This window comes from Bradyrhizobium sp. Ken01 (assembly GCF_055807355.1).
Genome location: NZ_JBVVPC010000055.1, coordinates 1 through 49,006, shown reverse-complemented (window position 1 = coordinate 49,006; position 49,006 = coordinate 1). Strand labels below are relative to the sequence as shown.

At 60.1% G+C, this 49,006-nt stretch carries 36 protein-coding genes and 12 pseudogenes; 11 read left to right on the top strand and 37 right to left on the bottom strand.

Annotation, left to right across the window (positions count from 1 at the left end; genetic code table 11):
• Nucleotides 1-913 (bottom strand): annotated as a pseudogene (locus AC0L3S_RS34100) (ISL3 family transposase); the annotation flags it as partial.
• Between the two features lie 1,100 nt (nucleotides 914-2,013).
• Here AC0L3S_RS34100 and AC0L3S_RS34095 point away from each other — a divergent pair.
• Nucleotides 2,014-2,973 (top strand): annotated as a pseudogene (locus AC0L3S_RS34095) (IS481 family transposase).
• Between the two features lie 293 nt (nucleotides 2,974-3,266).
• Here AC0L3S_RS34095 and AC0L3S_RS34090 read toward each other — a convergent pair.
• The 7 genes and pseudogenes from AC0L3S_RS34090 to AC0L3S_RS34060 all read right to left on the bottom strand — a co-directional run bounded on the left by AC0L3S_RS34090 (nucleotide 3,267) and on the right by AC0L3S_RS34060 (nucleotide 11,174).
• Entirely contained in the window at nucleotides 3,267-4,202 is a 936-nt protein-coding gene (locus AC0L3S_RS34090; RefSeq protein WP_085399321.1) for a TauD/TfdA dioxygenase family protein, read from the bottom strand.
• A gap of 290 nt (nucleotides 4,203-4,492) precedes the next feature.
• Entirely contained in the window at nucleotides 4,493-4,708 is a 216-nt protein-coding gene (locus tag AC0L3S_RS34085) for a hypothetical protein (protein ID WP_085399322.1), read from the bottom strand.
• 150 nt (nucleotides 4,709-4,858) lie between these two features.
• Nucleotides 4,859-4,952: pseudogene (locus tag AC0L3S_RS34080) on the bottom strand (transposase); the annotation flags it as partial.
• A gap of 23 nt (nucleotides 4,953-4,975) precedes the next feature.
• The gene (locus AC0L3S_RS34075; protein WP_085399323.1) at nucleotides 4,976-6,460 is read right to left on the bottom strand and encodes an alkaline phosphatase family protein; all 1,485 of its coding nucleotides are present in this window, start codon (nucleotides 6,458-6,460) and stop codon (nucleotides 4,976-4,978) included.
• Nucleotides 6,457-7,605: an aminotransferase-like domain-containing protein gene (locus AC0L3S_RS34070; protein ID WP_259217556.1), complete on the bottom strand. Its 1,149-nt coding sequence runs from the start codon at nucleotides 7,603-7,605 to the stop codon at nucleotides 6,457-6,459. Before AC0L3S_RS34070 ends, AC0L3S_RS34075 begins: the two co-directional genes overlap by 4 nt.
• Before the next feature lie 45 nt (nucleotides 7,606-7,650).
• Nucleotides 7,651-7,908, bottom strand: coding sequence for an alpha/beta hydrolase fold domain-containing protein (locus tag AC0L3S_RS34065; RefSeq protein ID WP_245343986.1), 258 nt, complete (start codon nucleotides 7,906-7,908; stop codon nucleotides 7,651-7,653).
• Nucleotides 7,909-8,144: 236 nt separating this feature from the next.
• Complete coding sequence (locus tag AC0L3S_RS34060; RefSeq protein ID WP_456652765.1) at nucleotides 8,145-11,174, bottom strand: extracellular solute-binding protein; 3,030 nt, start codon at nucleotides 11,172-11,174, stop codon at nucleotides 8,145-8,147.
• A gap of 1,000 nt (nucleotides 11,175-12,174) precedes the next feature.
• On the opposite strand from AC0L3S_RS34060, the pseudogene AC0L3S_RS34055 reads away from it, so the two are divergent.
• From AC0L3S_RS34055 to AC0L3S_RS34045, 3 genes and pseudogenes are all read left to right on the top strand, one after another.
• Nucleotides 12,175-13,125, top strand: a pseudogene (locus tag AC0L3S_RS34055) (IS1380 family transposase).
• A 613-nt stretch (nucleotides 13,126-13,738) separates the two neighbouring features.
• Nucleotides 13,739-14,401 carry a transposase gene (locus AC0L3S_RS34050; protein WP_310473286.1) on the top strand — a complete coding sequence of 221 codons (663 nt, stop codon included), beginning with the start codon at nucleotides 13,739-13,741 and terminating at the stop codon, nucleotides 14,399-14,401.
• Between the two features lie 32 nt (nucleotides 14,402-14,433).
• A complete protein-coding gene (locus AC0L3S_RS34045; RefSeq protein ID WP_259217558.1) occupies nucleotides 14,434-16,014 on the top strand; it encodes a carbohydrate porin in 1,581 nt (526 codons plus the stop codon).
• 406 nt (nucleotides 16,015-16,420) lie between these two features.
• On the opposite strand, the gene AC0L3S_RS34040 is transcribed toward AC0L3S_RS34045, so the two are convergent.
• From AC0L3S_RS34040 to AC0L3S_RS34025, 4 genes are all read right to left on the bottom strand, one after another.
• Nucleotides 16,421-16,582, bottom strand: coding sequence for a hypothetical protein (locus AC0L3S_RS34040; RefSeq protein WP_473284087.1), 162 nt, complete (start codon nucleotides 16,580-16,582; stop codon nucleotides 16,421-16,423).
• 368 nt (nucleotides 16,583-16,950) lie between these two features.
• The gene (locus AC0L3S_RS34035; protein ID WP_259217561.1) at nucleotides 16,951-17,799 is read right to left on the bottom strand and encodes a carbohydrate ABC transporter permease; all 849 of its coding nucleotides are present in this window, start codon (nucleotides 17,797-17,799) and stop codon (nucleotides 16,951-16,953) included.
• Nucleotides 17,796-18,773: a carbohydrate ABC transporter permease gene (locus AC0L3S_RS34030; RefSeq protein ID WP_259217562.1), complete on the bottom strand. Its 978-nt coding sequence runs from the start codon at nucleotides 18,771-18,773 to the stop codon at nucleotides 17,796-17,798. The genes AC0L3S_RS34035 and AC0L3S_RS34030 overlap by 4 nt, the downstream gene beginning before the upstream one ends.
• Nucleotides 18,770-19,948 carry an ABC transporter ATP-binding protein gene (locus AC0L3S_RS34025; RefSeq protein ID WP_259217563.1) on the bottom strand — a complete coding sequence of 393 codons (1,179 nt, stop codon included), beginning with the start codon at nucleotides 19,946-19,948 and terminating at the stop codon, nucleotides 18,770-18,772. The genes AC0L3S_RS34030 and AC0L3S_RS34025 overlap by 4 nt, the downstream gene beginning before the upstream one ends.
• A 742-nt stretch (nucleotides 19,949-20,690) precedes the next feature.
• On the opposite strand from AC0L3S_RS34025, the gene AC0L3S_RS34020 reads away from it, so the two are divergent.
• The 5 genes from AC0L3S_RS34020 (at nucleotide 20,691) to AC0L3S_RS34000 (ending at nucleotide 26,513) form a co-directional block, all read left to right on the top strand.
• On the top strand, nucleotides 20,691-21,890 hold the full coding sequence (locus AC0L3S_RS34020; protein ID WP_456652769.1) for a pyridoxal phosphate-dependent aminotransferase: 1,200 nt from the start codon (nucleotides 20,691-20,693) through the stop codon (nucleotides 21,888-21,890).
• A gap of 11 nt (nucleotides 21,891-21,901) precedes the next feature.
• Complete coding sequence (locus AC0L3S_RS34015) at nucleotides 21,902-22,774, top strand: isocitrate lyase/phosphoenolpyruvate mutase family protein (RefSeq protein ID WP_473284084.1); 873 nt, start codon at nucleotides 21,902-21,904, stop codon at nucleotides 22,772-22,774.
• Between the two features lie 204 nt (nucleotides 22,775-22,978).
• Nucleotides 22,979-23,887: a LysR family transcriptional regulator gene (locus tag AC0L3S_RS34010; protein WP_085399333.1), complete on the top strand. Its 909-nt coding sequence runs from the start codon at nucleotides 22,979-22,981 to the stop codon at nucleotides 23,885-23,887.
• 1,006 nt (nucleotides 23,888-24,893) lie between these two features.
• Complete coding sequence (locus AC0L3S_RS34005; RefSeq protein ID WP_374762367.1) at nucleotides 24,894-25,364, top strand: helix-turn-helix domain-containing protein; 471 nt, start codon at nucleotides 24,894-24,896, stop codon at nucleotides 25,362-25,364.
• A gap of 429 nt (nucleotides 25,365-25,793) precedes the next feature.
• Nucleotides 25,794-26,513: a LysR family transcriptional regulator gene (locus AC0L3S_RS34000; protein WP_259217566.1), complete on the top strand. Its 720-nt coding sequence runs from the start codon at nucleotides 25,794-25,796 to the stop codon at nucleotides 26,511-26,513.
• A gap of 154 nt (nucleotides 26,514-26,667) precedes the next feature.
• Here the strand turns inward: AC0L3S_RS34000 and AC0L3S_RS33995 are convergent, their stop codons facing one another.
• From AC0L3S_RS33995 to trbK-alt, 5 genes and pseudogenes are all read right to left on the bottom strand, one after another.
• A complete protein-coding gene (locus AC0L3S_RS33995; RefSeq protein WP_259217567.1) occupies nucleotides 26,668-26,925 on the bottom strand; it encodes a DUF2274 domain-containing protein in 258 nt (85 codons plus the stop codon).
• Nucleotides 26,922-27,856, bottom strand: a pseudogene (locus AC0L3S_RS33990) (TraB/TrbI/VirB10 family type IV secretion system protein). Before AC0L3S_RS33990 ends, AC0L3S_RS33995 begins: the two are co-directional and overlap by 4 nt.
• A pseudogene (trbF, locus tag AC0L3S_RS33985) lies at nucleotides 27,853-28,536 on the bottom strand (conjugal transfer protein TrbF). The pseudogenes AC0L3S_RS33990 and trbF overlap by 4 nt, the downstream one beginning before the upstream one ends.
• A gap of 3 nt (nucleotides 28,537-28,539) precedes the next feature.
• Nucleotides 28,540-29,841 (bottom strand): annotated as a pseudogene (trbL, locus tag AC0L3S_RS33980) (P-type conjugative transfer protein TrbL).
• 49 nt (nucleotides 29,842-29,890) lie between these two features.
• Nucleotides 29,891-30,007: pseudogene (gene trbK-alt, locus AC0L3S_RS33975) on the bottom strand (putative entry exclusion protein TrbK-alt); the annotation flags it as partial.
• A gap of 82 nt (nucleotides 30,008-30,089) precedes the next feature.
• Here trbK-alt and AC0L3S_RS33970 point away from each other — a divergent pair.
• Nucleotides 30,090-30,279: pseudogene (locus AC0L3S_RS33970) on the top strand (transposase); the annotation flags it as partial.
• A gap of 298 nt (nucleotides 30,280-30,577) precedes the next feature.
• Here the strand turns inward: AC0L3S_RS33970 and AC0L3S_RS33965 are convergent.
• From AC0L3S_RS33965 to AC0L3S_RS33895, 15 genes and pseudogenes are all read right to left on the bottom strand, one after another.
• On the bottom strand, nucleotides 30,578-30,952 hold the full coding sequence (locus tag AC0L3S_RS33965; RefSeq protein ID WP_219682325.1) for a DUF4189 domain-containing protein: 375 nt from the start codon (nucleotides 30,950-30,952) through the stop codon (nucleotides 30,578-30,580).
• A gap of 370 nt (nucleotides 30,953-31,322) precedes the next feature.
• Nucleotides 31,323-32,048 (bottom strand): annotated as a pseudogene (locus AC0L3S_RS33960) (IS5 family transposase); the annotation flags it as partial.
• Between the two features lie 1,310 nt (nucleotides 32,049-33,358).
• Entirely contained in the window at nucleotides 33,359-33,628 is a 270-nt protein-coding gene (locus AC0L3S_RS33955; RefSeq protein ID WP_246648881.1) for a hypothetical protein, read from the bottom strand.
• 11 nt (nucleotides 33,629-33,639) lie between these two features.
• Complete coding sequence (locus tag AC0L3S_RS33950) at nucleotides 33,640-33,999, bottom strand: DUF3024 domain-containing protein (RefSeq protein ID WP_219682324.1); 360 nt, start codon at nucleotides 33,997-33,999, stop codon at nucleotides 33,640-33,642.
• A complete protein-coding gene (locus tag AC0L3S_RS33945) occupies nucleotides 33,996-34,250 on the bottom strand; it encodes a nitrogen fixation protein NifZ (protein ID WP_259217569.1) in 255 nt (84 codons plus the stop codon). Before AC0L3S_RS33945 ends, AC0L3S_RS33950 begins: the two co-directional genes overlap by 4 nt.
• Nucleotides 34,247-34,567, bottom strand: coding sequence for a nitrogen fixation protein NifZ (locus AC0L3S_RS33940; RefSeq protein WP_219682322.1), 321 nt, complete (start codon nucleotides 34,565-34,567; stop codon nucleotides 34,247-34,249). Before AC0L3S_RS33940 ends, AC0L3S_RS33945 begins: the two co-directional genes overlap by 4 nt.
• Nucleotides 34,564-35,106 (bottom strand): 4Fe4S-binding leucine-rich repeat protein, encoded by a 543-nt coding sequence (locus AC0L3S_RS33935; protein WP_374762366.1) that lies wholly within the window; start codon nucleotides 35,104-35,106, stop codon nucleotides 34,564-34,566. Before AC0L3S_RS33935 ends, AC0L3S_RS33940 begins: the two co-directional genes overlap by 4 nt.
• A gap of 561 nt (nucleotides 35,107-35,667) precedes the next feature.
• Nucleotides 35,668-35,892, bottom strand: a complete 225-nt coding sequence (locus AC0L3S_RS33930) for a 4Fe-4S binding protein (RefSeq protein ID WP_219682320.1) — start codon at nucleotides 35,890-35,892, stop codon at nucleotides 35,668-35,670.
• A gap of 15 nt (nucleotides 35,893-35,907) precedes the next feature.
• Nucleotides 35,908-37,464 (bottom strand): nitrogenase cofactor biosynthesis protein NifB, encoded by a 1,557-nt coding sequence (nifB, locus tag AC0L3S_RS33925; RefSeq protein WP_219682319.1) that lies wholly within the window; start codon nucleotides 37,462-37,464, stop codon nucleotides 35,908-35,910.
• A gap of 628 nt (nucleotides 37,465-38,092) precedes the next feature.
• The gene (locus AC0L3S_RS33920) at nucleotides 38,093-40,198 is read right to left on the bottom strand and encodes a prolyl oligopeptidase family serine peptidase (protein WP_259217572.1); all 2,106 of its coding nucleotides are present in this window, start codon (nucleotides 40,196-40,198) and stop codon (nucleotides 38,093-38,095) included.
• Between the two features lie 258 nt (nucleotides 40,199-40,456).
• Nucleotides 40,457-40,642 (bottom strand): hypothetical protein, encoded by a 186-nt coding sequence (locus tag AC0L3S_RS33915; protein ID WP_456652770.1) that lies wholly within the window; start codon nucleotides 40,640-40,642, stop codon nucleotides 40,457-40,459.
• 37 nt (nucleotides 40,643-40,679) lie between these two features.
• The gene (nifT, locus tag AC0L3S_RS33910; protein ID WP_219682318.1) at nucleotides 40,680-40,901 is read right to left on the bottom strand and encodes a putative nitrogen fixation protein NifT; all 222 of its coding nucleotides are present in this window, start codon (nucleotides 40,899-40,901) and stop codon (nucleotides 40,680-40,682) included.
• Nucleotides 40,898-42,091: a cysteine desulfurase NifS gene (gene nifS, locus AC0L3S_RS33905; RefSeq protein ID WP_259217573.1), complete on the bottom strand. Its 1,194-nt coding sequence runs from the start codon at nucleotides 42,089-42,091 to the stop codon at nucleotides 40,898-40,900. The genes nifT and nifS overlap by 4 nt, the downstream gene beginning before the upstream one ends.
• 18 nt (nucleotides 42,092-42,109) lie before the next feature.
• Nucleotides 42,110-42,403 carry a NifU family protein gene (locus tag AC0L3S_RS33900; RefSeq protein WP_259217574.1) on the bottom strand — a complete coding sequence of 98 codons (294 nt, stop codon included), beginning with the start codon at nucleotides 42,401-42,403 and terminating at the stop codon, nucleotides 42,110-42,112.
• Between the two features lie 39 nt (nucleotides 42,404-42,442).
• Complete coding sequence (locus tag AC0L3S_RS33895) at nucleotides 42,443-42,763, bottom strand: iron-sulfur cluster assembly accessory protein (RefSeq protein WP_259217575.1); 321 nt, start codon at nucleotides 42,761-42,763, stop codon at nucleotides 42,443-42,445.
• 327 nt (nucleotides 42,764-43,090) lie between these two features.
• Here AC0L3S_RS33895 and AC0L3S_RS33890 point away from each other — a divergent pair, with 327 nt between their 5' ends.
• Nucleotides 43,091-43,681 (top strand): hypothetical protein, encoded by a 591-nt coding sequence (locus AC0L3S_RS33890; protein ID WP_219682315.1) that lies wholly within the window; start codon nucleotides 43,091-43,093, stop codon nucleotides 43,679-43,681.
• A gap of 47 nt (nucleotides 43,682-43,728) precedes the next feature.
• On the opposite strand, the pseudogene AC0L3S_RS33885 reads toward AC0L3S_RS33890, so the two are convergent.
• The 5 genes and pseudogenes from AC0L3S_RS33885 to AC0L3S_RS33865 form a co-directional block, all read right to left on the bottom strand.
• Nucleotides 43,729-43,886, bottom strand: a pseudogene (locus AC0L3S_RS33885) (TrbI/VirB10 family protein); the annotation flags it as partial.
• Nucleotides 43,862-44,275 (bottom strand): type VI secretion system ImpA family N-terminal domain-containing protein, encoded by a 414-nt coding sequence (locus tag AC0L3S_RS33880; RefSeq protein WP_259217576.1) that lies wholly within the window; start codon nucleotides 44,273-44,275, stop codon nucleotides 43,862-43,864. The gene AC0L3S_RS33880 and the pseudogene AC0L3S_RS33885, both read right to left, overlap by 25 nt.
• Nucleotides 44,276-44,337: 62 nt before the next feature.
• Nucleotides 44,338-45,618 carry a M16 family metallopeptidase gene (locus AC0L3S_RS33875; protein ID WP_259217577.1) on the bottom strand — a complete coding sequence of 427 codons (1,281 nt, stop codon included), beginning with the start codon at nucleotides 45,616-45,618 and terminating at the stop codon, nucleotides 44,338-44,340.
• On the bottom strand, nucleotides 45,615-46,913 hold the full coding sequence (locus AC0L3S_RS33870) for a M16 family metallopeptidase (protein ID WP_374762372.1): 1,299 nt from the start codon (nucleotides 46,911-46,913) through the stop codon (nucleotides 45,615-45,617). The genes AC0L3S_RS33875 and AC0L3S_RS33870 overlap by 4 nt, the downstream gene beginning before the upstream one ends.
• A 1,197-nt stretch (nucleotides 46,914-48,110) precedes the next feature.
• Nucleotides 48,111-49,006: pseudogene (locus AC0L3S_RS33865) on the bottom strand (aspartate-semialdehyde dehydrogenase); the annotation flags it as partial.

Below are 49,006 nucleotides of genomic sequence, written 5' to 3'. Positions count from 1 at the left end.
CGGACGATCTCCTTGAGCGGCACACCGTCGCTGACAAGAGCCGCGATTGCGGCATGGCTGTCCTGGCGCCGCAGATAGCCCTGATAGCGAAGCTTTTCCGCGCAGGTCAGTAGTTTAGGATCGATCGTCGTCGCCCCGATTGCGCTTCGGATTTTGCTCATGGAGCGGCGCACCGCATCAAGGAAGGCCGCGCTCGCGTTTTCCATCGGATGCCAGCGGTCGGCGACCTGGATGGCGTTCGGCAGCGCCTTGGCTGCGGCCTCGCCATATCCACCACCGCGATCTCGCGACACAATGTTGATGCCCGGGTGCTTCGACAGCCACGCCTGAACGGTCGCCGTTTCCCGGTCGGGCAGCAAGGCAACGATCCGCCGAGCTCCAAATCACACACGATGGTCCCGTACCGACGGTTTCTCCGGAACGCCCAGTCATCGATACCCACAACAAGCAATGGATCCGTCGGCATCGCCGTCCGCCGGCGGACCACCCGCAGCAAAGTATCGTTGCTGACAGGCAGCATGAGCCGCTTGGCGAAGCTTGCTGCCGGCCGGCCGCCGAGCGCCAACCCCAGGTGATGGACGATGTGTTCGAGCCGTGCCGTCCGACGCCGTCGAAGCGGAACGACGTCTTCTCCGAACCGTTCCGCGAAGATACGTCGGCGGCAATGCGGCACCTCGCATGTGAAGCGCCGCGTGAGCAATCGGAGGCGAACCTTTCTGCCCGCCGATGGCAAATCGGCAACATGCCGGACGTAGCGGCTATGGATGCGGTTCGACGCTGTCGCGCACAAAGGACACCGAGCCTCCGCAGCTGCCGACCTAACAGCCAGAATAAGCGAGTCCATTGAATCACTTACACCATCAAACACCAAACCACTCGGTACTAACGATGAGATTTGAAAGCCCGTCCGCATGGCGCTGATTCTCCGTTTGAGAACCACAGTCGCCTGGCAAACTTCATCAGAAATGAGTCAGACCCCGACTGGGACCCCCTATCGGCGTCCACCGATTGGATGCCGATCACCCCGAAAACGGGGTCCTTATTTCATGCCGAAACACAGTTTGCTATTGAACGACGCAACATTGATCATGGATTTGGAGGCAAGCCAATTCCGAATGCTGCGGTCGCTGTGGAAGACGATTGCATAGTTGCCGTCGGCTCCGCAGGCGAGTTGGGTGATCAGGCCAAAACGCGAGTTGTGGCCCGATTGGGACGTATCTTTTGCTGGGCTTCGTTAATGCTCATGACCCCCTAACAACGAAAACGGATTCGTGCCTCGCGGACAGATCGCGCGGGTGCCGATGATGCGCTGATTGTCGTCAAAACCTACTGATCAAATTGGAGAGGGCATCACAACTGCTAGCCGCGCGCCAGCAGATTGTCGGCGTCGCTCAAGTCCGCACTTACAAGCTCGGAGATCGTCGCAACTTGTCAGTTTCGACATTTGCTCAGGGTCTTACTGAAACGCACGAGGTCTTTGTGGATGTAGACGGTCGCTCTAAGCCGAAGAAAGCCGAAGAGCGATGATTAAGCGCGGCGACGCAGGCCGCTTTCAGCCTTGCACATCACCATGACCGCAGGTGCATGGCGCACGCGCTTTGCGACGAGGTCCGGCTCCATCGCGCCCACGCAGGTCCGCTTGGGCCAATGGTGTGGATCGTCGCCAATCCAGATGCACCAAGTTAGGTCAAAAGGCGCCTTGTGGCTCAGATCCGAGAGGCAAGAACGTGGCGGAAAGTATTCGCGCTTTGTTGCTGCGGAGTTGCGACAAAAAGATGATCGAGCTTTGAGATATATCGACGGACTGCTCCGAAGTGCTGGGCTGCGTTTGATCCGGGAAGGTTGCTCCCAATGGGGGGCGTCATACGCCGTTCCTACGTTCCTGCTGGCTGCCTTTCCGCGAAGCAGCTCGGTTCCAAGTGCATGCTTAGACACGAGAGACCTCCACGGAGTTCGCTTTCTTCATACTCACTGCGCTGGTCCGGCGGTATCGCACGATTCGAGGGATGCGCTATGGGACAAATTTTACACGGCTGCGCCACAACGACTGAGGTTGTCTGTCGAGCAATACAAAATAGTCAAGAGAGCCTGAGAGCGCTCGCCAAGCGCTACGGGATCAACCAGAAGACTGTCGCGAAGTGGAAGCTGCGTGAGACCGTCGCCGATCTCCCGACAGGTCCCAGGGAAGCCGAACCGACAGTGCTTTCCATCGAGGAGGAGGCGGTCATCGTCGCTTTCCGGCGGCATACGCTACTGCCGCTTGACGATTGCCTCTATGCGCACCAGTCAACTATCCCGTATCTGACGCGATCATCCTTGAATCGCTGCCTCCAGCCACGGCATCAGCCGATTGCCGGAGGAAGGCAGCAAGCCTTGGATGAAAAAATTCAAGGCTTATCCGATCGGCTACTTCCACATCGACATCGCTGAGCTCCAGACCGCTGAAGGCAAGCTCTACCTCTATGTCGCTATCGATCGCACAAGCAAGTGTTCCTTCATGCAACTGGTCAGGAAGACGGGAGGACCTCAGCCTCCGCCTTCCTCGAAGCTCTGATCGCGGCTGTCTCCTACAAGATCCACACCGTTCTCACCGACAATGGGATCTAGTTCACTTTCCCACTGCGTTACGCGGGCGGCCCGACGGCAAGATACGTGACACATATGTTTGATGTGCACTGCCAAGAGAATGGCATCGAACATCGCCTGACTAAGATCAAGCATCCCTGGACCAATGGCCAAGTCGAGCGCATGAACCGCACGATCAAGGAAGCAACCGTCCAACGCAACCATTATGATCGACACGATCAGCTCGAAGCTCACCTTGCCGACTTCATCAACGCATACAACTACGCTCGGCGGCTGAAGACCCCTGAAGGGCCTCTCGCCTTACGAATACATCTGCAATGCTCGACTTCCCAGCCAGAACGATTCAAACTTAAACCGCTCCAGCAAATGCCGGGACTAAACACATAGAACGCTCATCGCAATCGTGCTTAGATCGCCGAATTTTTCCCTTCGTTTGTTTCATTTGTGTTCCTGCTCGCTACCCATGATGCTGCTTGCGCTGGGAGTGATCACCTTTGCCTATCGGCATGTCGAAATCGGGAGCTCGGTGCCTCGCGAATTCGTGCGTTCGATTTGCTCAATTTTTATCGGTCCTGCTGCCTTCGACGCGCGTCGAAGGCACACTGATCATCCTGGCGAATATCGCCAATCTACGCGCCCGCGAAGCGGAGCCTCCCGATTATTCCGAGCGGTAAGGCTCCTCAGGCCGCGTCGCGTCGGATGCGATCGCCAGGAAAGGCGGCAATCGGCCTCTCGCCGGCTACCGCTAGGTGCAAGACGACGCGCTCCTGTGCCGCCGGCCATCCCTCGCGATTGTGCAGAACGGCGCGGTTGTCGAAGAATACGAAATCGCCGGCCTTCAGGGCAACGCCCCAGAAGCCCCCCGAGCGGAAGACTTCCGCCCAGAGGCGCTCCATGAGAAGTCGGCTCTCGAGCGACGAGCGCCCCTGGATGAGAGCATCGCGACGACGAGGCAAGTAGAGGAGTGGTCTGCGGGTTTCCGGATGCAGTCTGACGAGGGGGTGAAGAGCACCTTCCGCGCGCTTCTCAGGGCTAACCGAGGCGCCTTCCATGAAATCCCAGAAGTCCTGCGAGCGGTTATGAACGCTGTGAATCGCATTGAGCTCGGCGATCTCAGTCTTCAGATCTGCAGGCAGCGATTCATAGAGCTGGTAGGCGCTCATGAAGGAGGTTGTCGGCGGATCGGCAGGCGCGCTCACGCAATGGAGAAGAGAATAGGCATTTGGGGTTTCGCGAAAGGAACCGTCGGTGTGCCATATTTGTGGCCCCGAGCCCTTGTCGCCGAGCGGCCTGCCGTCGGGCGCTACGGCGTTTGAGAGCACCTTGAGCTCAGCTCTGCCAAGTTGCACCGAATCCTTTTCTTCCGCGTTCTTGCGGTCGGAGAGGACATCTCCGAATAAGCTTGCGAATTGCACGAGCTGGTCATGAGTCGAGGCCGTGTCGCTCGCTCTCAATACGAGATACTGGTTGAGCGCGTCCCTGAATTCCCTCACCGCGGTCCCGGACGGTCTCGCGAGCAAAGCGGACAGGTTGAAGTCGACGAGATCCGCGCCGAGATGTGCTGAGGCCGGGCGCAATGCGAAGCCCGCCGCCTTGCCAGTGAATGCCATGCTCATGTGTATCCTCCTCGTTCAATGTTCAATGGTTCAATGCATGTTCGACGCGAGCCTACCGACAGCGAAACGTCACGCGAGACGCGTGTCGGCGGCATTTCCTTCGGATGCCGTCGACGTGCGAGAACATAGAAGCCCGAATTGCTACAGTCGGATGACGTTCATCGACTAATTCGATATGAACTTGCAGAATTCGCGATGACACATGGAGCCACGGTTGTCTTCCGGGCCACGGTTGCACAGCGTTTCAGCGCCGGGCTGTAGACCTCATTCGATCCGCTTGCCTTCAACTGTCAGCTGCGATCATTGAAGCCCTCTTCGCGCTGAAGTCCTTCAGCGTCTGAAAAGGACTGTGCCGAGAATGGTATGATCGTCGCCTCGGAGTGCGCAATTGTGCCTTTGATCGGTCGCGTTTCGACTTTGTCGCCGTCAAGCTTTTGGGAGTTTTCCAGCGAGTTCGACGCAATGGTCAGCTTGCCGTAGCGCAAGGGGACCGCGAAGCTGCGCAACGATCTTTCGCGTGATGACTCCGCATTCCATCGATATTCTAGCGCTGTGCGGCCTCCGACAGGGGCGCAACCATACTCTTGTCGTCGAGATCTAAGTGTTATTCATGCGTGCCGCATCGCACGGTGACAGCGCGTTCGAAAAGGCGAGATCAACTGGCCGCAATATTGCCGTGCAAACCCCGACCGAATGCCGGCCCTTCTTGGGAAAGCCCGTCTGATCGATGATCCGCAAAAGACATTTGGCGTTCAGTCTGGGAGTTCAGTACCTCAAGAGAAACTCCAGCCACCAGCAATGTAGCAGGCAGCGCCGACGTGCTCGCGCCGGAGCACCTGTGTATAGCCTCCGAGATGCGCCTCGAAGACCTCCTCACGTATGGAAATATCAGGAGCCTGGGGCCACTTCAGCAGTTCGTTGAGCACCCGTCCACCCATCGTCAACGGTGCGTCAATGCCAAGCAGATTTAGGATCGTCGGCGCCAGGTCGCAAATCCCCGACGACAAAGAAGATGCGGACCCAATGTTCGGAAAAGCCGATCCCGCGACTATCCCCAAGGCTGCGAGTTCCTTTGGATGCAGCCCGCCGTGAAGGCCGAGACCGGGCCGGCGATCATTGTCATAGAAGGTGCCGCCTACGAGGCCGAATGCGTCGACGCTATCGTCGGCACGGAAAGAAAAGGCAACATCCGGCGCGCGGACATGATCCGCGAAGACGAGGCGGTTTGAGAGGCTCCCGGGAGCGATGCCGTTGACCGCGTCCTTTGAACGCGTGAAGACTGGCCCGCACCACGGCTCGGACGTAATAGTGGCCACCAACCGGGCTACGTTCGCCTCATCCGGATTGGCAAGATAGAGAGCGCCGACCTGGCCCGGCACCACTACCAGATCAACATCAGGAGCAGGTGCGACGCCGGGACTAAAGCCGGCCGCACGTAAGCTGTCGGCGACCGAGATGCGCGTATGGCCGGTGATGTGGCCGTGGTCCGAGATCGCGATGATTTGCACTCGGGCCTGCCTTCCCTCCGCTTCCCACCAGTCGAGCACACGGCCGAACTGGTGGTCACAATGGGCGATGATGGAACACGTCGCCTCCGCGCCCGTGCCGTGGAAATGCGAGGTGACGTCCGGCTCGCCATAGGAAAGGATCGTGACATCGGGATGAGATTTCGACCAAACAACGTCCAAGAAGGCAGAAGTAATCCATTCTTGCCCGGTGCGGTCCGGCTCGATCTTGGGCGGAGCTGGTGGCAACAGACCGACATGGGATTCGATTTCGGTGAGCACATCATCTGGCGTGCAGACCTCGCGAAAATGACCGGAGAGGCGCACATGGCCGAAATCCTCAGCGTTATGATGAAAGAGCCGGGTCGTTCCCGGCGTATTGGTGGCGAGGACAGCGAGGCTCCGTCCGCTCGCGGCCAAGATTTCGCCGAGCGAGCGCGCCGAATAAAGCCGGCCACCGCTCTCGACGTCCAGCCGGCGCAGTAAAACTGCGTCGGAAGTATCGATGTAGCGCGGTGGCGTAACGGCGCGGTCGACGTATTTGTTACCGACCATGCCATGCCGATCGGTCGTGGCGCCGGTGACAAGGCTGGGAAAAGCCGAACGGGTCTCGCTCGGATAGACGGTGCGATGGTTCGTAAGCGTCACCCCGGCCGCCTTCAGGCGCCAAAGGTTGGGGGTCAGTTCTGGGCCAATCAGGTCGGGGCGCAAGCCATCAAAGCTAACAACAATGAAGCGGAGATCGTTAGTCATTGATAAACGCCTGAGACAGGCCCTAGGTCCCGAGCAGTTTGGAGCAAACCTCCGACTACAGCCATAGCTGCCTTCAAGTCGTCGCGGCTGTCGGGGCTGCCGATCACGATACGGACATAGTTCAGGGAAGACTTCGGATCAGTTGCAAAAAGCCGCCCTGGCCGGATTATCACGTTCCTTGAAGCGCATTGCGCAACCAATTCGTCTTGATCGATGATCCCCTCTAGATTGACCCAAAGAAACAGCGCATCTGGCCGCGTCTGAAAAGGGACATTGGCGAGGCAATCTGCGGCGATCCTCTGTCTCGCGATCGCTTCTTGTCTGACGCCGGCCACCATTTTTTCCATCGAACCGTTGGCGAGCCAAAGGTTGACCAACTCGACCGATACCGACGCAGGATACCAGGACGAGATACCATAGAAACGATCTAATGTTTTTTGTGCCGCGTTCGCATCAGGCGCCACGAGATAGCCAACCCGAACGCCAGCGCCGACGCATTTTGCGAAACTTGTGATGTGCCATGTTATATCAGAAGCCAGCGCTCCAAAGGGAGCTGGAACATCCTCCGGAAGGAGTCCGTACACATCGTCTTCAATGATGCTGACTCCATATTGCCTAGCGATTCGAGCGATGTCTTGGCGTCGCTGCATTGACATTACAATCGTGGTCGGGTTGTGGACGGTTGGCATCAGAAAAAGTGCCTTGGGTGCGAACTCACGGCACGCCTTTTCGAACGCCTCTGGTTCCGCGCCATCGTTATCCATTGCTATGATTTTGGTCCGGATACCCTGAACGTGCGCCTGCTTCCGAAAACCGTGATAGCTTAAGGTTTCCATCAAGACCGTATCGCCCGGTCCCGCGACCGACGCCAAGGCAAGAACCATCGCATTCTGGGCACCATTGGTCAGAATGACCCGTTTCGGATCCACGGGTGTTTCGAAGCGCGAGGCCAACCACTCTGCGGCGTGCGCTTTGTCTGCTTCTGTTCCAGAAAACCGATGTTTTCTCAGAACGTTGTGGATTTCTGTCAAGTCACTAAGCGCACGCAGGCCCTCTTTTACAGTACTTCTCAAGTTCAGAGAGGCCGGTGGCGTTGACCGTTCAAGGCTAATAGGCGCGTTTGGGATGTAACTATCTTTAGACATCTGATGGTCCACTAGTTTGTGATTGGATCTGTCGTGACACGACGCTCACGGGCACAAAGCCGTAGAGTGTTTCGGGGATATCACGAGAATGTGCCGACGCTGCGCATCGTCTGGCACATCCGCTTGAGCCAAGACAATGTGGTCGCATATGTGCTCGAGCGGTCGAGCCGCGGCCCCGCGTGGGGCCAATCGCCGGGCAAGTGCGGCGGCGATCGACAGGTTGGCGCCTGCCGATGTGCCTGCGAGGATGATCCGAGTTCCGTCTGTACCGAGCTCATCGCCACGCGAAGCGCACCAGTCCAACGCGGCGCGGACGTCGTCGATTGCCGCCGGAAACGGATTTTCGGGCGCCAGCGCGTAGGCCAACCGATCTTGTTGCGCACGGTTGTGAGCAGGTAGGATGGGAGGCCGCCATCGGCCTCCTGCAGTTCCTTATATTTCCGGGTTGCGGTCAGCATGACCGGATCGATACTCTTTGCCGGCTGCGGCATATCGTGCCTCCTGATTTGATGATTGGATATGCGGATCGCACTGGACGGTTACTGCGGCCGAGCGCCGAGCAGGGTCTGTACGTCCGAGACCATCGCTCGCATCGCCTCTTCAGGGCGCGCTTTCGTGGAGACCACCGACTGGATCCGGGATTGAATGGCGTCGGTGATCTTGCCGCTGTTCGGCGGAGGAAAGCCGTACCACTGCGTAAGGTGCGAAAGCTGTCTCCTGATCACGGCCATGTTGGTCTTCAACGCCGGATCCTGCTGCGCTTCCTCGAGCTTCTCAGCGGCCGTGCGGTTCACAGGCAAATAGCCGGTCTGCTGTGCCAGGATGGCCTGCGCCTTCGGACCGACCGCATATTTGACGAATTCCCACGCTGCCTTCTGCCGGTTGGGCTTGTTCGTGGCGATGGTGGCGCAATTGCCGCCCGGCGGCAGGCGTCCGATATCGCGCGCCAGAGGATAACCTGCCGTTCGCAGGGTAAACTTGCCCTGCGCCCCTTTCGAAACCGTCTCGAGGAACGCGCTGGAATCCGACATGATCCCGACAGCGCCCGCGAGGAAAGCCTGCCGCGCCTGATCGGGGCTAAGATCGACCATACCGCCTTTGTCAACGAAGTTTTTGAACAGGCCAAGCGCGCCCAGCCCCGCCGATCCGTTGAACGCAATCGTCCTGTCGTCCTCCCCCATTATTTTCCCACCGGCGGAGGTGACCAAGGCCTGAAAGCTCCAGTTGCCGCTGTGACTGTAACGGAAGTTGATGCCCTGTACTCCAGGTCCGAGCGACCGGATTCGCTCTGCCAGCGCGATGATGCCGTCCCAATTGTTCGGAAAGGCATCAGGATCCCCGCCGGCCCGCTTGACGAGATCGGCGTTGAAAAACAGGACAGGCACAGACATGGCAAACGGCAGCCCCATCAACTGTCCCTTGACGGTGCACAGGGGCGACAGGCCATGGTCGTAGCCTTCCGCCGCCAAGGTCGGATCTGCGGCGAATACCGTCAGGTCGATCATAGCCTTGGCTTCGGCGGCCTGACGCATAAGGTTAAAGCCCTGGAAGGCCACATCGGGCGCATCGCCGATCATGATGCCGCGCAAGGTGCGCTGCAGAATTTCTTCGTATGTCTGGATCGGTGTTCCGATATCGATCCGGATATCCGGATTGTCCTTTTCGAATGCCTCAGCGATTGCCCGGTACGGGCCAGCGCTTGCTTGCACAAGAACATTCAGTGTGATGGGCCGGGCGCTCGCCGAGGAAACGGCTAAGCTGAAACAGACGGCCGCAAAGCCTCTCAGGATCTTATTCATAATGAAGCTGCGCTTTCGGTCAAAACTGGGGTGCCTCGATCGGGGGGCCGAGCGGAACAGGGCGTCGCCGATCTTGGTCCGAGCCGGCGCCCGCACAAGGAGGACCGTACCGCCCTTGCCGAAGCGAATGACCTCCGGCTCCCGCCATGGTGTCTCAGTGAAACGCACAACGCCGGCGACTTCGCCGTCGGCCACCGTGTCACCCGGCTCGAAGAAGGATTCGAAGATGCCGTTTGCGGTCGAATAGACGTAATCGCGCGTGGGGTGGCGGAGATAGAATGTGGAAGACGGCGCCGGTTCCTCGTCTGCTTCGTGGGCCAAAACGCCGACATGGTTTAGGAGCCGGGAAAGCCCCCGTTCCGCTGCGCGAAGAGCGCGAAGGGAAAGGCGGCCGCCTCCGCCAAGTTCAGTCGACATATGGCCGACGCCGAGCCGCCGGCAGGAACCCAGAAGGCGTTGGTCTCCATCCATCAGTCCCTCGATCAGGATGCTGTTGAACATGCCGAAGGCTTTGAGAAACCCGATCGGCTCCGCACGCAATTCTGGTTCGTCTGGTGCGACAAGATGGGCGGCCGGAATAAATTCCAGCGAATTCCCGCCGGAATGAAAGTCGAAACAATATCGAACCTCGGAGAGTAGCACGCTGACGACGTGATGCGCGATCATCTGGGTCGGGGTGCCGTCGGCATCGCCGGGAAACAGGCGGTTGAGGTTGCCGCCGTCGATCGGCGAAACGCGATTGCCAGCCTCATCGGCAGGGCCGTTGACGCCGGGCAGGATGATGATCCAGCCCTTGACGAGCTCGGGCGAAAGGCTCCGTAGGAACTTCATGAGGAGTACCTGTCCCTCGTATTCGTCTCCGTGGTTGCCCGCCATCAGCAGGACGCTCGGCCCTACGCCGTTCTTGACCACGGCGATCGGCACGGGAATCCAGCCGGCGCCCGATTCGTTGGAGGAAAACGGTACCCGCAGATAGCCATGCGCAATGCCTTCGGCATTCAGATCGACATCGGTCCACACACGGCTTTTCTGGATCATGGTGTAACGTCTGTTGTGGTGCGTGTCTCTGTCGACATCTCCAGTTCCTCTGCGTGGGCCGCAGTGACGACGCGAATTGCCGTCGTGAGCTCTTCGCTCGATCGGGCGTGGCCAATGCCAACGCGTATCGCCTGCGGCGCGGTCTCTCCAGGAAGCGTGTAAGGTTGGCCGGTACCGATATTGACCGGTTTCGGGAAATCCTGTTCGCAAGCTTTGGGCGGACGTTCCGTTCGGCAAGCGGATCCAGAGGTGCAAAGCGCCATCCGCGGTAACCGCATCAATGTCGGACAGGAGCGGCCTCAGAAGTCGGTGACGTGCCTGCATCTCAACACGGACGGCATCGATGATGTGCCAAGCAGCGCCGTTTTCGATCATCCGGGTCATAACGGCAGCGCTGATCGGGGCAGACATCCAGAAAGTCGCCCTCACTCCCGGCCAAAACAGGGCTCCCGCGCGGTCGGCGCTCGGCGCAACCACATAAGCGATTTTCATGCCCGCTGCGATGCTCTTCGCGACACCCAACAGATAGCAGGCTCGCTCCGGCGCCAGCGCTGCGAGTGGCGGAAGCCGGGTCTCGGGCAGCAGGCTGTAAATATCATCTTCGATGATCTGCAAATCGAAATGTCGCGCCGCGGCGACGATCGCCCCCGACGTCCATGCGACATCGTCGACATAGTCGGATTCTGGAGCGTCGACAGCAGATAGATCGCTTTCGGTCGATCTGTCCGGCAAAGCTCTTCGAGAGCTTCCGGCAGCATGCCCTCTTCATCCATGGCAACACCGCGTGGACGGAGGCCGAACCGCGCCGCAAGTACGAGAATGGGTGGATAGGTCGGGCATTCCAGAGTAAGCACGTTGCCGGGACCGACCAGGACGCCGATCAGCATGTTGAAGGCGCTCTGCGTGCCGTTGGTGACGACCACGCGCCCCGGTTCCGGCGGCATCCCCAGCCGATGGCCGGTGAAAGCCGCGCCCGCAGCGCGATCGAGTTCACTACCCATCCAGCGGTGCGCACCGACCATTTCGCTCGGCGTGAAACGCGCTATGACGTCAGCGAGCGCAGCTCTGTACTCCGGATCGAACACCGCTGGCACCAATGGCGGGTGGGTGCGGCTCATCTCGATAACGGGGTGCTCCTCAACGGATTGCATCTGCAGCCTCCCACGGATGACGAGGAACGGCCGGGCCGTTGCCGATCGAGTCGGAACCTTCAGTCCACGCCTCGAGGCCTGCCAGGATATGCACCAGCGTCGACTGCTACACCTCGATGGGCCCAACCACGTCAGGAACTCACCGGCCGATCTCGACAGCGAGACATCACGCAGGATAGACGCGGGCGCACAATTCTTTCGGATGTGTCCAAACAATTCTGATGTCATCGCCTTCGCTTCAACTTCGCCATGCGCGCGAGATTGTGAAGCTCAAATTGCTACAGTCGGATGACGTTCATCGAGTAATTCGATGCGAACCTGTGCAAGATGCGATTATGTATGGCGTGCCGGGAGAGGATGATGTCGCGAGTGGAAGAACTGTCGCGCGTGCGCATCTTCGTCGAGTTCACTCGCGAGCGAGCTTGACGCTCCCGGCAAAGGCTTCTGCATCACCCACAAGCCAATATTGCGCAGCGCTTCCGCCGTTCGGGCTCGCCTGCGGTCGCCTGCCGGACACGGGCCGGGATTTGTGTTCCTAACTGACGCTGTCGCGGCTGGAGAATTCGCCGCGACTGCGCGACGTGATCCGCCTGACCTTGGTCGACGCATGGATGGATAGCTATCCGTGCGAGCCCGCATCCGTCACGCTCAACATCGACGACACCTGCGATGTCGTCCACGGCCATCAGCAGCTCACTGTTCAACGCTCATTATGACGAACGCTGCTTCCTGCCGATCCACGTCTACGACACGGAGACGAGCCGGCCCGTGGCAGTCGTCCTGCGGCCGGCAAGACGCGGGGCGGCGTCGAGGTGCGTGCCCGCTTTCGACGCCTGGTACGGCACATCCGCACGCGATGGCACAAGGCGCGAATTACGTTCCGCGGCGACGGGCACTATGCTTGGCCGGAGGCGATGACGTGGTGCGAGAACAACGGCATCGACTACATCTTCGGTCTGTCCGGTACCAAGCCTGTCGCCAGAAAAGTCGACGAGGTTGCCGACGACATCCGCACGCGACGCGCCATCGAGAACCTGCCTGTTCCGCGCGGCTATACCGAGACGCGCCACGAGGCAAAGTCCTTGGATCGCGAACGGCGCACCCTCGCCCGTATTGAGGCGACGATGCTCGGTCTCGACATCCGGTTCGTCGTCACTAGCCTCGATGCCGGCTCGGCCGAGTGGATCTACGACAGCCTGTATTGCGCGCGCGGCCAGGCCGAGATTCTGATCAAGCTGCATAAGACGCAGCTTGCCTCCGATCGCACCAGTCGCCGTTCGGCGCTCGCCAACCAGGTCCGTCTCGTCCTCCCTACCGCCGCTTATTGGCTGATGCTGACCGTGCGCGATGCCATTCCCAAAGGCCGGGAATTGGCCACTGCGGAGTTCGCGACGCTGCGTCTTCGTCTCCTGAAAATCGCCGCCCGGGTCGCCGAGACCGCGAGCCGCGTTCGCCTCGCGTTCGCCGCGGCATGTCCCGAAGCCGACCTAATCCGCTGCTTGCCAGGCGCGCTCCTGCCGCTCGGTCCTTGACCGGCGGGGCGTGCGCCCCTGTTCGCCCAACCATTCCTCGAGCGCGTTGCAAAGTACGGGTCGTCAGGCGGTGAAAAGCCAACGGCAATCCCGCGCCTCGTCAGAACAGATGTGCGGCCACATGGTTGCAGATCGCGATTCAGTGGGTGCGGTGCATTTCACGGAAACGCCTTGGCGAGAGCCGGAGATTACCGTCAAGAAGGGCGGCACGATCCCGCACGGCGCGCGCCTGCCCGCACGAAGATCGACGACTGCCTGTTCGCGCTCGGCACGCTGCTGACGAATACACGTTGACCACCCCGCCCGTCGCTTAAACTGTCCATCGGACAAAGTGTTTCATTATGCGTATTACAACATTCGTTCTTGGTGGCGCACTCGCCGCGAGCTAATCATCGGGCGCTTTCGCCGAGCCTGTCGCCATCACGGTCGCGTATTCTTCCGGCGCCTATGCCAACGTGATGACGGAGAGCGCGTGCCAGTTTGAAGCGACGCGTCCTGACATGAAGTTCGTCGCGCCGCTCGTGAACAGTGCTCGTCTGAGGACGGCCGTCTTGCGAGTTCATCCGATCTGTAGCTGACTGTCGGTAGGGATATCCTTACTGATAGTCGCCAAGTGCGACGCCTTGAAATTGTGGAGACTGGTCGGCGTCGGCGCTGGTCGGCTACCGAGAAGCTGCGGATTGTCGAGGAAATTGTTTCAGGTCCGCGGCTGGTGTCGGCGACAGAACGGCATCATGGGCTTTCGAAACAGCTTCTGTTTTCGTGGTGCAAGGCCTATCGCGAAGGACAGCTTGGCGGCTGTCCAGTAGGCGGATTTGTGCCGGCCGGGATTGTGTCGGAGGTCCAGCCGACGACAGAGTGTGCGGCATCGGCGGCGACTTGTACTCTGGAAGTCGTGACCGCGAATGGCCGACGCGTGATCGTGGATCGCAACGTCGATGTCGCGGTTGCTACGAACCACGCGAGGGTTCGAGACACTACGCTGATCCCGATTCCAACGGGCGTGCGAGTATGGCTGGCGACGGGCCATACCGACATGCGGCGTGGCTTTCCGAGCCCAGCACACCAGTCAATCATCGTGGTCCCGCCGCTGCAGGTCTTTTTTCCCGTCGATGGTTCGTCGATAGCGCCCGCGTCCACAGGCGTAGGCGCCAGCGTAGCGTGGATTGCTTCAATTCCCGGGCTCGCCGCCGCTGCCTGCTATCGCATGTTTCAGACTATTCCATCGAATAATTGGATGTTCGTCATCCCGCTGTTGCGGTTGAATGTGATTTGAGCGCATCAGGAACATAGCTGCTTGGAGGTGTTATGCGCGTTGAGTTAAGCGAGTTCGATATCCGCTATTTGCCCGTGCAGTCGCTGAGCAGCGTACCGCAAATGACAAAGCACAAAGGATTGCTCGTCGCTGTTTCAGTGGCAGCGAGCCTCGTCAGCGGCACGGCACTCGCACAAACAACCAGTGCGCCGTCCTCCAATGCCGCCGCTTCGGATTTGGCTGTGAAGAAAAAGACCGGCAAGAAGGCGTCCGTACGATCAAACAAATTGCCGAGAAAGGACGGTAATTTTTCCGCGCTGGCAGCACCTGCACACGGACTGAGCCGAACTGGCAGCTTGGGCCCGGTCGCAAGAAGTACAAGCGCAAAAGTCGATCCGTTCGCCAAGTTCGAAAACCTCCGTGAGAAAGGCCTGGAGATCACAATCCCGGGTCCCGCCGATACCGTGGTCCAGGATGCAGGCGGCGTCAGGTCGGCGCTGGCTGACCTCGGAATCGGCTTTGTTGGCTGGTCGCAAGCTACCTACACCAACAATCAATTGCCGAACGCAGCCAAGAGCACGATCGCCAATCAACTCTATTCGGGCCAGATTCCGACGTTCAGCACCAACAACTACTTCTATATGACCTACGATCTCAGCCGATATGGGATTCCCGACGGCCAGATCGTCCTGGGCGCCGATGAACAATACTATACGTGGAAGCCTGGCGGTCCGGATCGCGTCGGACTTGCCACAATGTCGTACTACCAGACGTTCTGGGATCGACGGTTCGAGTTCAAGATTGGCTATCTCAGGCAGAACAACGAGTTTGCGGGTCAGACCGTTGGAGGCAATGCAGCGGCGAACGTCTTCGGCCCTTCGTCAAACATGCTGTACCAGGGAGGCATAAGCAATGCCGCCGCCCCGACGCCGGCGATCAACCTCAAGTTCAACATCGATGATCATTGGTACACCAAAGCCACCGTCCAGCAATCCATGAGTCCGGACGGCTATTTTACGCAAGTCACCCAAAATCCAACTGCGCTGACCCTCTGGAGAACGCCGAACTCGGGTATTCTTTTTCTCGATGAAACGGGCTACTTGAGCAAGGCCGCGCCAGGCTCGCCGGACACCTGGTTCCGCGCGGGAGCCGGTTACAACACCAGCAAGTACAACAACCTGGAATTTCCAACTCTGCCGAGATCCGAGGGGAATACTGTCTATTATGTCGCGACCGACAGACAGTTGTGGCAGACTAATGCTGAGGCGCCGTCACGCGGCATCTATGGCGGGTTTACGGTCATGTATGCCCCGCCTGATCTCAACAAGGTCACGCAGTATCAGGAGCTTCGCCTCTACGCCAAGGGCCTGTTTGACAGCCGGCCGAATGACCAGATTTCTCTTGTCGTCACCGATCTCTATTGGAGCGCTTATGCAGTTGAGGCTGCATTGGCCAAGAAAAATCTTGTACATTGGGATAGTAAAGCAATCTCCGGGACATACACGGCCCGTCTTGCACCAGGAATATATCTGAATCTCGGCGTATCCTACATCAATAACCCAACCACCATTACATACACGCCACAGATTGGGCATGCCCTGAATTTCTCGGCATCAACGAGCATCTTCTTCTAACGGCAGGCCATGCCCGAGCGCCCTCTTGCGGCGGCGCTCCGGATGTCTGAAAAAACAGCGAAGCTTGAAGTTGTGCCTGATCTGGGAGCAGTCCGCGACGGGCTCTCTTTGCGGACAGGAAACTACCAGCGCGGAGCCGAGCTGCGTGCCAATGGGTAGCACCAGTGTCTTGCGGTTTCTAGGCAGGAAGGCAACTGGTCAGCTCATTCTCAGCTTTGAAAGTTATTAGCACTGGCATCAAGTCAGCGCGCCCCGTTGACTGAACGAGGGCAAAACTGGCGATGACGCAATCAACTGTTGTCCGGAGGCATGCAAGCAGGCTTCCGGATCGATGTGGCGCGCGCGTTGAGTGAGCGCTGATGTGGGAAGAGAGCCGCTCAGCCCGGCTTTCGTAGTTCAATGATTATCAGCGCGAGCCTGAGCGCTGGTGCACCACGTAGTAGTAGTAGTAGTAGTAGTAGTAGTAGTAGTAGTAGTAGTAGTAGTAGTAGTAGTAGTAGTAGTAGCAGTTGCAGAGGGCAGTTTCGGAGCGGCGATAGATCCAGCCTGCGTACGAGGATCGGAACAAGGCGTCCAACAATGAATGATCTCTACAATTTGTCTCATGCCGTGCTGTGAGGGCTGCGCATTTCGTGCGCAGCAACTCGAAAAGGCCGTACATCTGAGTGTCGTAGGCCTCGCAGATCAACGCCGCAGAATCTCCGCCAGCAGCGCCGCGACCCGAATTGATTGTGTGACCGCCTTTCGCAAAGCCGGCCCTCGAGGCCGCAACCGTGAGCTCCAGCCGTGACTCCCAGGGATATACCTTCATGGCGGCATTGGTGCCGATGAATGCGCGCTTGCTCTCCATCAAGACGTCGGAGTACGCAAAAGCCGGCGTGTGAAATTAGTCATGGGCTTACGTTCTATAGAACTTGACGGCGGAACGGCGGCGTTTCACTTCACTGCCCCTCCGGTCATTCCTTCGACGAACCATTTCTGAGCGACCAGGAAGGCGATGACGAGGGGCAGCACGACGAGGGTGGATGTGGCCATGAGGGGGCCGTAGTCGTTGCCGGCCTCCTCGTTCTTGAAGGCCATGATCCCGAGTGGTGGCGGCATGAGGGACTGGTCGCGCACTGCGATCAGCGGCCAGAACAGATCGTTCCAATGGCCAACGACCGAGAAAATTGAGAAAGCGATGACGGCCGGCAGCGCCATCGGCACCATGATCTTCCAGACGATCGCGAATTCAGAGAGACCGTCGAGCCGCGCGGCGTGGACCACGTCATCAGGAATGCTCTTGAACAGCTGTCGGAACAGGAAGATGCCGAAGGGCGAGACCACATAAGGGAAGATGAGCGCGGCATAGCTATTGAGGATGCCGAGCTGATAACCAAGGATAAAGAGCGGCAGCGACAGTACCTGGTGCGGTAGCATCAGGCCGATCAGCACCATGCCGAAGAGCAGGTCGCGTCCGGGAAAGCGAAGCTTGGCGAGCGCATAGGCGCAGGGCGCGCAGACAATGATCTGAAGGCCGAGGATCAGAGCACAGACGATCAGGCCATTGCCCATATAGCGCGGCAGCGGCGCTTCGGTCAGCGCTTTGGTATAGTTCTCGACACCGTAGAATTGCGCGGGCCAAAAGGAGAAGGACGCGTGAAAGATCTCGCCCGGCGGCTTGATCGACAGCGATACCATCCACATGAAGGGGACGAGAATGAGCGCGCCGGTGACGAGCAGCACCGCATGGCGAACAATGGCGGCCAGCGGCGAAAGGCTGTTGGTGGAAGTATTGGCGCTCATTGGTAATGCACCTTCCTATCCATAAGCCGGGCTTGAACGAGGGTGAGGGTCACGACGATGGCGAGAAAGACGACCGCAACGGCGGCACCATATCCGGTGCGCAGATACTCAAAGCTCTCCCGATATAGCGTGTAGAGCAGCATTTCGGAGGCGTGGCCGGGCCCGCCTTGGGTAAGCACTTTCACGGTGTCGAAAGACTCGAATGCCCTCAGCGCCACGACGATGACGACGAACATCGAGACCGGCCCGAGCAGCGGCAAGGTGACGGTGCGCAGTCGGTCGAGCCAAAGGTCAGCACCGTCGATATCGGCAGCATCGTAGAGATCCTGCGGGATGCTCTTCAGGCCGGCCAGAAACAGCACCATGGCGTAGCCGAGGTTCTGCCAGATACCGATGACGGCCAGCACCGGGAGGGCTGTATTCTCGTCGCGCAGCCAGTTGGCGGTCGGCAGGCCCATGGCGGCGAGCGTCTGGTTGACGAGGCCGATCGTGGGATGCAGCAATGCCTCCCAAGCGACCGCCATGGCCGTAAGCGTCGCCATGAAGGGCAGGAAGTGGATGGCGCGGTAAAAGGAGCGGCAGGACTTTCCGCGTTCGATCAGAAGTGCGATCAGAAGGCCAAAGACGAGGGTGCCCGGCACGACGATCAGAACGTAGACGATTGTGTTGACGAGCGAGGCCATAAAACCATCGTCAGCGAAGATCTCGCGGAAGTTGGCGAGGCCGACAAAGGAGAGCGTCAGCCCGCCGAACTGCCAGTCGGTGATCGCGATGACAAAGACGCCGATCACCGGCAGGAAGAACAGGGCGAGCAGAAAGAAGACCGCCGGCCCGGCCAGCGCCCAAGCCGCCAGCGCTTCTGTAAAGGCCCGCCTGCGGGCCGGTGCGGCGGCAAGGGATGGCGGGAGTGTTCGAACGCTACCGGTCGCAGATGGCTCGTTGGGAGCGCCGGTAAGAGCAAGAGGCTCGCTCATCGGGCTACCTCCCGGATCGGCGTGACCGATGCGCGGCCGGATTCGACTTCTTGGCGCAAACGCCGCCCGTTACGATCAAACAGAAGCACACGGTCTGGCCTGACGCCGACGTGTAGGGTCTGGCCGGGGGCGATATCAGGCGCCCGTTCGGCGAGCAGCCTTGCGATCAACGGATGATCGCCACCCGCCAGATCGAAATGGACGAAGAGATCGGAGCCCATATGCTCGATCATGCGCACGGAACCGGTCAGTACGCCCTGCCCGCCGCGTTCGGCGAGATGAAAAGCCTCGGGGCGAATACCGAGGGTGAGATGCGCTCCGGCAAGCGCATCAGCCCCGATAGCAAGCGTCGATCCGGCCACATCGATCAGGCCACGTTCGCGCACCACACCGTCGAGCATGTTGATCTTGGGCGAACCGATGAATTCGGCGACGCGCCGGTCGTCCGGATCGGCATAGATCTCCTGCGGCGGAGCGACCTGCAACAACTCGCCGTCGAGCATCACAGCCACGCGGTCCGACAGCGTCATGGCCTCGGCTTGGTCATGAGTGACATAGACGAAGGTGACCCCGAGCCGCTGGTGCAGTTCCTTGATTTCGGCGCGCATCTGCACACGGAGCTTGGCGTCGAGGTTGGACAGCGGCTCATCCATCAGGAAAACAGCCGGATGACGCACCATTGCCCGGCCGACCGCCACGCGCTGGCGCTGGCCGCCGGAGAGCTGCCCCGGTTTGCGGGCCAGCAGGTGGCCGATGCCGAGGGACTTGGCCGTACGGGTGACTTCCGCGTCGATCTCGACAGCGATCCGCGCCGTTCCCGGCAGCAGACGGCCCAGAAGAGGAAGCCTCTGGAAGGTCGAGAGCCGGCGCATTCGAAGCGGCAGGCCCATGTTGGAGGCAACCGTCATATGGGGATAGAGCGCGTAAGACTGGAACACCATCGCTACGTCCCGGCACTTCGGCCTGAGGTTGTCGACCGCCCGCTCGCCGATCGAGAGCGAACCTGCATCCTGCACCTCGAGTCCCGCCAGGATACGCAGCAGCGTCGACTTCCCACACCCCGATGGTCCCAACAGCGTCAGGAACTCGCCATCCGCTATCGACAGCGAAACACCACGCAGGACGGATGTCGCGCCGTAATTCTTATGGATGCTGTCAATCGATACGGATGCCATCGCCGTTACCTCCACATCGTCATGAAAAACCCCGCAGAGCACGGCAACGAGATCATCCCGTCTGGACGTGTACGCTGGCGTGGCAGACGTTAGAAACTCGTACTGCTACAGTCGGATGACGCTCATCGAATAATTCGATTTGTACATCCGCAGATGCGATGACGTGTTCCGCTCTTGGGGAGAACGACGGAAAATAAGTGCAATCGGTGAGCGCGGTGCGCAACTTTGGTGGGAAGGTCTCGTGGGCGACGCGGGTGGCAAAGGCCTCGGTATCAGCCGGAGTTTCGGCCAGCATCCTCGCTGTCGGGAAAACTATCTCGAGTCAAAGGTCGCCGAGTTGGGCAGCCGAACAGCGAATTGTCGGCCTCCGCCGACGCCCTCGCTAAGCGAGCGATCCTGTTAACTGCGGAGCGCATGCATCGGCGCGACAAAACGGAAGCGAACCGCACCAGCGTGCGCACCTATCTCACAATGTTTTTCTAGGCGCGCTCGTTCAAATCTTCAGTCTCACTCGTCCGAGGTGCGACGAGCCGTGACCAACGTCATCAGTGTTCTGATGTTGCTCGCGGCTTCGACCGCTGGATGGCGCGCCCGCAACAAGGGCACGTCGATGCGACGGGCGTAAAGGATCGTAATTCTCAATGCCTTCATTTGAAAACGCGATGATATGATTGGTTAACCCGTCAAGGAACGAGTAGAAGCCGTCGGGAATTTTCGCTTTGAACTTGGCAGGTATTCTATCTTGTCTCTCGTTGCAGAACGGCTCAATGCCGTCCGTCCCTCCGAAACCAAGGCCATGACCGCCCGCGCCTCCGAACTGAAAGATCAGGGCGCCGATGTGATCACGCTCAGCCAGGGCGAACCGGATTTCGACACGCCGTCTGCTGTCTGCGAAGCCGGTATCCGGGCGATCCGCGATGGGCGGACGAAATACACCGCGGTCGCCGGTATCAAGCCGCTGCGCAAAGTGATCCGCGAGAGCTTCCGCCGCGATCACGGGCTCGACTACGACATCGACCAAATTACGGTCGGCTGTGGGGCCAAGCAGGTCGTATTCAACGCACTGTTCGCCACCCTCGACCCGGGCGAGGAGGTGGTGATCCCGACACCCTGCTGGGTCTCCTATCCCGATATGGTGGCGCTGGCTGGCGGCAAGCCGGTTCTCGTCGCCTGCGATGAATTCCATGGCTTCAAGCTACGCCCCGAGGCGCTCGAAGCTGCCATCACGCCGCGCACCAAGTGGCTCATGCTGAATTCGCCGTCCAATCCGACCGGTGCGGTGTACAGCCGAGGCGAATTGCTCGCGCTCGCTGCGGTGTTGCGCCGCCATGGCCATGTCCATGTGCTCTCCGACGATATTTATGAAAAGCTCACCTACAACGCCGACTTTGCTAGCATGGCGGCGGTCGCGCCGGACCTCTACGAGCGCACGCTGACGGTCAACGGCGTGTCCAAGGCCGACGCGATGACTGGCTGGCGCGTCGGTTATGGCGCGGGGCCTCTGGCGCTGATCAAGGCCATGAACCTCATCCAGGGCCAGACCTCCTCGCACACCAGTTCGATTTCCCAATATGCCGCCATCGAGGCGCTGTCCGGCGGGCGGAAGCATATCCAGGAATTCGCGAGCGCCTTTGTGCAGCGTCGCGACCTCATCGTTGCCAAGCTGAACCAGGCCGCGGGGCTTTCGTGTCGCGTGCCGGACGGCGCCTTCTACGTTTTTCCCTCTTGCGCGGGTGTTATCGGCAAGCGCACACCGGGCGGCAAGGTGATCGAAACCGACACCGATTTTGCCATGTACCTGCTCGACGCATTCGCCGTAGCCGTCGTGCCCGGAAGCGGATTTATGGCCTCGCCCTATATCCGCATTTCCTACGCCTCCTCGCTCGAGGACCTCACCCGCGCCTGCGACCGCATCATCGCCGCCTGCGCCGCCCTGTCCTGAAAGATCTCCGGATGTCCCCTGCCAAACGCCTCCGCGCTCGCATGGCCCAGACCAGCCTTGTCCACATCATGGCGGCCCACAGCCCGCTTTCGGCGATCCTCGCGGAAGAAGCCGGATTCGATGGCCTGTGGGCCTCCGGCTTCGAGTTGTCGGCGCTTTACGGCCTGCCGGACATGAGCCTGATCTCGATGACCCAGCATCTCGACATGCTGCGGGCGATCGCCGGACGCACGACGCTGCCGATCGTCGCCGATATCGATACCGGCTACGGCAACGCAATCAATGTCATCCATGCGATCGGCGAATACGAGCGGGCCGGTGCGAGTGCCGTCGTCATCGAAGACAAGACCTTTCCGAAAGTGACGAGCCTCGTTGCCGGTGGGCGCCAGGAACTGCTGCGCATTGAGGAGTTCAAGGGCAAAATCGCGGCCGCCGTCACGACAAGACAGGATCCGGATTTTCTCGTGATCGCCCGCACCGAAGCGCTGATCGCAGGCCTCGGCGAAACCGAAGCCCTGCAGCGTGCGCAAGCCTATGTGGACGCTGGCGCCGACATGATCTTGATCCATTCGAAAAAGAAGGATCCTTCCGAGATCGAAAGCTTTTCGCGCGCCTGGACCGGATCGGTGCCGCTGGCGATCGTGCCGAACGCGTACCCGGAACTTAATGCCGAGCGCGTCAAGGCACTCGGCAATATTCGCATGACGATCTACGGCAACTACGGGATCCGCGCTGCTGCAACTGGCATGCAGGAAACCTTCCGCCGGATCATCGCCGATGGCGGCGTCCAGAACGTCCACAAGGACATTCTGCCGGTGGAGGACATTTTTAGACTTCAGAGGATGGACGAGATTAAATCAGCCGAATCTCGCTTCCTTTGCTGATCCGTTCCAGCCCGCGCCGCGAATGGCGAGGTTTTCAACGCGATAGGCCATTACGCCGTTCATTTTGGCTTAGGCCGTTTTTGCGCGCGACATATCGTTTATAAGCAGTAATCCGGCGATAGACATCGAATAATGTGCTGGGAACTTTCATTTTGTCGTGGCCTGCTGCCAGTAAGAACTGGCGACAATTTTCTGGAATAGAAGATGGCCACCGAAGACAATGAAGTGCCCCTCAACGCTATCCGCGTGTTCGTGACGATCGCGCGAGAAGGAAGCGTCACGCGCGCGGCTCACGCATTGGGAATGACCCAGAGCTCCGTCAGCCGCTACCTGGCCGTGCTGCAGGACCATCTGGGCACAGACCTCATGCAACGACGCGGCAAGCGGAGCGAATTGACGGAATTCGGACGGCTCTTTGCGAACACAGTCGCCGAGCCGCTAGACACCGTGTGCTTCACCGCTAAGAGAATGCGCCGGCGGGATCGACCAGACGTCAATCGGCTTGTGGTCCGCACGTCGCTTTCGACCTTCGCGTACTCTCTTCTGATTCCGAATCTCCAGGCATTTTCCGCTGAAATGGGCGGCGTCATCGTGGATGTGATCAGCTCACTGTCACTGCCGATATCCTCCGACGATTTCGACATCCTGATTACACGCGATCTTTCCATCGTCGAACCGGCCGACGATTGGGAAATCTACAACGAGCAACTGGTCTGTGTGGGCTCTCCAAATCACGTCGATGGTAAAGGCCTCTCGATTGTTCGCGCAATGCCGATTCTGAATATCACATCTCGGCCCGACATACTGCCCACATGGCTGCGGGCGATGAACCTGACCACTAAAGATATAAGCTCGGGGGCGCGTTATGATCACAATTACCTTGCTCTACCGGCGGTCATGACGGGAAAATGCCTTCTGGTAGCGCCCGAAATCATTGTCAGCGATCTGGTGCGCGGGGGCGCTCTACATGTGATACCAGGATCACGTGCGCCCAGCGGCATGCACTATCGGGCCTATGCGGTCGACCGCAGTGACAATCCCGAAATTTCTCGTGCTTTTTGCCGTTGGCTAGTCCGCCTTTGTAAAAAGGCCACCCTTCCGGAAGCCGCTTGATATCGCATGAGGTCTCCAGATGGTCATCTCCAATCCGACTTATTGGATGGCTGAAGAGCTGATTGCGCGACCAATCACGAGCTCGCCGCGCCAAGGCCCATCGACCGCTGGACTCTGATCTAGCTAGTCTAATCAGGTTTCGCAAAAGCGTGACGGAGCGCGCCGCTCCGACACGCGAAGGGGACGAAGCCGGATCGCCGCGCAACGCGCAGGAAACGCTTCGGCGCGTGTATAGCCCGCGAGCGCGCGAGCGCTTCAGTCACGATGACGCAACATCGCCGGACTGGCGCAACGCGCAACGCCTCGTGTAATCGCGAAGGCCAAAACGCAGGAAGCGCGCATGCTCTTATCCTTGTCGGACTGATCTCCGGCGCTCAGATGCGGATTTTCGAGCACGGTGGAAACTCCCTTGTTGGCGCAAGCCAAACCAAATAGGTGCGTCGGTTGTTGGCGCCTAGCTCGACGTGAGCGCGACAGCTCTGGCTATACCCGGATCAGCGCGTAACTTCGGACGGCGTGTCTCAAAGCATCCGCCCTGATCGATAGTTAGATTCACGATCTCGCATCGCGCAACAGACATCGAATCGTTTGATGAAACGCCCTGGTTTTGCGATGGATGACATCCGCCCTCCGTTGGGCTCGGGCTACAATCTGAGCGCGTCTTGCAGCATGGCAGCGGCCGATGACGTAAGCCCGATGCAGGTCCGTGAGACGCCTTGAGCGCCGACCCTCTCACAGTAACAGGGGAGCGCTTAGAGCTTCGCAAATGCATCAAATCTCTCAAGCATTTGTGCGTAGTTGGTCGATCATGAGCAGCGCATTGATCTCGACTGGACCCATCTTTCGCAATCCCGAATGTGAGCCTGTGCTGAGCATGCAAAGCCGGCGGGCCCGCGGTGGGTCATCTGGCTGAGCTCGGCCGCTGGCGGACCGTCCCACACAACTAAAAATCGTCACAATCCATGCGCACAGCTTCGGTACCTTAGATTAATTTGGTAAGTGTGCGATGGATGATCCAGGCTCGCGACTGTCTATCGAAGCACCTCACATTCCGAACCTTGATCCTCGGCAACTTCGCTATGCTGTTATAGCCGCGGACTTCGGAAGTCTCCGACAGGCGGCTGACGTACCTCTTGTCAAACAAACGACGCTTAGCCGCTCGATACGAAAGTTCGAGCATCTCGTGGGTATTGCGATTTTTGAGCGGTCGAACGCTGGCATTCGTCGACAGCCGCAAGTCGTACTTTTTTCGCGGCGCGGTTCATACTCGAAAACATGGAGGTCTCTCAGCGCCAGAAATCTGCGTGCGCCATGCTTGAATTCAGGCAATGATTCCCAAATCGACCTGACTACGGCTGAGCGATCAGGAACACTTCCGCGGGCCGAGACGCTCAAATTTTCTGCGCAATGGAGGCCAGATAACGAGATCCCCGCTCTGGAGAGGCTCATCGATTGCGCCTGCCCTCCAGAGGGCTGACTGATTTGAACGGCCAAGAGAGGCAAGCCACCGTGGAAGTCCACTCAACTCGCGATAGGAGGCAATAGGTGGGCTGCGGCCTCATCGACACATATGAGGAAAATGAAGGAGACCAGCATGTCCAGTCTGAGGCTATCGGTTCGCAACCCACCTCTGAACACATCGAAAGAGAGGACTGAGAAAGCTCGATTGACGGCTACCATGAAAAGGCGGGCGCTCAAGCGCAAGATCAAAGCTTCCAAAATTTCGGTGGTGTCCTCGTCTGGGTCGACGCCGGAACCGGAATCCTAGCTATTCCGAATTGACCGCACCTCACAGTAGTCAACGAATTCGCTGGCAGGGGTGCTGAAGAAGCGCAAGCAAATGGAGTGACCCATTCAAGAAACAATTTTGTTACCGGCAACTCGCCATAGGGCTTCGACCGCGCCTGTGGAATTTCGAGATCTACGCTGGGCGATCGCCGCATCCCAGCACCGAAGCCTGCGGCAAGCGGCGGAGACGCTCAACATCAAGCAGTCGACTCTTAGTCGCCGCTTGCGCAATCTCGAATGCAAGTTGGGCAGCACTCTGTTCGAGCGCACAAATGGCGGTACGCGACCGACCATTGAAGGTCAGGAATTCCTCGATGCCGCCCGGCGCGTCGTGGGCGAAGCTGATGCAATGAGCGCTCGTCTCAAGACCCGCTCGCGTGGCGAGAGCGGTCGGTTGACCATCGGCATCCACACCTCCCTCTCAGCCGGCAATCTCCGGGCCACTCTCCTCGAGCACCGGCACCGCTTCCCCGATGTCGATAGACAACTGGTCGACGGAGCGAGCGACCATCTGATCTCGGATCTCGCCAGCTCCGCCGTTGACGTCGCCTTGGTGGCCGAGCCCAACCCGAAATGGAGTGACAGGTCATTGTTGCTCTGGAGCGAGCGTGTCGTTGCCGCCCTCCCCGCGAACCATCCGTTGACGGGCCGTGGAGTAGTTCACTGGGGCGAACTGAGGCGCGAATCGCTTTTAATGTCACAGCGAGGCCCGGGACCGGAATTCCTGAAGCTCCTCATCAGCAAATTGGGATCCTCCGACCCTTGCCTGCTGCTTCGCCATGATGTCGTGCTCGACCGCTCCTCTCCTTGGTCGGCGTGGGCTGGGGCATTCTACTGATATTGGAAAGTGCGACTGGCGCAGTCTATCCGGGTGTCACCTTCCGCGAGGTGCATGATGCCGAGGGTCCGACGCGGCTGAGCTTCCGCGCCTATTGGCGGCAGGCCAACTGCAATCCATCGCTGCGTCCGTTCCTCGACCTGCTTCGCGAGCGCTATCCGGATCTTTCCGGTGACGCAGGTGCGGGCTGAGCAGCATTTCGCCGCGCCTTCGCAAAGGCGCGGTCGGTCGCCATGAACCGCTCGATCATCGGCGTGATCAATTTGGCAGGATCGGTCGGCGCCGTCGCGCCTCCGCTACGCGTCAGAATCTCGGCATAGCTTTTGAGGTCCCTGAAGACCGCCGCTGGAAGCTCGATGGTGAGCTTGACCGGCTTGTCGTCTTCAAGCGGCCCAAGTTTCAGCTTCGTCATGGTGTTCCTCCCTTGCCGTCGGGCGCCAGTACCAAATCGCGCGTGACGATCACGCGGACCGGGACGCGTGGCCGGATAGTTAGCGTCGGCTGGATGTTGAGCTGGCGCTGCACGACCTGCTGCCCGGTCTGGCTGATGCTGTTGGATGCGCCGCTGCGGATCGCTTGAACAAGGTTGTTCTCGTCCTGGCTCGTGCCCGCCTCGGCTCCGACGCTGAGCATGGTCGAAAGACCGGCGGTCTTGAACAGCATGCCCCAATGGTTTTCGACCTCGTCCTCGAGCCCGGCATGACCACCGGTGTCGGCGCCGGGCTGGCGCTCCAAGACGATCGAGTTGCCGTCGGGCATGATGATGCGGGTCCAGACCAAGAGGATCCGACTCGGGCCGAAAGCCACGGAGCTGTCGTATTGGCCGATTAGCTTCGCACCTGCGGGACCAGAAGATATTTGCCGGACGGACTGCCATAGACCGCCTCCGTGGTCTGGGCGGTGATCTGACCCGGTGCCGTATAAATCTGGTAGAGAGCGCCGCCGGAGAACGGATACACCTGGACCGCGTTGATGAAACCGGTGCGGACCGGCTGCACCCGTGCTGCGGCGTTGGCCTGTTTGACGCGAACCTTCGGATCAGCAGCTTCCGGGATTCGTTTGCCGGCGGCGAGCGGTTTCAACTGCCCGGGTAGCGGCAGGGGTTTGGCAATTCCACGATCTTGACGGGCGACGGCGGATCGGCGGTGAGCGTTGCCGGCTCCGCGGTATCGTAGTTGATGTCGGGGGATGAAATTGTGCGCAGCCGCCGAGCGTCGCGACGACAGCAGCAAAGCCGTAAGTGCGGATTTACGGAAGCACGTATCCCTGTCTTTCCGGCTTTGCTGAACGATTGAGAGAGGCGAAGCCGGACCGCCGGCGCTTACGGAAATCGGCGGGGTCATTGTCCCAGCTCCTTCGACCAGTTGATGGCGTTGACGTAGATGCCGAGCGGATTCTTGCGCAGCCGATCGGCGTCGGTTGGAGGCTGAATCGCGATGGTAAGGATCGCAGTCTGTGGTGCCGGCGAGCGCCCCATCCTGATAGCGGTGCTCGACCCAGGCGACGCGGAAGCTGTCGGGCGAAGCGCGGATGACGCTGGAGACGTCGATCGCGAACTGCTGCTTGCCGAGACTGGCGAAGGGGTCATTGGCGCGGGCGTAGTCGTTCAGCGCCAATGCGCCCGCCCTGGTCGTGAAATCGTAGGCCTGCGGCCAGTTCTGCCGCACGATGGTCGGATCGGCTGGAAGCGAGCGCACCATCATGATGAAGTGGGCGAGGTACCAGGCAATCTGCGGGTCGCTCGGCCTGTAGTCGGCCGCAGCCGGCGCCATGGCTGGCGCCTCGCCGAGCTTGTCGACCTGTACACCCAGGGAACGACGGTGCCGTGCGTGGACTGCCAGACGAGCCCGCCGACGAGGCCGCAAGCCACGATCAGCGAACCGAAGGCCATCAGCTGCCAGTTCTTGGCTTGCACGCGGGCCGAGCTGATGCGCTCATCCCAAACCTGCGCCGCGCGCTGATACGGAGTTGCGGGTTCGGGCGTGCGGCCGTAGCGGACCGACGATCGCCGAAAGACTGACATTCGTTATTCTCCTCCCGAGAGGTCGACGGAGTGGCCGCCGCCATGGGTATCGCCGGATTTGAGGGCTTGCGCGGCGGACTGCGCGCTGCGAACAACCGCCTCATTGCGTTTCATGCGCTGGACCCAGGTGGGCAAACCTCGCTCGCTCCTTGGGAAGCGGCTCCCTCTTGCGGCCTCGCCACCCTCAACGACTCCCGTAGTCGAGAAACCACCCGTGTTAGCGAAACTGGCGCGGGCGCCTGAGGCGAAGCTCTCCTGCATTGCCCCGGTTGCTTGCTCGGCGGCGCGCCTGACGTGTGCGGCGACAGCACTGGCCGCCGCACGGCCCGCGCCGCTAAGGCCGGACGCAACGTGGCCCGCGCCGGACCGACCGGCCGAGGCGAGGCGGTAGGGGGAGGACACGCCTCCCGCCATCGCCGCACCACCACGCGCGGCGGCCGCCGCACCCGAGGCCGCCGCCATCGCTCCCCTTCCGGCGAGAGCGAGCGAAGCGCCGCCATCGCCGTGCCGGCGACGGCGAGCTAGCTCCGACAGCAGCGCCCGTGCCAAGCTGCGGCGCGCCAGGAACAGACCGTTAGCGATGCCGGGCGCCGTGGCCGAGCATGGTGAGTGCGGCGAGCACGACAGAAAACCCCCGCTCGATCGTCGGCTGGCCGCCGCCATAGGTGGTGGTGAACTGCGAGACAGTCCGGTGCCGATGCCAACGAGACAGCGAGCACCATCACCTTCACGCCGGAGGCGACGACATTGCCCAGCACCTTCTCAGCGAGAAAGGCAATCTTGTTGTCGAGGGCGAAGGGAATCAGGATGAAGCTGGCCAGCGTTGTCGGCTTGAACTCGATCAGCGTGACGAATAGCTGCACCGCCAGAATGAAGAAGGCGATCAGGACCAGGAGCCAGGACACCATCAGCACCGCAACTGCAAAGAAGCTGGTGAAGCCCAGCATCTGGCTTGCGGCGTTCAGCAGTGGGTGCCCCGCGTCGAGACCGACCTGCGCGAGCCGGCCGGGCCCCAGAAAATCGGCTGTCGCCGCCGGCCTTCAGGCCAAGGCCGGCGAAGCTATTGAAGATGATGCCCGAGAGAGTGTTGAAGGCGAAGAATCCGATGTAGAGCGTCTTCTTCACCAGCCGCTGGAGGATGCCTTCGTCGGCGCCCCACGCCCAGAACGGCCGGCCAAGGTGATGTCGAGTGACGATCAGCGTCGAGGCGAGAGAAGTGGTCTCGCCTTGGATCAGGCCGAAGCCTGAATCGATATAGGTGGTGAAGGTGTTGAGGAAGGTGTCGATGACGCCGACGTTGTTCATCGTTATCTCCCTCCGCAGCGTTCGTCGTCGACGGTGTGGCTGGCGCGGCCTGTTGCGGCACGGGCCGCGCCGGCCCGCCGAACAACCGCGCGCGGTTCTCCTCCCAGACCGCCTGGCAATGCGGATCTTTGGCATCCTGGGGGCGAAGCGCGCGGCAGCGGTGCAGCTAGGCCGAGAGATCGTCGGGCGTAGAGACAGCAGGAGCGTCGGATCTGGGTTGTGGCGCGGGACGGCGATGGATGGCGGACACCCACTTCCGCCTGCCGCCGGCACACCGCAAGCACATGAAGTCGACCAACATGCTGGAGCGGCTCAACGAGGAGATCAGGCGACGCACCTATGTGGTACGTATCTTCCCCAATGGCGAGAGCTGTCTACGGCTCGTCCGTGCGTTGACCGTCGAATCGCCATGAGCCTTGGCTCGACGACCGTCGCTAGCTGAACATGGATCTGTTGAAGGACCACAAGAAGGAGGCGCTACGCCAAGCGGCCTGACAATGCTCGGGCCCACCAAAGGGATGGACGCCACCCCCCCGCCGCCGTCGCTCGCCCGCTGCGCTTCTGGGTGAGGCGAGCGACGGCGGCTCCGAGGGGATGGCTCGGCCGGATCCCATGACCGACTTTGCTGAACTTGACGCACAGAACTCTCTTCAGTCGCGGAGTTCGGCTGGATATGTCTGCTACAAATTGGGTTCGCCTGACCTCCTTCCTTAGGGCGTTGGCTTACTGAGGGGCCTTAGTGGCAAACCCTGGCCCGCAGCTTGCAGTCCACGTCGCCGGTCTCATTGCATCCGGCCACCGCGCCTTGCTGCGATAGCTCCTCTTCAAATTCACCAAATGGGTGGGACCACCACGCACGTCCCAGCCCGCGTCCATTGCCTATGGCAACGGCGGCGCAAGCGTTGTTTTCGTAAGCTTCGATTTTGCAATCCGAGCCGCCCTTGCGGCGACAGTCGAGCAGGGCCCACCGTTTAGCGCCCCTTTGTGATCTACACCCGTGCGAGACACCGACCACGTCATCTGGTTTGGAGTATGCGATGGCCCCGGAGCCGGCGAACGCGGTAGTGTTTGAAATGAACAGCGCGAGGACGCCGATTATTAGTTTACGCATTCACTTTTTCTCCATTTGGAATTGAGCATCGCAGCGATTGGCGCCTCCTGCCCTACGGCGAGATACAGCAAGGGCCGTGCCAGCGCTCCTCGCGCGCACTAAGCGCCTGATTGTGCTTTGAAACGGTTCGCGATACGCAAACGGCGCAGGGTGTTTTGAATCTCACAGCTTTGTGCACCGCCGTCAGAAAGCGGACAAGGATCGAGGGGCTGACGCATCCGGACCTTGCCCCACGGACTTGATCCGGGTTGAAGGCAATTCCTTTTTGGCAATGCGCGCGGCGCCCTAAGAGACTTGCGGTGGGCTACCGCCAACAGCTGCAAGAGGATTTCACGGTCTCGCCCCGCTTACAGCAAACTAGGGTACAGACTCAATTGAGCCAATATGCGACGAGAGCTGCGAGCTGAACAGCGGCCAAGAAATTCCGGGCGAGCTTGTCGTATCATGTGGCGATGCGGCGGAAGTCCTTGAGCCGGCAAAAGCAGCGTTCGATGACATTTCGGCCTCCGTCGCGTTTGTTGAAACGATGAATGACGACACGGTTGGATTATTGGGAATGACGGGCTTGGCGCCGCGACCAGCGATTTCGGCCGAAGGTTGTCCCCGTCGTACCCTTTGTCAGCGAGAAGCGCGCTCATGGGCGGTGCGAGCGCCAGAACATCGGGCGCGGCAGCGATGTCGGCATCCTGACCTGAGGGCCAGATGCAGGACGACCGGTCGGCAGAGCGGATCACTCAGCGCATGGATTTTTGTCGTACGGCCTCCCCGCGAGCGGCCGATTGCCTGATTGTGCTCCCCCTTTTCCGCCGGAGGCACACCGATGAGCTTTGATCGAAGTCGAGTCGAGCGACAGCACGACGGCATCTTTGCCAGCTTTGAGCAGTGCTTGAAAGATTGCGCACCATCGTTCGCGCTTGGCCCCGTGATTGAAGCGGTTGTAGATCATCGTGTAAGGACCGTATTCGCGCGGACAATCACGCCATCGCGCACCCGATAGCAGCATGTGAACAATACCGCTGATGATGCGCCGATCGTCGTCCCGATCCGGCCCCGTCAGTCCCGTCGGCAGATGAGGTTCGATACGAGCCCATTGCCTACCCCGGGAGCATTGTCTCGCTCCCGAATCAAGAACACGGAGGCAAGAGAATCACGTGGCGCTATTTAGGTTCAGACCCTAGCAGCGAGAGACAGCTTAGCGCCGAATGACGTCTGCCGGCCGAGCTGATGATCCGCCGGCACGCTCGCGGACCGCATTCCGGGTGGTAGATCTATATTCACAGACGCGCCTTTATCAGTCGCTGATTAAAACCATGACAACCGATGAGGTCTAGGCCAAGCGGGCCGGTCTATCGGCAGACCAGTCAGCTCGTTCATCGCGCGAGCTGACCCTCGGACGCAGGACCTGAAACGATCAGCTGCCCTGGCGGTCGTCCATCACGCCGGTCAATTTCCGAAAATTGAATCATATCTCAGCGCTGGTGACCCAAGCCAATCCCCAAGGTACGTGCTTTCTGTCGTAGAGACCCCTCGGATCGCTTCATCAGCTTTGAAACCCTAGCTACAGGGGTGCGAGCCTTTGAGTGCGCTTTGAGCAGCTTGACGTCATCCTTACTATACTCTTTGCGCTTGGCGGTTTTTGCCACGTGGTGTTCTCCGATTTCACTTTGCACATTTGCAGCACCTTGTTTTTGGCGAAGACGCAGCTGCTTCCCATTACCATATCAATGGTCATCGACAACTATTCAAGCGGATTTTTCTCTTCGAGATAAGAACTGGAACTACACGCGAATTTGTCCTCCCTGGATTTTATCTGCGTGACAAACCCGATTCTCGACATGCACGTCACCCAGCTTCAACATGGAAGCGAGCAATAGAGAAGGGACGCTCGATGCGCCTTCGAAAGACAACTCGAAAAGCGCTTCTTGAATGCTCCGACCTCAGCTCACCAAGACATTTCGTAGAATGATATTTTCAGGCGCCAGTATTGATGGAGTAGCGCTGGATCGCGGGACACTCGCACTGCCTCACTTGAGCGCGCATCATTAACCGGCCTCCACGGCGAGTGCACGGCGTTACCGCGCGAAGAACAAACGTCTTGTCCTATTTTCCGAAGCGCAGCGGCTTTAAGTGAAAGTACTCACAATGGCAAATCTTGCGATGCCGGATCCTCGTCAGCTGATCGAGCACGGCTCGCCCGTCCTAATTTGATCTGCCGCAGTATTCTTGATCTAACTAGCCACGTTGAGATACCCAGGCAATTCCGCTGCGAGAACGATCGCTGCCCCCGTCTCATGGACCCGACGAACCAGCGTCGTGATATTCCCCGGACTGGTCACTACCGCATGGTAAACAACCCGCGGGCCTAGCCGTCCTGGGTGAGCTTGGCACCGGCAGGCGATTGCTTGATCATGACTTGCCAGAGCGCTTGGCCAGCACAATGCCGGTGGCGCGCTGCGGATCATTCGTAATCTGTGCACATTGACCGCCACTGTCGAGCAGATGCAGGTCGAACTGTCCAACGCGGTGGAACGGACTCTGCGTCATGTCAGAGGCCTCGCAACAAATCCAGGCGAGATGTGGAAATTTCTGCCGGAGCGTGAGGCAGGGCTCAGACGCTGTATCAATAGCGGCGAGCGTCTGCTCGATGTTCGTCAATTCGCCTGCGGCGAGCACCATCTGCATAATCCTTATTGCCAGAACAAACGTTCAGGGTCGGCGTTCAGAACCGCTGTCGCCAAGCCAAGCCGTTGATGGGTCGAATGCCACTCCCAGACGCCCTTGCGGTGATCTTTGCGGAACAGCTGCCATGCCGCCCCAGTCCTATCGTGGTGCAACAGCGCGACGTCGACGAGACCTCCCTCCGCATCGATATTGCCTGAGCAGCACGGGCTCTCGACCAGATAGCCGCCAGCAATCGCTGTCACCTTTGGCGAGACATATCGGTAGCGCTCGCGCCTCGTCAGCGCGCGCACGAGCCGCCACCGGTCGAGCTCGTTGGGATGCGCGGGCAATCCGGAATGATGTCGTCTGATGATGGCGGCGTTCATTGCGCGATGTCCTGGACTGCGGAAATTTCTGCCTCGAGGCAGCCAACCACCAACTGCTTGCCGAAGTCGACCATATAAATGGGTAGGTTCGCTTCCGTATGGCGACCGACCTGTACGATCTCACCAATGTGTCCGACGCTGACCAGACACTGTTCCGCCGACGCGTCGGGAAAGGAACCGTCGTTGAGCAGATCGATTGCAGCCTTGACACGTTGGCCTGAGCAGTATTTTGGCAACCTCGGTTCGATCATCGGGGTGCCCTTCCTGACAAGCAAGGCTCCTCGCCTCCGTGACTTCGCGTGACTAGATCGAGCTCCTTGCATTTCATGCCGACGCGATAGCCGGAGTCGAGGAATTCGACGCCATAGATATAAAATTGTTGCAGGAACGTGCCGATCGAGACGACATAACCAAGCTCGCCTTTCTTGACCAGAACCTCACCGATCTCCTTGCCCACATAGGTGCCGTCGTTGCGGATGGTGCGGTTTGCCTGCACCTTGTCGCCATAATCAAAGAAGGGGGCGTCCGTCAACTCGACGATGTCACTATCACGGACGATGTTGCTCATGCTGTCGTCTCCGTTCCATGCTTCAACTGTACCGCGCCTCGCGAGCGCCCGGCCTTACGGAGCGCCCTATCATGATCCTCGATCAACCGCGTTCGATCCCCGCACGGCGGCGCGGCTGTGATCATGAGTTGCATGAGCCTTTCGGGATCCCAGTGCAGCAAAATCAACGCCCGCAACTTAAGATCCAGATGCTTGAGATAACCGTCCGTCAGCCCATGGTTGATGTTGAAGAAGCCGTCGACGCGGCACGCGCGTCCGTCCTCGACGGGGGCGTGCTTGAGCCGGCGGCGAGCCGCGCGTTTCAGCGCGGGATGCGCACAGCCGGCAGAGTCGACCTGATTACCCCGGCAACTGAGGGCGTTGTGGACGTCACCACTCACGGTCCCGCCGATACGCTCGAGCGTGCCTAACAACACCTTGGCGCCAACCCGAGCAGTCTCTCGACAGCTGCCGTCCTTCCCCGAGTTGCCCGAGACGCATCTCCAAGTAGGCAACAAGCCTTGACCGAGAACTGGAAGTCCCACGCGAGGTGCTCTCATTGCAGCCGAATTCCGGCTTGGTGGGGCCGACCGCGCCGGTGGCAGGAAATTCGTCTCCGCATCACGTGGTCGGGTGCCAACGGCTTGGCTTGGCGCAGGTAGATTTCGGCACTTTCATCGAGGTGATAGGATAGCTCTGCCGCCTTGGGATGATGCTGGGCCGGCTCGACACCGTGCGACCAACACAGGACTCGGTGTGGACGCCCTCGTTTCTCTCGGATGACCGACTAAAGGCCTTGGGCATGAATGTCGCCTGCGCAAGGCTGGCCGCAGGTGACTGGATTGATATCGCTGAAGACGGGTCCGCTCTTCGTCGGCCCATCGGCGAAATCGTCCCTTGGCGCTGGAGAAAGCGGCCTTCGGGTCGACAGGAATAGCTTAACGCGCTCCCGCCGATATTCGCGTCTCCAGAATATGGCTTAGCAACTGGCGAAAAAGCCGGCGACCAGGGCGAACCGTCCACCCGGTATGACAAGGCGACCGGCGCGACCGGCGCCTCGTCGAGCATTACCCGCCAGAGTTTCTGAACCGTTCGTGTCGTGGTGACATCCATCGTGGCCCTCACGCAGGCATCTGGTGACGCGGCAGCGCCGTGTCGAGCACGCACGTATTGTCAACCGGGCAAACCGCCACGCATTGCGGTTCATCAAAGTAGGCGGCGCACTCGGTGCATTTCTCAGGATCGATCAGGAAAACGCCGGCTCGCTCGGAAATAGCGAGATTCGGGCATTGTGTTTCGCACGCCGAACAGCCCGTGCATTGTGAGGCGATGATCTTGAACGGCATTATCTGAACCCATCCTCAGGCGGCGGAAATCAGCGCGTTGTGGCTGGCCGCCGAATCGACCCGCTCAACGTGCTTGATCTTTCCCTCGTTGACTTTATCGAGATAGAGTTTGAACCAGGCGATTGCTGACCCATCAATGGACTCCCAGGCGTACTGATCGACCGGCTCGATGCCGGCCTTGATCAATTCGGCCTTCGGGCAGCCGCCGATCTTTGAGACGAATACGGCGTGGCAATCCTTGATGGCGCCGATGGCGATTTCGAGCTTGCTGTCCTCGCCATGGCCGTCCTGGCAATAGGGGTGGATAGGACGATGACCAATGAATTTTGCGCCGGAAGTCGAGAGCTCGTAGATCTGGAACTCCTTGGCATGACCGAAGTGCTGGTTGATCAATCCCGAGCCCTTGGTTGCAACCGCCACCAGCACCTTGATTTCGCTGGACGCGCTGGCGAGCTCTGCAAGCTTCTCCTGCTTGGCCGCAAGCTTTGCAATGCGCGCCTTCTCGACCTTGGCCTGATACTCCTTTCGGGCCTGCTGGTCGTATTTGATGTTCATGGCCATGATCTTTTCCATGGTGAACTCTGCGCCGCGGTCCTCCCCGAGCAGTCCGACGGCGTCGGCCCGGCACTGGCGACAATGACGCATCATGTTCATCTCGCTTTCGCAGCTGTCCTGCAACGCGGTCACTTCCCGTGCGGTCGGGCCGCGTTGCCCACCGAGACCGAACACGGTGCCGTGCTCGGGCGACGATATCAGCGGCATCACGTTATGCAGGAAGGCGCCGCGCGACTTCACGGCCTTGTTAACCTCAACCAGATGCTGATCGTTAATCCCGGGAATCATCACCGAGTTGACTTTGCACAGGATGCCGCGCGCGGTCAGCATCTCCAGGCCCTGGAGCTGCCGATTGCTGAGGATGCTTGCGGCTTCAATTCCGGTGTAGCGCTTGTGGCGGTAAAAGATCCATGGATAGATCTTTGCACCAATTTCGGGATCGATCATGTTGATCGTGATCGTCACGTGATCGACCTTGAGTCTGGTGATCGTGTCGACATGATCGGCTAGCGCAAGACCGTTCGTCGAGAGGCACAGCTTGATATCTGGCGCGAGCTTGTTGACGAGCTCGAACGTCTTGAATGTCTTGTCCGGATTCGCCAGGGGGTCGCCAGGGCCGGCAACGCCGACCACGCTCATCTGAGGGATCGCGGAAGCGACCGCCAGCACCTTCTTGGCGGCCTGCTCTGGCGTCAACTTCTCGCTGGCAATGCCTGGGCGCGATTCGTTGGCGCAATCGTATTTGCGATTGCAGTAATTGCACTGGATATTGCAGGCGGGTGCGACCGCGACATGCATGCGGGCATAATGGTGGTGCGCCTCCTCGCTGTAGCAGGGATGGTTCTTCGCCTTTTCCCAGACCTCGTTTGGCAGATTGCCGATGCCGGCCTGAGATCCGCAGCTCGCCTTCCCGCTGCCACCGATCGTACCGCAGCCCTTGTGCTTAGCCATAACTTGCATGGTCTCTCTGATCTCGCCGCCGCCGCAGGATAGCTGGTGTTGCGCTGAAGTACTCATTCTTCCAATTCTCTCCGCAGGCCGCACTTTTCCGGCAAACATCCCCAGAGTCGTTTCTGAAGAGCCAAGAGCAACTGGCGTGCCATGTCTGCCACAAATGATTTTTGCGTTCGCTTCAAGCAGTTAGGTCACGTTGCTCGTATGTCGGTGTTATCAACTCATGTTGGAAAGCTGACAGAGATTGCGATCACAAGAGCGCTGGCAGCGTTGTTTTGGCGACGGGTAGGCTGCTTCATCTAGGCGCTTGGAAGAGCAGGGCGGCTGGCGTCCTGTAAAGTTGATCTTGTCGCCAAAATGTGACGCCAGTGCAAAGCACAATCCGCAAAAGACGTTCCGGACGCTTTGAAGGACAACTTGGTGTGGCGATTCTTCGTAGTTGCAGACAAGAAGCAGCCCCGTTACCGACCTATGCCGAAGATCACGCGGGCCTCTACGTGACATTCCGGAAGGCATTGTCAGGCAGGTGAAGAGAAACGCCTGGTGGCCACGGTGCCGACAGCCACGAATTCGATCGTGCGTCCAAACGTTGGCTGGCTCTCGAATAGATCGCGGGGGTGTAGATGCCGATCAGATTCACGAGCTGCAGCCGCCTCGGTCGACATCGCTCGAACTGCCGTCCAACAACTACCTACATCGCTGAGGTCTCGGCATCCAGCCAGCCGATCCTGCTCTTCAGGAAACGGAGGCCCAGCACCAGCAACTCGGCGTGCTCCCGGTTGTCCTTGCCGTAGCCGTGGCCGCCAGCGGCATGCTCGTAGAAATACGCCTCATAGCCCATCGCCTGCAGCTTCGCTACCATTTTGCGCGCATGTCCGGGATGGACGCGATCGTCCCGCCGCCTGGTGGCCATCAGGATCGGTGGATAGGACTGCCCGGGTCTTGCGGTATGATACGCAGAATAGGTCTTCAGCCACTCCCACTCCTCAGCGTTGTCGGGATCGCCATATTCGGCGAGCCAGCTCGCCCCGGCGAGCAGTTTTGTGTAGCGGCGCATGTCAATCAGCGGGATCGCGCAGAACAGCGCGCCAAAGCGCTCGGGATATCGCGTTAACATATTGGTGATGAGGATGCCGCCGTTTGATCCACTCTCGGCCGCGATCCGCTTGGCCTGTGTCACGCCGCGCCTAACGAGATCGGCGGCAACCGCTGCGAAATCATCATGCGACAATCTCTTGCCGGCGAGCCGACCGGCGTCGTGCCAGCGCGTGCCGAACTCGCCGCCGCCGCGCAAATTTGCCTGAACCGTGGTGCCGCCGCAATCGAGCCAAAGCTTACCGAGCGCGGAATTGTAGTACGGTTTCACGGAGATCCCAAACCCGCCATATCCGCTCATATGGACCGGCGCGTTGCCGGGCTGCCTGACGGGACCGGTCTGCAGATAGGGAATTCGCTCACCGTCGATCGAGATGGCCTCGTGCCACGTGACCACGCAGTGCTCCGCGGCAAACGTCTTCGGCGCCTGCTTCAGCACGGCGGGACTGGTAACGCCGCGCTCCATCAGGATGAGGGACGGCGGCGTGAGCGGATCCTCGACGTGGGCCAGCAAGTCGCCATTGCTCTCTGACGGATCGCGATCGAAAGACCAGATTTCGACGACGCCAAGATCAGGAAGCCCGGCCAATTGCTCGCGGTTCCAGCCATAATCGGATGGTGTGCAGATCTCGAAGACTGGCCGGAGTTCGTCGAGAATGCAAAGCACGAGCTTGCCCGCAGCCCAAAAGAAGCTCTGCAGCGCACGGCGCAGACCCGGCTCGAAGAGAACCTCGAATTGGCGGCTGCCCGCCAGGAATGCCGGCAGCGGGATGACGAGCACCGTATCCGCCGCATAGGTCTGCCCTGCCACAGACCAGGATTCGCGCGGCTTCAGGGCAAGCCAGTTGCGATGCGACCGCATCCAGATGTTACTTGGCAGATCGAGCCTCGTCTTGGCGCCCGTTTCATCGCCGAGCCAGACCACGCAATTGGAGACGTCTGTCGCATCGAGGAACCAGATCCTGGGCGGCACGACGGTGTCGTCAACACTGCAATCGACTGACACATGAGCAGCCTTGGTCTCAAAGATCACTGCCGCTTGCTCAACATGCGTACCGCGCCGCCACAGCCTCACCGTGCGCGCATAGCCGGTGGTCGCGGCCATGCCGTCGCCATAGGAGCTTAACAACACGAGCGTATCAGAATCGAACCATACGCCGCTGCCTTTGGCTTCGGGCAAGATAAAGCCATCGCGGATGAAGAGCTTCGTATCAGTGTCGAATTCACGCAAGGTCACGGCATCGCTGCCACCGCGCGATAGACTCAAGATCCACCGCGAGTGACTTCCAGGCGGTGCGACCGTGGCGTTTAGAAGCCAGTCTTCGCCTTCGCTGACGGCAAGTTGATCGAGGTCGAGCAAGACGTCCCATGACGGCTTCAGCGAGCGATACTCTTCCAGGGTGGTTCGCCGCCAGAGGCCGCGTGGATTGTTGGCGTCCCTCCACAGATTGTAGAGATACCCGCCGCGCCGGCTGACATAGGGGATATTGTCAGGTCGGTCGTAAATCGCCGTCAGCGCATCTCTGTCTCGTTCGGCTGCCGGTCCGCCAAACACCTGAAGTGTTCTGCTATTCTGCCGCTCGACGAAGTTCAGCGCACGCGCGCCTTCGATCTGTTCCAGCCATAGATAGGGATCATCGTCAGGAGCGGAAGGCGTTGGCCTTCCGGTTCGCGACTTCGTCGAGGCTCTTTCTGTGACCATGCTTCATTACAACCTTGGCATTGACGCGTAGCTCCGACATGGTTCAAGGATTTGCATCGCGAACGTTGCATCACGATTTTTCAGCTACGACCTGGCCCGGCGCGACATTCAATCCTCTCGACACTGAATGTTGCGGAGTTGCAGCAATTGGCCTGACGCCGTTAATGCGACGACCGGGCTGGCGATGTCAGTGCAATGGGCGTCGCGAGGGTTTCCCCCATCAACGCCAACGCGCTGGCCCGACGCCTCAGTGCTGGCCTAGGCCGAGATGTTGCGTTTGCCACCGTGCGCCGCCGCGATCTTGGTTCCGAAGAACGCTTCGAGCGCTTCCGGAGTGATCAGCGCGCTCGGCTGAAACCTTCCGCTACGCCAGGCCCAAGCCCAAGGAACGATGTGGCCTTCCTCGCAGATGCCGGACCGCCCCGGCAAGAATAGCTTCCGCATCGCTGGTTTGGCGAAGTCTGTGGAACCGCAGCATTCATCATTCGGTTGCTTCGCCGCCGCGCTTCCTGGCGTTGATAGTGATTGGTAGAGTGGTGTCACTCGCCATCGCCGGTAGGTCGAGCACCCAGCCGTTCGCGATTCTAATCCAACCACCCCACAGCGTCTCGTGCTCCCATTCGACAATCGGCTCCTCAAGATCCTTCTTGGGCACATAAATCGAAAGGCCCGTCTCGGGCGAACGGCGAATCATGACCTTCATGGGAGCTCCGCAAGTTGTGAGCTCTCGCCCGCGCGCTCCTGACGCGCACGCCACAAGGCTCTCTGTTTGGCAGTGATGTCCGGCATGACCTGTAGGACACGATCGATCTCATCCGGCGCCGTCTCGCGCGACAGCGAGAAGCGAACCGCACCGCGCAAGAAGGCCGGTGGTACTTTCATCGCGCGCAGGACGTGGGACGGTTCCATCGAGCCGGACGCGCAGGCCGAACCGAGTGAGACGGCAATTCCGTTGCGGTTCAGGTGGTGGACGATTGCCTCTGCTTCGAGATGCTCGAAGGCAATGTTTGACGTATTTGGCAAGCGATTCTTGATATGGCCAAGCACCATGCAACAGCCGACAGCGAGAATGCCTTGCTCCAGCCGGTCGCGAAGGGCGCCAATCTGCATCTGCTCTTGTATGAGGTGTGCTGCTGCGAGTTCCGCCGCTTTGCCGAGCCCAATAATGCCCGGAACGTTTTGGCTGCCAGCGCGGCGACGCCGCTCCTGAACGCCGCCGAAGATCAGCGGCCGGAACTTGATGCCGCTGCGCAGATACAGCGCGCCGATCCCCTTCGGACCATGGAGCTTGTGGCCGGAGAGCGACAGCATGTCGATGTCCGTGGTCTTCAGGTCAATCGGAATCCGCCCGACCGCCTGGACCGCGTCGGTGTGAAAGAGCGCGCCGACTGAGCGCGCCATCTGGGCGAGGGATTTCACCGGAAAGATCGTACCCGTCTCATTATTGGCCCACATGACCGAGGCGATTGACGTGCGCCTCGACAATGCGTTGCGATAAGCCTCGATGTCCAATCGGCCGCTTGCATCGACCGGAATGACATGGGTCTTGACTCCTCGTCGGCCCAGCTCCTCGGCAAGAGACAACACGGCCGGATGCTCAACGGCCGTTGTGACGATCTCGTCGCGTCCCTTCTGTACGGCGAGCGCCGACAGGATCGCCGTGTTGTCGGATTCAGTCGCGCCCGAGGTGAAGACGATCTCGTGATCGAATGCCGCGCCAATGAGGGCCTGCACCTTCCGGCGCGCTTGTTTTAATGCGGGCGCAACCTCAATGCCGAATGCGTGCGCGGACGACGCATTGCCGAATTGCGCAGAGAAGAACGGCAGCATCGCCGCAACCACCAAGGGATGTACACGGGTCGTCGCGTTGTTATCCAGGTAGATCGGCCGCACGGACTCTCCGCTCTGCACTTAATGTCCCACTTTGGCAGCTCCGGGGAGCGGGATCAGGCGGACGAACTCGCCGAGCCGCTCGACCAGGCGCGCCTGAATGGCCGCGAGCGTCGTGCCCGCAAGCTTGCATAACATGCAGGCGCCGGTAAGCCTGACCATGATCTTGTTGCCGTCGATTTCGACGAGCTCACAATCTCTACGATCACGCCTGAGGCTTGGCCGAATCTCATCGAGCACGGCGCTGACAATCCGCTCGCGATCGGCAGGCTCGACAGTCGAAGACTGATTCGTTCGTTCAGCCTTCAGGGCCATGTTCGATGCTCCTTCCATCGCCAATGGTCCCAAGGCAACTTAGCCGAACGATTTGCCGCAGGAGCAGCTCGATTTGGCATTTGGGTTATCGAAGCGGAACCCTGATCCTTCGAGTGACACCACGAAATCGATCGTGGTGCCGCTCAGATGCGCCCGGCTCGCGTTGTCGACGAAGACTTTAATCCCGCCTTGCTCGAACACGGTCTCATCGGAGCTCGGCTCATCGGCAAGGCCCATTTTGTATGTGAACCCTTGGCAGCCGCCGCCTTCGATCATGATCCGCAAACCGCTCGCCGGCTGCGCTGTCGAGGAGATTGCGGCCTTCAGTGCGTTGATGGCGCTATCCGTTAGGTTGATCATCTCTGGCTCGCTCTCACTTCTGTGGCAAGGTACACTTCGCAAATCCCATGCCAGTCGAGATGCAGCTGAAATCACTTGGTCTTGCAGGCGACGACCCATTCGATTTGCGACCTGTCGGGTTCGCGACAGGCGGCTTTCCAGCATCCCAACATCATCCGGCCGAGACCTGGTGATGGTGCCAGCACGTATCCATGCACATCGCGCCAAGCCGCCGCTTACGCTCTACGTCGACGCAGACATAGGGGGACGGCAAACAACTTGCATGAAGGTAGCGGACACGTCGCATTGGGCGACGCGTGCACACCACACATTGATGGGGAGCCTTCCATGACCTCGATCGACAACACCGCTCTTGGCCCGCTGGACAAGGAGGGGCGGTTGCTGAATGCGGTGCTTAAGAGTGAAACAACGAAGTCGGGGCGATTTGGATTTCGAGGCGACATCGCGCTGAAGTTTCAATCCCAGCTCGCCGACGAAAAACGACCGCCGGACTATTCTATCGAACAAGTTCTTGCAATCGCGCAGGAGGGCGAACCCACCATTCCAGTTCTTGCCGGATATCTGCATTCCTTCGCATATCTACCTGAGGCCGCAAAGGTGCTGGACGGCAGGTTGAGCCCCAAAGGCAGCTATTTCATCTTCTGCAACAACGTTGATCTGCTCGCGAAGTACCGCACCAAGATAGGCGAGATCACCTTCCGCATTCTGCCTTGCGATGAATCAACTGTGTGGAAAGAGATGATGGACCTCGCCGGCGTCGACAAGAATGACATCAAGAAGCTCGGTACCGCCGGTAGACTCGACTACTTGCTCGACGCAGCCAAGGACATCGATGGATCATACACGGAGATCTCATACGAGGACGGCCTGGCCAAAATGGAGCCGGTAAAGAACAGAAGCGAAAACCGCCCCGTCTGAGGAAGCGCCTCGGACCGTCTCTCGCCAGCTCAGCGGCTGCTGCGGCAGGCGCCGGGTTGGCGTTCCAGCACAATCGAGTTGCCGTCGGGCATGATGGCGCCGGTCCAGACCAAGAGGATGCGGCTCTGGCCGAACCGACAGAGCTGTCGTGTTGGCCGATCAGCTTCGCACCCTGGGGAATCAGCAGATATTTTCGGCGAGGACTTGATCGACCAGCGAAAGGTCAGTGGTTGTGCTGCCGACTTCGGCCGGCAACGCGGCAAACGAGCCAATCGATCGCTCCGATCCGCGCCCGTCCCCGCTTGGTCGGCCCTGGTATCCTTTGGTCCGAAAGAGACCATAGGCGGCCCAACAGGCAACCAGAATGTCTTTCGACTGGTTCGCCAGGATATGGAACGACAGCGTACTGACTTTGCTCCAATCAACCGCAGTTGGTCCGCCGGCATCCATGCGCCGCAGTTCGGCTTCGAGCCGTTCGAATTCGGGCACATCACGGACATTCATGCCGGCAGGCGCGGGACCCGGCACAGGCGCAGCACCGCGGCACGAACGTGCATCGATATCGCCTCGAGACGGACTTCTTGTCGCTGTCATCGAGTGCGAGCAGAACTCTTTGGAAGGAACCTTGCACCTACTAGCACGACGCGGTATTTCGGTCATCCGGAAGCCGTTATGCTGCACCTCAACGCAGAAGAAAAATGATGCTTGAGAATCCGATTGATCAAAGCGCCGCTTGGCTGCTGGTACTGCAGCAGCGCCTGCGCAAGCTTGGAGGAGGTGTCCAGCGCCAGCATCTGCGAGCCCTTGAGATAGGACTTGGTCTCGTCGAGCTCCTTCTGCGTCGGGCCCTCCTCGGCGATGCGGCGCACCTCCTTCTCGATGGCATCGATGGTGTCGCCGGCGCGGTCGGCGCGCGTGCCTGTGTTGCCGATGAAGACCGCCGAATGCTCCATCCATAGCAGGGACTCGAACACCGAATAGGCCAGCCCGCGCTTCTCCCGGACCTCGCGATAGAGCCGGGAGGACAATCCGCCGCCGCCGAGGATGTGGTTGACGACATAGGCCGCCATGAAGTTCGGATCGCTGCGCTTCACGCCGGGGCCGCCGAAGGTGATCACCGTTTGCGGCACGTCGAGCGCCACGAAGGCGCGCTGCGGCGGTTTGGCGGCCTCGATGTCGGGCACCGGCACGAGGTTGGCCTTGGCGGGGAGCGCGCCGAAGGTCTGGTCGAGCAGCTTGCCGAGCGTGGCCGGATCGACGTCACCGACCACCGCGATCTTCAGTCCGTCCTTGGCAAGCACGCGGCCGACATAGTCCTTCATGTCGGCGACCGTGATGGTCGGCACGCTGTCGAGGTTGCCGTTGGTCTGCCGGGCATAGGGATGATCGCCGAAGGCGACCTCCAGGAATTTGCGGCTCGCCAGCGATGATGGATTGGTGGTCTCGCGGCGCAGCCCCGAGATCACCTGGGAGCGGATGCGCTCGACGTCGGCGGCCTCGAAATGCGGCGAGGTCAAAGCCATCCTGAGCAGGTCGAAGGCCTCGTCCTTGTTGTCGCGCAGCATGCGCAGGCTGCCGCGGAAGCTATCGCGGGTGGCGCTGAAGGACAGCTCGATGGCGCGGCGGTCCAGACGTTCGTGGAACGTCTTGGAGTCGAGATCGCCGGAGCCTTCGTCGAGGAGGTCGCCGACCAGATTGGCGACCCCCGATTTGTCCGTGGGATCCTGGCCCGAGCCGCCGGCAAAGGAATATTCCATGGCGATCAGCGGCACGGTCGCGTCCTGCACGAACCAGGACTCGATGCCGCCCGGCGAGATCAGGTGCTGGATCTTTGCGGCCGCCTGTGACGGCGAGATCGTAGCCAGCGCGAGCACCGCGCCGGTGGCAACGGACAATGCGACGCGCCGCGCGCGCGAGAAAGCAAAAGGATAGGTCACGAACGCTTCTCCTCGCGCTTGGTGCTAGCTGTGTCCTTGATCAGATAGCCCGTTACCGAGCGCTTCTTCTCGAGCCATTTCTGTGCGACAGCGCGCACCTGTTCGGCGGTGACCGCGCGAATGCGGTCCGGCCAGCTTCTGATGTCCTCGATCGACAGGCCCGTGGTCAGCGCGCCGCCATACCAGCGCGCCAGCACCGCCTGGTTGTCCTGGGCGTAGATCGCTTCCGCGATGAGCTGGGTCTTGACCCGCTCCAGGTCTTCGGCGCGAACCGGGTTCTGCGCGAGGTCGGCGATGACGCCGTCGACGACCTGCTCGACCTCGACGAAGCTGACGCCGGCTTTCGGCGCGGCCGAGACCGCGAACTGGGTCGGATCGAGCGAGATGCTTGAATAGCTAGCGTTGGCGGAGACGGCGAGCGGCTTGTCGACGACGAGGGCGCGGTAGAGATAGGAATTGCTGCCGCTGCCCATCAACTGCGCCAGCACGTCGAGGGCGGCGCTCTCGCCGGCTGCGGCGGTCGCGGCCGAGGGCACCAGATAGTAGCGCCGCACGCTGGGTTGCTCGACGCGCGGATCCGACAGCGTGACGGTGCGCGGCGCGGCCGCCTGCGGGCGGATGCGCCGCGCCGGGATCGCCGGCTGGGCGGCAATCGGCCCGAAATTGCGCTCGACCAGCGGACGGATTTCGGCGGCCTCGACGTCGCCGGCGATGACCAGGATCGCGTTGTTGGGCGCGTAGAAGCGGCGGTAGAAGGCGAGCGCATCTTCGCGATCGAGCTTCTCGATCTCCTGGTGCCAGCCGATCACGGGCCGGCCGTAGGGATGGTTGAGATAGAGCGCGGCCATTATCTGCTCGTTCAGCCGCGCGTCGGGATTGTTGGCGACGCGCATGTTGTACTCTTCGAGCACGATGTCGCGTTCCGGCAGCACGTTCTCGTCCTTGAGGATCAGGCCGGTCATGCGGTCGGCCTCGAACTCCATCATGGTCGGCAGCTGCTCGCGCGGCACGCGCTGGTAGTAGTTGGTGTAGTCGACCGAGGTGGAGGCGTTCTCGTTGCCGCCGACGCGAAGCACGGTCTGGGAGAATTCGCCGACCGGGTGCTTGTCCGTGCCCTTGAACATCAGGTGCTCGAGGAAGTGCGCGAGCCCGGACTTGCCCGGCGTCTCGTCCGCCGAACCGACCTTGTACCAGATCATCTCCGTGACCACGGGCGTGCGGTGGTCCGGGATCACCACGACTTGCAGGCCGTTCTGAAGTATGAAGCTCGCTGGTCGTTCGCGGGTGGGTGTGATCTAGGCAAGAACGCTCCTGTTCACAGGAGCGCCCCGGGAGCTAGGATCCCGGCCATTTTCCGTTTTGGACTCGACCGCCAGCGCTGTACGCGTGATCAAAGCCAGGGCAAAAGTGGCCGTGCCTAGCACCTTGATTGTCAGGGACCTGGAATTCTTCATGTCATGGCCTTTGGTCGGTAGAGATCCACGTTCTGCAGCGGACATCGCGACAAAGCAGGTGAGCCGCACGCCGTTGGCAAGCAGCGGAGCAAATGTCGGGCCGATCGCCTGACACTTCTGCGCACGGGCCGCTACGCGGCCAACTGCACGCAAGCGAAGCGCAACGCGTGTCTCCTCTCCGAAAGCCAACCCGCATTTGTTTGGTATCCGCCGATATGTTGCGAACACGACATTGCACACGACCTCGCACGACAACTCGCCGCCTCGCCGCTGCCCCACTTTTCTGAGCATCCCTACACGACTTGATCTCCGTAGGGCTTGAACGGCTCGTAGGGAGCGCACCAACGCTATTAAGAAAGGATTACCATGCCTGTTAACCTGCATGGCTTTGTCGCGCGTCAGGACACGAGCCCCAACAGGTCGAGGAACTGACGACCTAGCTGAGCGGGATCATCGAGCAGCTCGGCGGCGACATCACCAGTGAATTGGAGCGTGCGCACCAGCTCACTAATCCGGAGGTTTCGATGAATTCTCTTCGGGTCCAAGCCGCGCCATCCGGGCATGCTTTAGACGGGGGTGCGGCCCTGTCCACAGGCGATCCGCATGATAGACGATATGGACGCAGTGCCCGCGATCCCAGCGGCGGCATAGCCCTCGCGGTGGGCAACGGCGCCTTTGAAGATAGATGATGGCGATCGTGCGGGTAGGCACGGCCCAGTCGCCGTCTTCAAGATAGGTAGTCGTCCATGAAGAATACGGATTTCAGCTTGAGACGAGCTGAAGTCGGATGATGAGCTGGGCGAGGATTGGCGCAACAAAAGCTGGAGCCCGCCGGAAGTTGTAACCGGCGGCGGCGAGGACGGCATTGGCGGCATCGCCATTAAGCAGTTCGTCGATCGAGGTAACGAACAGCACACTCGACGAACTGCTGTCAGTTGAGGAAAGCGAAGATTCCCTGCAGGGCGAAGCCGCCGCGCAAGTACGCGACTTTTCTTCCGCAACATCGACGACACGCCAAGAGCCCACCGCGTTGTTGCCTGGCAACAGCTCCGCGATCTGCACTGCGTTCAGCGCCGCGCCCTTGAGCAGCTGATCCGCCGCCACGAACATCGAGATCGAATGGCCGGAGGGATCGCTGAGGTCCTTGCGGATGCGGCCGACCAGGACGTCGTCCTGACCCGAGGCGTCGATCGGCATCGGGAAGTTGTTCTTGGCACGGTCGTCGACGATCTTCACGCCGGGTGCCTGCGCCATGATGGCGCGGACCTGGTCCTCGGTGATTGGCTTTTCGCATTCGAAGGTGATGGCCTCGCAATGGGCGCGCAGCACCGGCACGCGGACGCAGGTGACACCGATGGCGATAGTCTCGTCCTCGAAGATCTTGCGGGTCTCGTTGATGACCTTGGTCTCCTCATCATTGTAGCCGGTCTCGGGATCGACCGCGGTGTTGTGGTTGAAGAGGTTGAAGGCATAGGGGTGCGGCATCACCTTGGGCGTATAGACCTGCCCGTTGAGATTGGCGCGGGTGGACTCGACAAGCTCGTCCATTGCGGCGGCGCCGGCGCCGCTCGCGGCCTGATAGGTCGAGATGATCACGCGCCTGATGCGGTTGGTCTGGTGGATCGGCCATAGCGGCACCAGCGCCGTGATGGCGGCGCAGTTCGGGTTGGCGATGATGCCCTTGTGGTCGCGGATGCGGTTCGCATTGATCTCGGGGATTACCAGCGGCACGTTCGGGTCCATCCGGAAGGCGGAGGAGTTGTCGACGACGACGGCCCCCGCCTTGACGGCGATCGGCGCGTACTTCTTGGAGATGCTGCCGCCGGCGGAGAACAGGGCGATGTCGACGCCTTCGAAGGCGCGTTCGGTCAGCTCCTCGATGACGACGTCTTGCCCGCGGAACGACACCGTCTTGCCGGCCGAGCGGGCGCTGG

Coding starts and splice junctions, on each gene's coding strand:
- AC0L3S_RS34090 (WP_085399321.1), bottom strand. CDS start 4,202: ATGAGCATGGCATTCACTGGCAAGGCGGCGGGCTTCGCATTGCGCCCG.
- AC0L3S_RS34075 (WP_085399323.1), bottom strand. CDS start 6,460: ATGACTAACGATCTCCGCTTCATTGTTGTTAGCTTTGATGGCTTGCGC.
- AC0L3S_RS34070 (WP_259217556.1), bottom strand. CDS start 7,605: ATGTCTAAAGATAGTTACATCCCAAACGCGCCTATTAGCCTTGAACGG.
- AC0L3S_RS34045 (WP_259217558.1), top strand. CDS start 14,434: ATGCGCGTTGAGTTAAGCGAGTTCGATATCCGCTATTTGCCCGTGCAG.
- AC0L3S_RS34035 (WP_259217561.1), bottom strand. CDS start 17,799: ATGAGCGCCAATACTTCCACCAACAGCCTTTCGCCGCTGGCCGCCATT.
- AC0L3S_RS34030 (WP_259217562.1), bottom strand. CDS start 18,773: ATGAGCGAGCCTCTTGCTCTTACCGGCGCTCCCAACGAGCCATCTGCG.
- AC0L3S_RS34025 (WP_259217563.1), bottom strand. CDS start 19,948: ATGGCATCCGTATCGATTGACAGCATCCATAAGAATTACGGCGCGACA.
- AC0L3S_RS34015 (WP_473284084.1), top strand. CDS start 21,902: ATGTCCCCTGCCAAACGCCTCCGCGCTCGCATGGCCCAGACCAGCCTT.
- AC0L3S_RS34010 (WP_085399333.1), top strand. CDS start 22,979: ATGGCCACCGAAGACAATGAAGTGCCCCTCAACGCTATCCGCGTGTTC.
- AC0L3S_RS34005 (WP_374762367.1), top strand. CDS start 24,894: ATGGATGATCCAGGCTCGCGACTGTCTATCGAAGCACCTCACATTCCG.
- AC0L3S_RS33995 (WP_259217567.1), bottom strand. CDS start 26,925: ATGACGAAGCTGAAACTTGGGCCGCTTGAAGACGACAAGCCGGTCAAG.
- AC0L3S_RS33965 (WP_219682325.1), bottom strand. CDS start 30,952: ATGCGTAAACTAATAATCGGCGTCCTCGCGCTGTTCATTTCAAACACT.
- AC0L3S_RS33955 (WP_246648881.1), bottom strand. CDS start 33,628: ATGGTGCTCGCCGCAGGCGAATTGACGAACATCGAGCAGACGCTCGCC.
- AC0L3S_RS33950 (WP_219682324.1), bottom strand. CDS start 33,999: ATGAACGCCGCCATCATCAGACGACATCATTCCGGATTGCCCGCGCAT.
- AC0L3S_RS33945 (WP_259217569.1), bottom strand. CDS start 34,250: ATGATCGAACCGAGGTTGCCAAAATACTGCTCAGGCCAACGTGTCAAG.
- AC0L3S_RS33940 (WP_219682322.1), bottom strand. CDS start 34,567: ATGAGCAACATCGTCCGTGATAGTGACATCGTCGAGTTGACGGACGCC.
- AC0L3S_RS33935 (WP_374762366.1), bottom strand. CDS start 35,106: ATGAGAGCACCTCGCGTGGGACTTCCAGTTCTCGGTCAAGGCTTGTTG.
- AC0L3S_RS33930 (WP_219682320.1), bottom strand. CDS start 35,892: ATGCCGTTCAAGATCATCGCCTCACAATGCACGGGCTGTTCGGCGTGC.
- nifB (WP_219682319.1), bottom strand. CDS start 37,464: ATGAGTACTTCAGCGCAACACCAGCTATCCTGCGGCGGCGGCGAGATC.
- AC0L3S_RS33920 (WP_259217572.1), bottom strand. CDS start 40,198: ATGGTCACAGAAAGAGCCTCGACGAAGTCGCGAACCGGAAGGCCAACG.
- AC0L3S_RS33915 (WP_456652770.1), bottom strand. CDS start 40,642: ATGCGGAAGCTATTCTTGCCGGGGCGGTCCGGCATCTGCGAGGAAGGC.
- nifT (WP_219682318.1), bottom strand. CDS start 40,901: ATGAAGGTCATGATTCGCCGTTCGCCCGAGACGGGCCTTTCGATTTAT.
- AC0L3S_RS33900 (WP_259217574.1), bottom strand. CDS start 42,403: ATGGCCCTGAAGGCTGAACGAACGAATCAGTCTTCGACTGTCGAGCCT.
- AC0L3S_RS33895 (WP_259217575.1), bottom strand. CDS start 42,763: ATGATCAACCTAACGGATAGCGCCATCAACGCACTGAAGGCCGCAATC.
- AC0L3S_RS33890 (WP_219682315.1), top strand. CDS start 43,091: ATGACCTCGATCGACAACACCGCTCTTGGCCCGCTGGACAAGGAGGGG.
- AC0L3S_RS33880 (WP_259217576.1), bottom strand. CDS start 44,275: ATGACAGCGACAAGAAGTCCGTCTCGAGGCGATATCGATGCACGTTCG.